This window comes from Alloalcanivorax sp. (assembly GCF_964221125.1).
Classification (GTDB): Bacteria; Pseudomonadota; Gammaproteobacteria; order Pseudomonadales; family Alcanivoracaceae; genus Alloalcanivorax; species Alloalcanivorax venustensis.
This window is the reverse complement of the sequence record NZ_CAXPXK010000111.1, coordinates 1-54,503: the sequence shown is the minus strand read 5'-3', so window position 1 is coordinate 54,503 and position 54,503 is coordinate 1. Positions and strand designations below refer to the sequence as shown.

54 protein-coding genes are annotated in these 54,503 nt (G+C 63.9%); 18 read left to right on the top strand and 36 right to left on the bottom strand.

Going from position 1 to position 54,503, the window contains the following annotated elements; translation table 11 throughout:
* Positions 1 to 422 precede the first annotated feature (422 nt).
* Positions 423 to 1,211, bottom strand: coding sequence for a CDP-diacylglycerol--serine O-phosphatidyltransferase (gene pssA, locus ACEQZD_RS13565; protein WP_067608480.1), 789 nt, complete (start codon positions 1,209 to 1,211; stop codon positions 423 to 425).
* A gap of 140 nt (positions 1,212 to 1,351) precedes the next feature.
* On the bottom strand, positions 1,352 to 2,368 hold the full coding sequence (ilvC, locus tag ACEQZD_RS13560; RefSeq protein ID WP_067609680.1) for a ketol-acid reductoisomerase: 1,017 nt from the start codon (positions 2,366 to 2,368) through the stop codon (positions 1,352 to 1,354).
* Between the two features lie 123 nt (positions 2,369 to 2,491).
* Between ilvC and ilvY the strand changes: the two genes are divergently transcribed.
* Positions 2,492 to 3,373 carry an HTH-type transcriptional activator IlvY gene (gene ilvY / locus ACEQZD_RS13555; protein ID WP_214012248.1) on the top strand — a complete coding sequence of 294 codons (882 nt, stop codon included), beginning with the start codon at positions 2,492 to 2,494 and terminating at the stop codon, positions 3,371 to 3,373.
* Between the two features lie 21 nt (positions 3,374 to 3,394).
* On the opposite strand, the gene ACEQZD_RS13550 is transcribed toward ilvY, so the two are convergent.
* The 3 genes from ACEQZD_RS13550 to ACEQZD_RS13540 all read right to left on the bottom strand — a co-directional run bounded on the left by ACEQZD_RS13550 (position 3,395) and on the right by ACEQZD_RS13540 (position 6,316).
* Complete coding sequence (locus ACEQZD_RS13550; protein ID WP_370186108.1) at positions 3,395 to 3,904, bottom strand: DNA-deoxyinosine glycosylase; 510 nt, start codon at positions 3,902 to 3,904, stop codon at positions 3,395 to 3,397.
* A gap of 199 nt (positions 3,905 to 4,103) precedes the next feature.
* Entirely contained in the window at positions 4,104 to 4,595 is a 492-nt protein-coding gene (ilvN, locus tag ACEQZD_RS13545; RefSeq protein ID WP_067609676.1) for an acetolactate synthase small subunit, read from the bottom strand.
* Positions 4,595 to 6,316 carry an acetolactate synthase 3 large subunit gene (locus tag ACEQZD_RS13540; RefSeq protein WP_067609674.1) on the bottom strand — a complete coding sequence of 574 codons (1,722 nt, stop codon included), beginning with the start codon at positions 6,314 to 6,316 and terminating at the stop codon, positions 4,595 to 4,597. The genes ilvN and ACEQZD_RS13540 overlap by 1 nt, the downstream gene beginning before the upstream one ends.
* Before the next feature lie 440 nt (positions 6,317 to 6,756).
* Here ACEQZD_RS13540 and ACEQZD_RS13535 point away from each other — a divergent pair, with 440 nt between their 5' ends.
* Positions 6,757 to 7,224 (top strand): DUF4124 domain-containing protein, encoded by a 468-nt coding sequence (locus ACEQZD_RS13535; protein ID WP_067609672.1) that lies wholly within the window; start codon positions 6,757 to 6,759, stop codon positions 7,222 to 7,224.
* Here ACEQZD_RS13535 and clpB read toward each other — a convergent pair whose 3' ends face one another.
* The 3 genes from clpB to rluD form a co-directional block, all read right to left on the bottom strand.
* A complete protein-coding gene (gene clpB, locus ACEQZD_RS13530) occupies positions 7,225 to 9,810 on the bottom strand; it encodes an ATP-dependent chaperone ClpB (protein ID WP_370186105.1) in 2,586 nt (861 codons plus the stop codon).
* Between the two features lie 68 nt (positions 9,811 to 9,878).
* Positions 9,879 to 10,637, bottom strand: coding sequence for a peptidoglycan editing factor PgeF (gene pgeF / locus ACEQZD_RS13525; RefSeq protein WP_370186103.1), 759 nt, complete (start codon positions 10,635 to 10,637; stop codon positions 9,879 to 9,881).
* Positions 10,634 to 11,605: a 23S rRNA pseudouridine(1911/1915/1917) synthase RluD gene (gene rluD / locus ACEQZD_RS13520; RefSeq protein ID WP_142949766.1), complete on the bottom strand. Its 972-nt coding sequence runs from the start codon at positions 11,603 to 11,605 to the stop codon at positions 10,634 to 10,636. Before rluD ends, pgeF begins: the two co-directional genes overlap by 4 nt.
* Before the next feature lie 57 nt (positions 11,606 to 11,662).
* Between rluD and ACEQZD_RS13515 the strand changes: the two genes are divergently transcribed.
* On the top strand, positions 11,663 to 12,481 hold the full coding sequence (locus ACEQZD_RS13515) for an outer membrane protein assembly factor BamD (protein WP_214012253.1): 819 nt from the start codon (positions 11,663 to 11,665) through the stop codon (positions 12,479 to 12,481).
* A 108-nt stretch (positions 12,482 to 12,589) separates the two neighbouring features.
* Here the strand turns inward: ACEQZD_RS13515 and ACEQZD_RS13510 are convergent, their stop codons facing one another.
* Positions 12,590 to 14,215, bottom strand: a complete 1,626-nt coding sequence (locus ACEQZD_RS13510; RefSeq protein WP_194856319.1) for an NAD+ synthase — start codon at positions 14,213 to 14,215, stop codon at positions 12,590 to 12,592.
* Between the two features lie 78 nt (positions 14,216 to 14,293).
* Between ACEQZD_RS13510 and ACEQZD_RS13505 the strand changes: the two genes are divergently transcribed.
* Genes ACEQZD_RS13505 through ACEQZD_RS13495 form a run of 3 tightly spaced genes read left to right on the top strand, consistent with a single transcriptional unit; the run spans position 14,294 to position 17,470 of the window.
* Positions 14,294 to 14,542, top strand: a complete 249-nt coding sequence (locus tag ACEQZD_RS13505) for a PP0621 family protein (RefSeq protein WP_142949769.1) — start codon at positions 14,294 to 14,296, stop codon at positions 14,540 to 14,542.
* Complete coding sequence (locus ACEQZD_RS13500) at positions 14,532 to 16,088, top strand: PAS domain-containing sensor histidine kinase (protein WP_370186100.1); 1,557 nt, start codon at positions 14,532 to 14,534, stop codon at positions 16,086 to 16,088. The genes ACEQZD_RS13505 and ACEQZD_RS13500 overlap by 11 nt, the downstream gene beginning before the upstream one ends.
* A gap of 2 nt (positions 16,089 to 16,090) precedes the next feature.
* Positions 16,091 to 17,470 (top strand): sigma-54-dependent transcriptional regulator, encoded by a 1,380-nt coding sequence (locus tag ACEQZD_RS13495; protein ID WP_370186111.1) that lies wholly within the window; start codon positions 16,091 to 16,093, stop codon positions 17,468 to 17,470.
* On the opposite strand, the gene ACEQZD_RS13490 is transcribed toward ACEQZD_RS13495, so the two are convergent.
* Positions 17,443 to 18,522 (bottom strand): NAD(P)/FAD-dependent oxidoreductase, encoded by a 1,080-nt coding sequence (locus ACEQZD_RS13490; RefSeq protein ID WP_370186098.1) that lies wholly within the window; start codon positions 18,520 to 18,522, stop codon positions 17,443 to 17,445. The two genes, ACEQZD_RS13495 and ACEQZD_RS13490, sit on opposite strands and share 28 nt — an antisense overlap.
* 139 nt (positions 18,523 to 18,661) lie before the next feature.
* On the opposite strand from ACEQZD_RS13490, the gene ACEQZD_RS13485 reads away from it, so the two are divergent.
* A complete protein-coding gene (locus ACEQZD_RS13485; protein WP_142949772.1) occupies positions 18,662 to 19,189 on the top strand; it encodes a Tfp pilus assembly protein FimT/FimU in 528 nt (175 codons plus the stop codon).
* A 9-nt stretch (positions 19,190 to 19,198) separates the two neighbouring features.
* Here the strand turns inward: ACEQZD_RS13485 and ACEQZD_RS13480 are convergent, their stop codons facing one another.
* From ACEQZD_RS13480 to murJ, 12 genes are all read right to left on the bottom strand, one after another.
* Positions 19,199 to 19,627, bottom strand: coding sequence for a type IV pilin protein (locus tag ACEQZD_RS13480; protein ID WP_142949773.1), 429 nt, complete (start codon positions 19,625 to 19,627; stop codon positions 19,199 to 19,201).
* Entirely contained in the window at positions 19,627 to 22,632 is a 3,006-nt protein-coding gene (locus ACEQZD_RS13475) for a PilC/PilY family type IV pilus protein (RefSeq protein ID WP_142949774.1), read from the bottom strand. The genes ACEQZD_RS13480 and ACEQZD_RS13475 overlap by 1 nt, the downstream gene beginning before the upstream one ends.
* Entirely contained in the window at positions 22,619 to 23,191 is a 573-nt protein-coding gene (locus ACEQZD_RS13470; protein WP_185956961.1) for a PilX N-terminal domain-containing pilus assembly protein, read from the bottom strand. The genes ACEQZD_RS13475 and ACEQZD_RS13470 overlap by 14 nt, the downstream gene beginning before the upstream one ends.
* Positions 23,191 to 23,943 carry a PilW family protein gene (locus tag ACEQZD_RS13465; protein WP_185956962.1) on the bottom strand — a complete coding sequence of 251 codons (753 nt, stop codon included), beginning with the start codon at positions 23,941 to 23,943 and terminating at the stop codon, positions 23,191 to 23,193. Before ACEQZD_RS13465 ends, ACEQZD_RS13470 begins: the two co-directional genes overlap by 1 nt.
* On the bottom strand, positions 23,940 to 24,455 hold the full coding sequence (pilV, locus tag ACEQZD_RS13460; protein ID WP_185956963.1) for a type IV pilus modification protein PilV: 516 nt from the start codon (positions 24,453 to 24,455) through the stop codon (positions 23,940 to 23,942). The genes ACEQZD_RS13465 and pilV overlap by 4 nt, the downstream gene beginning before the upstream one ends.
* Positions 24,456 to 24,474: 19 nt before the next feature.
* Entirely contained in the window at positions 24,475 to 24,948 is a 474-nt protein-coding gene (locus ACEQZD_RS13455; RefSeq protein ID WP_142949778.1) for a GspH/FimT family pseudopilin, read from the bottom strand.
* Positions 24,949 to 25,211: 263 nt separating this feature from the next.
* Positions 25,212 to 26,147 (bottom strand): 4-hydroxy-3-methylbut-2-enyl diphosphate reductase, encoded by a 936-nt coding sequence (gene ispH / locus ACEQZD_RS13450; RefSeq protein ID WP_142949779.1) that lies wholly within the window; start codon positions 26,145 to 26,147, stop codon positions 25,212 to 25,214.
* Positions 26,148 to 26,209: 62 nt separating this feature from the next.
* A complete protein-coding gene (gene fkpB, locus ACEQZD_RS13445; RefSeq protein WP_142949780.1) occupies positions 26,210 to 26,677 on the bottom strand; it encodes an FKBP-type peptidyl-prolyl cis-trans isomerase in 468 nt (155 codons plus the stop codon).
* The gene (lspA, locus tag ACEQZD_RS13440) at positions 26,670 to 27,164 is read right to left on the bottom strand and encodes a signal peptidase II (RefSeq protein WP_370186093.1); all 495 of its coding nucleotides are present in this window, start codon (positions 27,162 to 27,164) and stop codon (positions 26,670 to 26,672) included. The genes fkpB and lspA overlap by 8 nt, the downstream gene beginning before the upstream one ends.
* Positions 27,157 to 29,970: an isoleucine--tRNA ligase gene (ileS, locus tag ACEQZD_RS13435; RefSeq protein ID WP_370186091.1), complete on the bottom strand. Its 2,814-nt coding sequence runs from the start codon at positions 29,968 to 29,970 to the stop codon at positions 27,157 to 27,159. Before ileS ends, lspA begins: the two co-directional genes overlap by 8 nt.
* Entirely contained in the window at positions 29,967 to 30,905 is a 939-nt protein-coding gene (gene ribF / locus ACEQZD_RS13430; protein ID WP_142949783.1) for a bifunctional riboflavin kinase/FAD synthetase, read from the bottom strand. Before ribF ends, ileS begins: the two co-directional genes overlap by 4 nt.
* A gap of 73 nt (positions 30,906 to 30,978) precedes the next feature.
* Complete coding sequence (murJ, locus tag ACEQZD_RS13425) at positions 30,979 to 32,553, bottom strand: murein biosynthesis integral membrane protein MurJ (protein ID WP_370186089.1); 1,575 nt, start codon at positions 32,551 to 32,553, stop codon at positions 30,979 to 30,981.
* 192 nt (positions 32,554 to 32,745) lie between these two features.
* Between murJ and rpsT the strand changes: the two genes are divergently transcribed.
* Positions 32,746 to 33,012 carry a 30S ribosomal protein S20 gene (gene rpsT, locus ACEQZD_RS13420; RefSeq protein WP_067608555.1) on the top strand — a complete coding sequence of 89 codons (267 nt, stop codon included), beginning with the start codon at positions 32,746 to 32,748 and terminating at the stop codon, positions 33,010 to 33,012.
* A gap of 70 nt (positions 33,013 to 33,082) precedes the next feature.
* Here the strand turns inward: rpsT and proB are convergent, their stop codons facing one another.
* The 4 genes from proB to rplU form a co-directional block, all read right to left on the bottom strand.
* On the bottom strand, positions 33,083 to 34,189 hold the full coding sequence (gene proB / locus ACEQZD_RS13415; protein WP_214012268.1) for a glutamate 5-kinase: 1,107 nt from the start codon (positions 34,187 to 34,189) through the stop codon (positions 33,083 to 33,085).
* Between the two features lie 35 nt (positions 34,190 to 34,224).
* The gene (cgtA, locus tag ACEQZD_RS13410) at positions 34,225 to 35,406 is read right to left on the bottom strand and encodes an Obg family GTPase CgtA (protein ID WP_142949786.1); all 1,182 of its coding nucleotides are present in this window, start codon (positions 35,404 to 35,406) and stop codon (positions 34,225 to 34,227) included.
* Positions 35,407 to 35,595: 189 nt separating this feature from the next.
* Positions 35,596 to 35,856 carry a 50S ribosomal protein L27 gene (rpmA, locus tag ACEQZD_RS13405; RefSeq protein WP_067608563.1) on the bottom strand — a complete coding sequence of 87 codons (261 nt, stop codon included), beginning with the start codon at positions 35,854 to 35,856 and terminating at the stop codon, positions 35,596 to 35,598.
* Between the two features lie 26 nt (positions 35,857 to 35,882).
* Complete coding sequence (gene rplU, locus ACEQZD_RS13400; protein WP_067608565.1) at positions 35,883 to 36,194, bottom strand: 50S ribosomal protein L21; 312 nt, start codon at positions 36,192 to 36,194, stop codon at positions 35,883 to 35,885.
* 240 nt (positions 36,195 to 36,434) lie between these two features.
* On the opposite strand from rplU, the gene ACEQZD_RS13395 reads away from it, so the two are divergent.
* Together ACEQZD_RS13395 and ACEQZD_RS13390 are read left to right on the top strand one after the other, a co-directional pair.
* Positions 36,435 to 37,406: a polyprenyl synthetase family protein gene (locus tag ACEQZD_RS13395; RefSeq protein ID WP_142949787.1), complete on the top strand. Its 972-nt coding sequence runs from the start codon at positions 36,435 to 36,437 to the stop codon at positions 37,404 to 37,406.
* Positions 37,407 to 37,469: 63 nt separating this feature from the next.
* Entirely contained in the window at positions 37,470 to 38,063 is a 594-nt protein-coding gene (locus tag ACEQZD_RS13390) for a YajG family lipoprotein (RefSeq protein ID WP_142949788.1), read from the top strand.
* A 9-nt stretch (positions 38,064 to 38,072) separates the two neighbouring features.
* Here ACEQZD_RS13390 and ACEQZD_RS13385 read toward each other — a convergent pair whose 3' ends face one another.
* Positions 38,073 to 38,261 (bottom strand): CPXCG motif-containing cysteine-rich protein, encoded by a 189-nt coding sequence (locus ACEQZD_RS13385; protein WP_370186085.1) that lies wholly within the window; start codon positions 38,259 to 38,261, stop codon positions 38,073 to 38,075.
* Positions 38,262 to 38,263: 2 nt separating this feature from the next.
* Entirely contained in the window at positions 38,264 to 38,662 is a 399-nt protein-coding gene (locus tag ACEQZD_RS13380; protein ID WP_142949790.1) for an HIT domain-containing protein, read from the bottom strand.
* Positions 38,663 to 38,811: 149 nt separating this feature from the next.
* Here ACEQZD_RS13380 and ACEQZD_RS13375 point away from each other — a divergent pair, with 149 nt between their 5' ends.
* The gene (locus tag ACEQZD_RS13375) at positions 38,812 to 39,204 is read left to right on the top strand and encodes an MAPEG family protein (protein WP_142949791.1); all 393 of its coding nucleotides are present in this window, start codon (positions 38,812 to 38,814) and stop codon (positions 39,202 to 39,204) included.
* Positions 39,205 to 39,210: 6 nt separating this feature from the next.
* On the opposite strand, the gene ACEQZD_RS13370 is transcribed toward ACEQZD_RS13375, so the two are convergent.
* The gene (locus ACEQZD_RS13370; RefSeq protein WP_370186083.1) at positions 39,211 to 40,224 is read right to left on the bottom strand and encodes an AraC family transcriptional regulator; all 1,014 of its coding nucleotides are present in this window, start codon (positions 40,222 to 40,224) and stop codon (positions 39,211 to 39,213) included.
* A 216-nt stretch (positions 40,225 to 40,440) separates the two neighbouring features.
* On the opposite strand from ACEQZD_RS13370, the gene ACEQZD_RS13365 reads away from it, so the two are divergent.
* Together ACEQZD_RS13365 and ACEQZD_RS13360 are read left to right on the top strand one after the other, a co-directional pair.
* Positions 40,441 to 41,277 (top strand): NAD(P)-dependent oxidoreductase, encoded by an 837-nt coding sequence (locus tag ACEQZD_RS13365; RefSeq protein ID WP_142949793.1) that lies wholly within the window; start codon positions 40,441 to 40,443, stop codon positions 41,275 to 41,277.
* A 191-nt stretch (positions 41,278 to 41,468) separates the two neighbouring features.
* Positions 41,469 to 41,678, top strand: coding sequence for a hypothetical protein (locus ACEQZD_RS13360; protein WP_142949794.1), 210 nt, complete (start codon positions 41,469 to 41,471; stop codon positions 41,676 to 41,678).
* A gap of 66 nt (positions 41,679 to 41,744) precedes the next feature.
* Here the strand turns inward: ACEQZD_RS13360 and ACEQZD_RS13355 are convergent, their stop codons facing one another.
* A complete protein-coding gene (locus ACEQZD_RS13355; protein WP_142949795.1) occupies positions 41,745 to 42,125 on the bottom strand; it encodes a hypothetical protein in 381 nt (126 codons plus the stop codon).
* A gap of 246 nt (positions 42,126 to 42,371) precedes the next feature.
* Between ACEQZD_RS13355 and ACEQZD_RS13350 the strand changes: the two genes are divergently transcribed.
* Both ACEQZD_RS13350 and ACEQZD_RS13345 read left to right on the top strand, forming a co-directional pair.
* On the top strand, positions 42,372 to 42,803 hold the full coding sequence (locus ACEQZD_RS13350) for a phasin family protein (protein ID WP_142949796.1): 432 nt from the start codon (positions 42,372 to 42,374) through the stop codon (positions 42,801 to 42,803).
* Between the two features lie 235 nt (positions 42,804 to 43,038).
* Positions 43,039 to 44,298: an AarF/ABC1/UbiB kinase family protein gene (locus tag ACEQZD_RS13345; RefSeq protein WP_255442611.1), complete on the top strand. Its 1,260-nt coding sequence runs from the start codon at positions 43,039 to 43,041 to the stop codon at positions 44,296 to 44,298.
* 64 nt (positions 44,299 to 44,362) lie between these two features.
* Here the strand turns inward: ACEQZD_RS13345 and ACEQZD_RS13340 are convergent, their stop codons facing one another.
* The gene (locus ACEQZD_RS13340; protein ID WP_142949798.1) at positions 44,363 to 44,914 is read right to left on the bottom strand and encodes a porin family protein; all 552 of its coding nucleotides are present in this window, start codon (positions 44,912 to 44,914) and stop codon (positions 44,363 to 44,365) included.
* Between the two features lie 123 nt (positions 44,915 to 45,037).
* On the opposite strand from ACEQZD_RS13340, the gene ACEQZD_RS13335 reads away from it, so the two are divergent.
* Positions 45,038 to 47,428, top strand: coding sequence for a 7TM diverse intracellular signaling domain-containing protein (locus ACEQZD_RS13335; protein WP_370186079.1), 2,391 nt, complete (start codon positions 45,038 to 45,040; stop codon positions 47,426 to 47,428).
* On the opposite strand, the gene ACEQZD_RS13330 is transcribed toward ACEQZD_RS13335, so the two are convergent.
* From ACEQZD_RS13330 to ACEQZD_RS13310, 5 genes are all read right to left on the bottom strand, one after another.
* Entirely contained in the window at positions 47,425 to 48,765 is a 1,341-nt protein-coding gene (locus ACEQZD_RS13330) for a VWA domain-containing protein (RefSeq protein ID WP_370186077.1), read from the bottom strand. The genes ACEQZD_RS13335 and ACEQZD_RS13330 overlap by 4 nt on opposite strands.
* A gap of 9 nt (positions 48,766 to 48,774) precedes the next feature.
* On the bottom strand, positions 48,775 to 49,704 hold the full coding sequence (locus tag ACEQZD_RS13325; protein WP_142949801.1) for a MoxR family ATPase: 930 nt from the start codon (positions 49,702 to 49,704) through the stop codon (positions 48,775 to 48,777).
* A 33-nt stretch (positions 49,705 to 49,737) separates the two neighbouring features.
* Complete coding sequence (locus ACEQZD_RS13320) at positions 49,738 to 50,088, bottom strand: putative quinol monooxygenase (protein WP_142949802.1); 351 nt, start codon at positions 50,086 to 50,088, stop codon at positions 49,738 to 49,740.
* Between the two features lie 82 nt (positions 50,089 to 50,170).
* Positions 50,171 to 50,857 carry a nitroreductase gene (locus tag ACEQZD_RS13315; protein ID WP_142949803.1) on the bottom strand — a complete coding sequence of 229 codons (687 nt, stop codon included), beginning with the start codon at positions 50,855 to 50,857 and terminating at the stop codon, positions 50,171 to 50,173.
* A gap of 70 nt (positions 50,858 to 50,927) precedes the next feature.
* Positions 50,928 to 51,560, bottom strand: a complete 633-nt coding sequence (locus ACEQZD_RS13310) for a TetR family transcriptional regulator (protein ID WP_370186075.1) — start codon at positions 51,558 to 51,560, stop codon at positions 50,928 to 50,930.
* A gap of 261 nt (positions 51,561 to 51,821) precedes the next feature.
* On the opposite strand from ACEQZD_RS13310, the gene ACEQZD_RS13305 reads away from it, so the two are divergent.
* Complete coding sequence (locus ACEQZD_RS13305) at positions 51,822 to 53,828, top strand: SDR family oxidoreductase (protein ID WP_142949805.1); 2,007 nt, start codon at positions 51,822 to 51,824, stop codon at positions 53,826 to 53,828.
* Positions 53,829 to 53,925: 97 nt separating this feature from the next.
* A partial coding sequence (locus ACEQZD_RS13300) for an SDR family NAD(P)-dependent oxidoreductase (protein ID WP_370186073.1) occupies positions 53,926 to 54,503 on the top strand: 578 nt, incomplete at its 3' end.

Genomic DNA, 54,503 nt, shown 5'->3' with positions numbered 1-54,503 from the left:
GCCTGCGCACTTAAATCATGCTCAGCTCGAAACAAATTCAACTAGGTTGACTTGTTCAAAGCCGATATCTTTTTGAGATACCTACTCCAAACAGGTCCCACACGTTTGCTTGCCTGATTGTTAAAGAACGTTGGAAGCGGTTCGTTTCGCTTCCCGACTGGCCTTTGGCGTTTCGCCGTGTGCCGTCGTTGTGGGGGCGCATTCTAGAGATTTGCGGTGACCCGTCAACACTTTTTTCATGAGTTCTTTATCAAACGGTCACCTTTTGAGCGGACACTGGTTGCCTCCGCGAGAGCGGCAACAATAAACCCATTAAAAACAAAGACTTGCAAGCCCTGATCAAGAACCGATCAAGGACAAAAAGAATCGGCCGGAGGCGCACTCCGGAGACAAGAAAGGCGCCTCGCGGCGCCTTTCTCTGTTCACGCTTGCGGCGTGCCCTTGCGTATCCGCCAGAGGCTCAGCAACAGCCCCACGGCGACATAGATCACCGCCACGGTAAGAAGCACCAGCGGCGGGTCCAGGAAAACGATAGCGAACGCCACGATCACCCCGAGCAGCACCTTGAACGGCACACGCCCGATATGAAACTCCTTGAACGAGTGGTAGCGCACCGAGGACACCATCAGCAGGCCGGCACCGGCCACCACCAGGGCCACCAGCCAGGAGACCTCGTTGCCGTCGATGCCGCGGCTGGCCCCCAGCCATACCATGGTGGCCACCAGGCCGGCGCCGGTGGGGCTGGGCAGGCCGATAAAGAAGCGCTTGTCGGTGCTTTCCGCCTGCACGTTGAAGCGCGCCAGACGCAGAGCGGCACAGGCGAGATAGATGAAGGCGGCCATCCAGCCGAACTTGCCGAGCTCGGTGAGCGCCCAGGAGTAGGCCACCAGCCCCGGCGCCACGCCGAAGGCGACACAGTCGGAGAGCGAATCGTACTCCGCGCCGAACTTGCTCTGGGTGTTGGTAAGGCGGGCGACGCCACCGTCCAGGCCGTCCAGGATGCCGGCGACGATAATCCCCACCGCCGCCGCTTCGAACAGGCCGTTCATCGCCGCCACGATGGCGTAGAAGCCGGCGAACAGGGCGCCGGTGGTGAACAGGTTGGGCAGCAAATACACCCCCTTATGCCGGGCACCGGTGCGGTGCTCCGCCTCCACCACTTCGAAGGGGTCGCTCTGGGGTTGCTCGTTCTGGTCTTGCTGCTGGGTCATGGTGTCTCGCCGCTCGGTGTGGCATCAGGACGGCTAGTCTAACCCACTGGCGCCCAACAAAAAACGCGCCCCGGAGGGCGCGTTTTTCGATGCCGCGGACTGAATCAGCGGCCTACACAAGCGACCTCAGTCGCGGATCATCAGTTCTTGCTCTTGTCGACGATCTGGTTGGCCTTGATCCAGGGCATCATGCCACGCAGCTTCTCACCGACCTGCTCGATGGGGTGCTCGGCGTTGAGCCGACGGCGGGCGGTCATGCTCGGGTAGTTGGAGTTACCCTCGTTGATGAACATCTTCGCGTACTCGCCGGTCTGGATGCGCTTGAGCGCGTTGCGCATGGCCGCGCGGGACTCGTCGTTGATCACTTCCGGGCCGGTCACGTATTCACCGTACTCGGCGTTGTTGGAAATGGAGTAGTTCATGTTGGCGATGCCGCCTTCGTACATCAGGTCGACGATCAGCTTGAGCTCGTGCAGACACTCGAAGTAGGCCATTTCCGGCGCATAGCCCGCGTCGGTCAGGGTTTCGAACGCGGCCTTCACCAGCTCCACGGTGCCGCCGCACAGCACGGCCTGCTCACCGAACAGGTCGGTTTCGGTCTCGTCCTTGAAGGTGGTTTCGATGATACCGGTGCGGCCGCCGCCGATGCCGCAGGCGTAGGACAGCGCGAGATCCTTGGCCTGGCCGGAGGCGTCCTGGAAGATCGCCACCAGGTCGGGAATGCCGCCGCCCTTGGTGAACTCGGTGCGCACCGTGTGGCCCGGCGCCTTGGGCGCGATCATGATCACGTCCAGGTCCTGGCGCGGCACGATCTGGTTGTAGTGGATGCAGAAGCCGTGGGCGAACGCCAGGGTGGCGCCTTTCTTCAGGTTGGGCTCGATCTCGTTCTGGTAGATGGCGGCCTGATACTCGTCCGGGGCCAGCACCATCACCACGTCAGCGGCTTTCACTGCTTCCGGCACGCCCTGCACAGTAAGGCCGGCGGCCTCGGCCTTGGCCGCGGAGCTGGAACCCTCGCGCAGCGCCACCACGACGTCCACACCGGACTCTTTCAGGTTGTTGGCGTGGGCGTGGCCCTGGGAGCCGTAGCCGATAATGGCCACTTTCTTACCCTGGATGATGGAAAGGTCGCAGTCTTTGTCGTAGTACACTTGCATGGTTGTATCCCAATGACGGTTAACGAATGGTCGATACCATAGGTCATACCCGGTATTGCGTAAAATGATATATTCGCAACACAGTATGCCGACTATTGAAATACCGGATTGGAAGACGCCCGCATGGATACCCGCCCGCTTCGCCTGTTTCTGGCGCTCGCCGACACCCTGCATTTCGGCCGCGCCGGCGACCGCTGCCATATGAGCCCCTCGGCGGTGAGCCGCACCATCCGGCACCTGGAGGAAGAGCTGGGCGTGACCCTGTTCCGGCGCGACAACCGCAGTGTCAGCCTCACCCCGGAAGGCCGGCGTTTCCAGCAATACGCCCGCGAAGCCCTGGCCCAGTGGGACAGCCTGCGGCATTCCATGCAGGAGAGCAGCCGGGTACTGCAGGGGGAACTGAGCCTGTACTGCTCGGTGACCGCCAGCTACAGCTTTCTCTATGACATTCTCAGCCACTTCCGCAACGACTACCCCGGCATCGAGATCAAGCTGCATACCGGCGACCCGGCCCAGGCGGTGGAACGGGTCACCACCGGGCGGGAAGACATCGCCATCGGCGCCCGCCCGGACACCCTGCCCCGAGGTGTGGCGTTCCGGCCGATACTGCGCTCACCGCTGCTGTTCATCGCCCCCGCCGACCAGCCCGACCTGGCCACCGCCCTGAACGGCCCCGCCCGGGCCGACGCCTGGCGCGACGTGCCGATGATTCTTTCCGAGGAAGGCCTCTCCCGGCAGCGCCTGGACCAGTGGTTCCGGGCCCTGGGGGTCACGCCACGCATCTACGCCCAGGTGAGCGGCAACGAGGCGATCGTCAGCATGGTGAGCCTGGGCTTCGGGGTCGGCGTGGCGCCGCGCATCGTGCTGGAGAACAGCCCGCTGGCCGAACGCACCCGCCCTTTACAGGTCGAGCCGGCCCTGGAGGACTACGAAGTAGGCCTGTTCACCCTGGAAAAACGCCTCACCGACCCGGTGATCCAGGCGTTCTGGTCGCAGCTGCGGTGACTCAGCGGACCATCGCACTCCCTATAGAGGCGTAGTCACCGCCTGCCACTGCCGCAGCTTCACCGGATAGGAAATCGACGCGTTCGCCGGGCTGGTGGACGGCAGGCGAACGGTAGGGATCGCGGCAAGACCGTCGGGCAGAGCCGGACCCACATGACGACGCCAGACGCTCTCCGCCTTGGCACCGTTGAAAAAGATCACGCCAACGCGCGGATGGGCCCGCAGAAAGCCCTCGAAATCCTGAGCGATGACGGACCCTTCAACAATGTCCGAGTCGAGACTGCTCGAACGGGTGCAGGTTCGCAGCACGTCCCACAGCGCCACGCCCTGCTCCGCCAGCAGCCGGCAACGTTCCACGTAAGGGAGATCGGCAGGAATGTCGAAAAGGGTTTCGATGATTGGCCAGAACAGGTTGCGCGGGTGCGCGTAATACTGGTTTGCCGCCAGTGACGCCTTGCCCGGCATGGAGCCTAGAATCAGCCGGTCAGCCGCCGGCTCGGACACCGCAGGAAAACTATGGATATAGGACATATCTGGCCATCGTGTGCGCGGGGAACCTGTCTACGAAGCCAGAGTTTTGTGGGAGCTTGCCCTGCAAGCGAAAGGCCGGTTTTCACCGGCCGGCGGGATACCAGAGACGCTGTCGGAACTGTCTTTAGAGGGGTCTCTGGAATCCTGCCGGCAAGCGAAGCTTGCCTTTCGCGGGCAGGGCCCGCTCCCACAAGGCGGCTCAGAGGCTGAGGACTTTCTCGCCCCGTGAGATACCGGAGACGCCGGAGCGCACCACTTCCAGCACCTGCGCTTCGCCGACGGCGTTGATGAACGCCTCCAGCTTGTCGGTGGTGCCGGTGAGCTGCACCGTGTAGACGGTGCTGGTGACGTCCACGATCTGGCCCCGGAAGATGTCCACGGTGCGTTTGACCTCGGCGCGCTGGGCGCCGGTGGCCTTCACCTTCATGAGCATGATCTCGCGCTCAATGTGGGCACCCTCGGTGAGATCCACCAGCTTGACCACCTCGATGAGCTTGTTGAGGTGCTTGGTGATCTGCTCGATCTTCTTGTCGTCACCGGTGGTGGTCATGGTCAGCCGGGACAGGGTGTCGTCCTCGGTGGGCGCCACCGTCAGGGTCTCGATGTTGTAGCCGCGCTGGGAGAACAGCCCCACCACCCGGGACAGCGCACCCGGCTCGTTTTCCATCAGAATCGAAATAATGCGTCTCATCAGGTGCGCTCCGTCTTGCTCAGCCACATGTCCCGCATGGTGCCGTCAGCGATATGCATGGGGTAAACGTGCTCCGTGGAGTCCACGTAAATGTCCATGAATACCAGGCGGTCCTTGAGCGCGAAGGCTTCTTCCATGGCCGGCTGCAGGTCTTCGAACTTTTCCACCAACATGCCCACGTGCCCGTAGGATTCCGCCAGCTTGACGAAGTCCGGCAGGGATTCCATGTACGACTGGCTGTGACGGCCGCCGTATTGCATGTCCTGCCACTGACGCACCATGCCCAGGGCCTGGTTGTTGATGTTGATGATCTTGATCGGCAGACCGTACTGCAGACAGGTGGAGAGCTCCTGAATGTTCATCTGGATCGAGCCCTCGCCGGTGACACAGGCCACCACGCCGTCCGGATAGGCGAACTGCACGCCCATCGCCGCCGGCAGGCCGAAGCCCATGGTGCCCAGGCCGCCCGAGTTGATCCACTGACGCGGCCGGTCATAGAGGTAGTACTGGGCGGCGAACATCTGGTGCTGGCCCACGTCGGAGGTGACGAACGCCTCGCCGTTGGTGGCCTTGTAGAGCGCCTGCACCACCTGCTGCGGCTTCATCGGGCCGTTTTCGTTGACCTCGTAACGCAGCCCGTGCACCTGGCGCCAGCCGTCGATTTCCTGCCACCAGCGCTCCACGCTTTTGTGGTCCGGGCCGCTGTCATGCTCGTCGATCATGGTGAGCATTTCTTCCAGCACCTGCTTCACCGGCCCGACGATGGGAATGTGGGCGGTGACGTTCTTGGAGATGCTGGCCGGGTCGATATCGATATGGATGATCTTGGCGCCCGGGCAGAACTTCTTGGCGTCGTTGGTGACCCGGTCGTCCAGGCGCGCGCCGGCGGCCAGAATCACGTCGGCGTTGTGCATCGACATGTTGGCTTCGTAGGTGCCGTGCATGCCCAGCATGCCGAGAAACTGCTTGTCGGTACCCGGATAGGCGCCCAGCCCCATCAGCGTGTTGGTGACCGGATAGTTGAGCTTGCGCGCCACCGCGGTGAGCGCGTCGCTGGCGTCACCCTGAACCACGCCGCCACCGGAGTAGATCACCGGCCGCTTGGCCTTGAGCAGCTCGTCCACCGCTTTGCGGATCTGCCCGGAGTGCCCCCGGGAGACCGGCATGTAGGAGCGCATCTTGACCTTCTTGGGGTACTCGTACGGGAAGGTCTTGTTGGGCGCCGTGTGGTCCTTGGGAATATCGATGAGAACCGGGCCGGGACGGCCGGTGCTGGCGATATAGAAGGCCTTCTTGACCATCTCCGGGATCTCACTCGGGTCGCGGACCATGAAGCTGTGCTTCACGATCGGCCGCGACAGACCGATCATGTCGGTCTCCTGGAAGGCGTCGTCGCCGATCCAGTCGGAGCGCACCTGCCCGGACAGCACCACCATGGGAATCGAATCCATGAAGGCGGTGGCGATGCCGGTGATGGCATTGGTCGCGCCGGGGCCGGAGGTCACCAGCACCACGCCGGGCTTGCCGGTAGAGCGGGCATAGCCGTCCGCGGCATGCGTGGCGGCCTGCTCGTGGCGCACCAGAATGTGATTGACTTTGTCCTGCTGGAACAACGCGTCATAGATGTGCAGTACCGCGCCCCCGGGATACCCGAAGATGTACTCCACTCCCTCGTCTTGCAGAGCGCGAACCACCATTTCCGCGCCAGATAACATTTCCACGATTGCTACCTCGAAATTAAAAATAGCGTTCACCCCGCCGAAAACCGGCGGAACGGGAGGGTGTTGCGTTTACCTGTGGGACGGACGCCGTATTTAGGCATCCCGAAGTCCGCGTGGAGGTGGCCAACGGCGAACACAGGTTGGGAAGCTCGGAGGGGGCACATACCCGCGCCGGAATCCTCCAGAGGCTTCACCAGCGGGACATGCTTGCAGTGATGCTGCGTTAGGACGTCGCGGTAACGGCGCCCCGGGTCCCGGCCACACAGGTGCCGGTAAGCGCCTGCGGGTTCCGATCTCCGGAAAGTATTGCAATATTGTCAGAAATGCGGGCGCTTTCAAACCCCTGGCGGGCCCTTTCTTACACAATAGGGACGCTTAGGGGCACTTGCACAGCGGGGACCGTCGCGGGCATTCTGATTCGCCGACCAAGGGGGCAAACAATGATCCGAACCAGCATCGCCAGAACACTCACCCCACTGCTGGCGCTCGCCCTGCTGGGCAGCGCCGCACCCGCCATGGCGGATAAGTACTACAAATGGGTGGACGACAACGGAGTCACGCACTACGGCACCGCGCCGCCGGAGGACGGCGGCTCGGAAGCGGTGCGCACCTACGGGCCCAGCTCCGATCAGGGCAAGGAGATCAAGGCGTTGCAGGAGCAGCGCGAAGCCGCCGCCCGCGCCCGTGAACAGGCGGAAGAGCAGGCCCGCGAGGCCGAGCGCGCCGCCGAGGAGCCGGAGGCCGTCGCCAAGGAGCGCTGCGAAGAGCACCGCGCCAACCTGGAGATCCTTGAGAACAAGCCGGTGGTGCGGGTGGAAAACCCGCAGACCGGAGAAATGGAAGTGATTGACCAGGCGCGCCGCGACGAGATGATCGAAACCACCCGCGCGGCGCTCAAGGGCTGCTGATCAGCCTTTTCGGAACACCATCTCGCTGCCGGCGACATCCACCTCGATGGTGTCGCCGGGTCCGAACTCACCCTTGAGCAAGGCCTGGGCAAGCGGGTTTTCCAGCTGCTGCTGGATCGCCCTTTTCAGCGGCCGGGCGCCGTACACCGGATCGAAACCGGCCTCCACCAGCTTTTCCAGCGCCTTGTCCGACAGCCGCAGACCCATGTCGCGCTCCACCAGCCGCTGACGCAGATAGTCGAGCTGGATCGCGGCGATGCCTTTGAGCTGACCCCGGGCCAGAGGGTGGAACACCACCGTCTCGTCCACCCGGTTGATGAACTCGGGCCGGAAATGCTGGCCGACCACTTCCATCACCGCGCCCTTCATGGCGTCGTAGTCGCCGTCCCCGGCCATACGCTGGATCAGGTCGGAGCCCAGATTGGAGGTCATCACCACCACTGTGTTGCGGAAATCCACGGTGCGGCCCTGGCCATCCGTAAGGCGGCCGTCCTCAAGCACCTGCAGCAGGATATTGAAGACGTCCGGGTGGGCCTTTTCCACTTCGTCGAGGAGCAGCACCGAGTAAGGCTTACGCCGCACCGCCTCGGTGAGGTAGCCGCCCTCTTCATAGCCCACGTAACCCGGGGGCGCGCCGATCAGCCGGGCCACGGAGTGCTTCTCCATGAACTCGGACATATCGATGCGCACCATCGCCTCTTCGGTGTCGAACAGGAACCCGGCCAGCGCCTTGCAGAGCTCGGTCTTGCCCACCCCGGTGGGGCCCAGGAACAGGAAGCTGCCGTTGGGGCGGTTGGGGTCGGAGAGCCCGGCCCGTGAGCGGCGCACCGCGTTGGAGACCGCGGTCACCGCCTCGTCCTGGCCGACCACCCGGGCGTGCAGCGCCTCTTCCATGCGCAGCAGCTTGTCGCGCTCGCCTTCCAGCATCTTGGACACCGGAATGCCGGTCCACTTGGAGACTACTTCGGCGACTTCTTCCTCGGTGACCTTGTTGCGCAGCAACTTGGTTTCCACCTGGGCGGACTCTTCCGCCTCCTGGGCGGTCTGCACCTTTTTCTCAAGGTCCGGAATCACCCCGTACTGCAGCTCGGACATGCGGCTCAGGTCGCCGGCGCGGCGCGCCTGCTCCATGTCCACCCGGGCCTGCTCCAGCTCCGCCTTGTACTGCTGCGCACCCTGCAGGGCCGCTTTTTCGGCGTTCCAGATTTCCTCCAGGTCGGCGTATTCCTTTTCCAGCGCGGCGATCTCGTCCTGCAGTTTGTCGAGACGCTTCTTGCTGGCCTCGTCATCTTCCTTGCGCAACGCCTCGCGCTCCATCTTGAGCTGGATCAGACGCCGGTCGAGGCGGTCCATCTCCTCGGGCATGGAATCGATCTCCATGCGGATGCGGCTGGCCGCCTCGTCGATCAGGTCGATGGCCTTGTCCGGCAACTGCCGGTCGGTGATGTAGCGGTGGCTGAGCCGGGCGGCGGCGATGATCGCGCCGTCGGTGATGTCGACACCGTGGTGCACTTCATAGCGCTCTTTAAGGCCACGCAGGATAGCGATGGTGTCCTCCACGGACGGCTGGTCCACCTGCACTTTCTGGAAGCGCCGCTCCAGCGCCGCGTCCTTTTCAATGTGCTGGCGATACTCGTTCAGCGTGGTGGCGCCGACGCAGTGCAGCTCGCCCCGGGCCAGGGCCGGCTTGAGCATGTTGCCGGCGTCCATGGCACCGTCGGCCTTACCGGCACCGACCATGGTGTGCAGCTCATCGACGAACAGAATGATCCGCCCTTCCTGCTTGGAAAGCTCGTTGAGCACCGCCTTCAGCCGTTCCTCGAACTCGCCGCGGTACTTGGCGCCGGCAATCAGCGCCGCCATGTCCAGGGCCAGAACGCGCTTGTCCTTCAGCCCTTCGGGCACTTCGCCGTTGACGATGCGCTGGGCCAGCCCCTCGACGATGGCGGTCTTGCCGACACCGGGCTCGCCGATCAGCACCGGGTTGTTCTTGGTGCGACGCTGCAACACCTGGATGGTGCGGCGGATTTCATCGTCACGGCCGATCACCGGGTCCAGCTTGCCGCTTTCCGCCCGCGCGGTGAGATCCTGGGTGTACTTCTTCAGCGCTTCCATCTTGTCTTCCGCGTTGGGGTCAGTGACCGCTTCACCGCCGCGGACTTCCTGGATTTTCTCCGCCAGCACCTTCTTTTTGATGCCGGCGTTCTTGAACAATTTGCCCAGTTCCCCGCTGTCATCACAGGCCGCCAGCAACAGCGCCTCGGTGGACACGTACTGGTCGCCGCGCTGCTGGGCCTCGCGGTCCGCCAGGTTGAGCAACCGCGCCAGCCCCTGGGACAACTGTACGTCGCCGTTGAACTGCCCGACGGTGGGCAGTTTATCCATGGCCATTTTCAAGGCGGTGACCACATCCGCCGGGTTGGCGCCGGCCTTTTCCAGCAACGGCGCCGCGACCCCGCCACTCTGCTGCAAAAGCGCCAGCAGCAAGTGCACCGGTTCAATCGCACTGTGGCTCTGACCCACGGCCAGGGATTGGGCTTCGCCCAACGCTTCCTGCAGGCGCGCGGTGAATTTATCCATTCGCATGTTTCGCTCCCGACACATTATCGGTTGTTTAAAAACTGAGCTTTAAATGCGGGCTGACGTGAAGGGATTCAAGAGGTGACGGCTGGTTCCAGCCACACCAGAGTGGCGAAACGGCCGGTCTGGCCCTCGGCGCGGAACGAATAGAAATGAACCGGATCACTGGCGGTGCAGTGGTCGCCCCCCGCCACCTCGAACACACCGGCGGCGTTCAGCGCCAGCGTGGCGGCGTGGGCCAGGGAGAAGCGCCAGTGGTTGGGCTGGCTGTCCCGGCTGAAGGCGGCCTGATACTCCGGCCCCAGAGACACAAAGGCACGGTGCACGTCCTCGCCCACCTGGTAGGCGCGCGCGGAGATCGCCGGGCCCAGCCAGGCGGACAGCGGCTCGCCGCTGGGCGCCAGCGTTGCCACCGCCCGGCCCAGGATGCCGCCGTGCAGGCCGCGCCAGCCGGCATGCACCGCCGCCACCGCGCTGCCGTCCTGGCGCGCCAGCAGTACCGGCAGGCAGTCGGCGGTAAGCACCACGCAGGGCCAGCCCGGTTCGCCGGTCCAGACCCCGTCGGCGCGGGTGTCGGCGTCGCCGGCCTGGATGATGCGGTCGCCGTGGACCTGCTCCAGCCAGGCCGGCGGATGGTCCACCGCCAGCATCTTGTGCACATGGCGGCGGGCCTGTTCCACCCGCGCTGGGTCGTCACCGCAGTTCATGCCCAGGTTGAAACCGTGCCACGGGGGCGGCGAGTGGCGCCCCAGACGGGTGGTCACCAGGGCGCGAACCCGGGGATGGGGCTGCCAGTCGGGCCGCAGCCACTGGCTTATATCGGGCAGGGTCATTGTGCCTCCCGGTCCGCCTCCAGGACCTGAACCAGCGTCTGGAAATCCTCGGGCAGGGGCGCCTCGAATTCCATGTACTCGCCGCTGGCCGGGTGCACCAGCCCGAGCTTGAAGGCGTGCAGAGCCTGGCGGCGGAACCCGCGCAGGGCCTCGCGCAGCGCCTCGGTGGCGCCGGCGGGCTGCTTGAGCCGGCCGCCGTAAAGCGGGTCGCCCACCAGCGGATAACGGCGGTGGGCCAGATGCACGCGGATCTGGTGGGTGCGGCCGGTTTCCAGGCGCACCTGCACGCGGGTGTGGGCCCGGTAGCGGTCCAGCACCCGGTAGTGGGTGACCGCCGGTTTGCCGCCGTGGGTCACCACCGCCTGGCGCTTGCGGTCCACCGGGTGCCGGCCCATGGGCGCGTCCACGGTGCCGCCGCCGGTCATCACGCCCATGGCGATGGCCTGGTACTCCCGGTACAGGCTCTTGTCCTGCAGCTGCGCCACCAGCCCGGTGTGCGCCTCCACGGAGCGCGCGACCACCATCAGGCCGGTGGTGTCCCGGTCCAGGCGATGAACAATGCCGGCCCGGGGCAGGCTGGACAGGCGGTCGTCCAGGTGCAGCAGGCCGTTGAGCAGGGTGCCGTCGGCGTGGCCGGCGGCCGGATGCACCACCAGACCGGCGGGTTTGTTGATCACGATCAGGTCCTGATCCTGATAAATCACCGGCAATTCAATGGCTTCCGGCTGGTCGTCGATCTCCGGCGCCAGCTCCACCGCCAGGGTGAGCGCCTCGCCGCCCAGCAGCTTGTCCTTGGGCCGCGCGGCGCGCCCGTCCACTGTCAGGACGCCTTCTTTGATCCAGTTCTGCAGGCGCGACCGGGAGAAGCCGTCGAACAATTCGGCGGCCGCCTGGTCCAGCCGGATACCGGCGTATTGCGCATCAACCTGCTCAGTGCGCTGAATTTTCTCACCGCCAAGATGTCCCATGGTCCGACCTGTGCGTAGAATAGGCGCACCATTGTACCCTGTCGCACCGAGGATAAAATGCCACGATTGCTTTCGACCCTGCTGATCGCCGCGCTCATCAGCGCCTGCGCCAGCAAACCCGACGAGGGCCCGGAGCGCACCGAAGCGGAACAGTACCGTGAAGCCCGCGAGTCCATGGAGTCGAATAACTACGTGACCGCCGTGGACCGGCTCAAGGAGCTGGAGGCCCGCTTCCCCTATGGCCGCTACGCGGAGCAGGCGCAACTGGAGCTGATCTACTCCCAGTTCCGCCTTCAGGATTACCCGCAAACCGTGGTCGCCGCCCAGCGTTTCATGCGCAGCTACCCGGCCCACCAGCGCCTGGACTACGCGCTCTACATGCGCGGCCTGGCCAACTTCTACATGGAACGGGGTTTCTTCGATTCCATGATGAACACCGACAAGTCCGCCCGCGATCTGTCGTCGGCGCGCGACGCCTTCGAGGATTTCGAGCGCCTGGTGACCCGCTTCCCGGACAGCGAGTACAGCGAGGACGCCCGCGCCCGCATGGTGTTCATTCGCAATGAGTTCGCCCGCCACGAGCTGCACGCGGCCCGTTACTACGCCCGCCGTGGCGCCTACATCGCCGCCATCGGCCGCGCCCAGTACGTGGTGCAGCACTACCAGCAGACGCCGCTGGTACCGGAAGCCCTGGCGATCATGGTGAAGGGTTACGAGCGCCTGGACCGCCCGGCGCTGGCGGATAAAAGCCGCCGCATCCTGGCGACCAACTGGCCGGACAGCGAATACCTGGAAGACGACGACCAGGTGGACCTGGCCTGGTGGCCGAACGAGAACAAAGGCCTGCTGAGCCTGCTCACGTTCGACCTGCTTTAGCGGCCTGGGGCCGCGATACAGTATTCAGGATGAAGGATTCAGGGAATACGCGGAGCAGCCCTTCAACCTGTATCCTGCATCCTGTATCGCGACCGCAAGGTCGCTTTTTTAGTCGCCCGGTCGCCAGCCGTTGGTGATCGGGTAGCGGCGGTCCTTGCCAAAGGCGCGGCGGCTGACCCGGGGCCCCACCGCCGCCTGGCGGCGCTTGTACTCGTTGCGGTCGGTGAGCTTGACCACCCGGTACACGGTGTCGCGGTCGAAGCCGTCGCGAATCACCGCCTCGGCGCTCATGTCCTGCTCCACGTAGCGCTCCAGAATGGCGTCCAGCTCGTCGTAACCGGGCAGCGAATCCGAATCCACCTGATCCGGCGCCAGCTCCGCCGACGGCGGCCGGGTAATCACCCGCTCGGGGATGATCTCACTGCCCGCCTTCTGGTTGCGCCAGCGCGCCACCCGGTACACCCAGGTCTTGAACACGTCCTTGAGCACCGAGAAACCGCCGGCCATGTCGCCGTAGAGGGTGGCGTAGCCCACCGCCATCTCACTCTTGTTGCCGGTGGTCAGCACCACCGACCCGTTCTTATTGGACAGCGCCATCAGCAACACGCCACGGCAGCGCGCCTGCAGGTTTTCCTCGGTGGTGTCCGGCTGGTGGTCGGCGAACGCCTCCTCGAGGATCGACATGAAGCCGTTGAAGGCCGGCTCGATGGGCAGCGACCGGTAGTGCACCCGCAGTGCCTTGGCCTGCTGCTCCGCGTCTTCGATGCTGATGTCGGCGGTATAGCGGAACGGCATCATCACCGCCTCCACCCGGTCCGGGCCGAGAGCGTCCACCGCCACCGCCAGGGTCAGGGCGGAATCGATGCCCCCGGACAAGCCCAGCAGCGCGCCCTTGAAGCCGTTCTTGTTGACGTAGTCACGGGTTGCCAGCACCAGGGCCCGGTACAGGCTTTCCTCGTCTTCCGGCACCGGCAGCACTTCACCGCGCACTTTCAGCGCGCCGCCTTCGCGGCCCAGGTCCACCGGGACCAGCGCTTCCTCGAAGCTGGCGCCCTGCACACAGACACCGGCTTCGCCGTCCACCACGAAAGAGGCGCCGTCGAAAACCAGCTCGTCCTGACCGCCCACCAGATTGCAGTAGAGCACCGGCAGACCGGTTTCCCGGGCGCGGGCGCAGACCTGGTCGCGGCGCTCACCGGGCTTGCCGGCGCGGAACGGCGACGCATTCAGGTTGACGATGCAGGTGGCGCCGTCGCGGGCGGCCTGGGCCGCCGGCCCCTCGAACCAGATGTCCTCGCAAATGGTGATGGCCAGGCGCTCCCTGCCCAACTCGAACACACAGCTTTGATCTCCGGGCTGGAAGTAACGCTTTTCATCGAAAACCCGGTAATTGGGCAGGCACTGCTTGAAATACTCATGCCGGGGGCGGCTGTCCCCCGGGAACAGCACGCCGGCGGCGTTGCGGCGCACGCCATTACGCACCGCCGGGTAGCCCAGCACCACCGGTACCTCGATACGTTCGCCGATGTGCGCCAGCGCGTCGTCGACGCGGCCGTTCAGGCTGGGGCGCAACAACAGGTCTTCCGGCGGGTAGCCGGTGAGCACCAGTTCGGGGAACACCACCAGCTCGGCGCCCAGCAAATTGCGCGCCTCACGAGCGGCGGCCACCACCGCATCCGCGTTGCCCTCGATATCCCCGACCAGCGGGTTGCGCTGGGCCATCACTACTCGCATATCACCAGCCTTTTCTCCATGGAGCGCTGATTGTACTCTGTAGCCGCCTGCCCTTGCACAGGCGTCGGGGAGATCCTTATGGGGCTGATACGGCTGCTTATCATAGCGGCTCTGATTTATCTGGTTTGGCGGGTCGTGAAAGGCCTGCTGGGTGAACGCCGCCGGCATGACGACCCGGCCGACGGGCCGGCTTCGCTCAGCCAGAAGATGGTCAAGTGCCGGCAATGCGGCGTGCATGTGCCGGAAAACGAAGCGTTCCAACACAACAACATGGCGTTCTGCAGCCAGGACCATCAGCGCCAATACCTGGAGCACCATGAGCCCTAGCCAGAGCTGGACACCAAGCCGTATCTACAACCTCTACCGCATCACCATCGCCACGGTGCTGCTGACGCTGTTCTATGTGAGCGAGCAGCGGCTGATCGGCCAGTACATGCCGGCTCTGTTCGAAGGCACGGTGTCGGGCTATCTGCTGCTGACGCTGGTGTCCTCGGCGATGGATTACAGCGAGCGGCTGCGCAAGCCGGGCTTCGCGCAGCCGCTGGCGCTGGTTATCGATGTGCTGGTGCTGGGCCTGGTGGTGCACGCCAACGGCGGCCTGGAAGGCGGCCTGGCGGTGCTGCTGCTGGTCAACGTGGCCGCCGGCAATATTCTGTTGCGCGGCCGCATGGGTTTCCTGATCGCCGCGCTGGCCACCCTGACGGTGATGTTCGAGCAGTTCTACTTCGCCACCCAGACCGGCGACAAGGACCCGTTCCAGCTCACCGAAGCGGGCCTGCTGGGCATCGCCTTCTTCATGGTGTCGCTGATCATCCAGCAGATCGCCGAGCGGCTGGAGCGCAGCGAGTCCATCGCCGCCAGCCAGCGCGTGGCGATCGAGCGGCTGGAGGCGCTCAACCGGCAGATCGTGGCCCGCATGCGCACCGGCGTGATGGTGTTCAACAACGAGCACCGGATTCTGCAGTCCAACCCGTCCGCGGACGGCTTTTTCGCCACCCCCATGGTCGGCCAGCACCTGCCGGCGGCGCTGGTGGAGCGGCATCAGCATTGGCGGCAGGCGCCGCATATGGCGCAGAGCCCGCTGCGGGTGTCGCGCCAGTCGCCGCAGGTGAGCGCCCGTTTCGCCGACCTGGACACCGGCCATGAGGACCTCACCCTGGTGTTCCTGGAAGACACCGCCCGCGTGGCCCAGGAAGCCCAGCAAATGAACCTGGCTTCCCTGGGCCGCCTGTCCGCCACCCTGGCCCATGAAATCCGCAACCCGTTGAGCGCCATCAGCCACGCCACCGAGCTGCTGGACGAAGACATGGAAAAGCCGGAAGACAGCCATCTTCTGGGCATTATCCGCAACCATGTGAAACGGGTGAACGGCATTATCTCCGATGTGCTGGATCTGTCCCGGCGGCCACGCAGCCAGGCGGCGCGCTTCGATGTGGCACCGGTCCTGGAGGAGGTCACCGCCAGTTGGCACCAGCGCGGCATCCCCCGCGAGCGGTTGCGCCTGCAGCACCGCGACGAGGGCCTGGAAGTGCGCTTCGACCGCAGCCAGCTGATACAGGTGGTGGACAACCTGATCGGCAACGCCTTCGACCATGGCGGCGCGGACTGCCGGGTGACCGTGGCCTATGGCCGCCACCCGCAGACCCGGCTGCCGTGGATCTCGGTGGCCGATAACGGCGACGGCATCCCCGAGGACGCCGCCGCCCACCTGTTCGAACCCTTCTACACCACCAGCGACGGCGGCAACGGGCTGGGGCTGTACGTGTGCCGGCAGCTGTGCCAGGCGAACCAGGCGACCCTGGACTATGAGGACGCCCAACCCGGCGCTCGCTTTGTGCTAACCTGTGCTCACCCGGACCGACAGTTCCAATAATGATGACCGATAAGACTCCTCGTGTTCTGGTTGTTGACGACGAAGCGGATCTGCGCGAACTGCTCGTCATCACCCTGGGGCGGATGAAACTGGATGCCACCGCGGCCGATTCGCTCGGCGCCGCGCGGCGCCTGCTCGATAACGACCGCTTCGACCTCTGCCTCACCGACATGAACCTGGGCGACGGCACCGGCCTGGACCTGCTGCGCCACGCCGCCCAGACCGCCCCGGACATGCCGGTGGCGGTGATCACCGCCTACGGCAACATGGACGTGGCCACCGACGCGATGAAGCTGGGCGCCTACGACTTCATCGCCAAACCGGTGGCGCTGGACCGCCTGCGGCAGTTGATCGAGGACGGCCTGGGCATCAGCCGCACCGAGAAAGCCGGCGACGGCGGCGGGGAAGAAGACACCCTGGTCGGCCAGGGGCCGGCCATGCAGCGCCTCAAGCAGCAGATCCGCACACTGGCGCGCAGCCAGGCGCCGATCTACATCAGCGGCGAATCCGGCAGCGGCAAGGAGCGCGTGGCGCGTTTGATCCACGCCCTGGGCCCGCGCCGGGAAAAGCCCTTCGTGGCGGTCAACTGCGGCGCGATCCCCTCGGAACTGATGGAGAGCGAATTCTTCGGCCACCGCAAGGGCAGCTTCACCGGCGCCGTGGAAGACCGCAAAGGCCTGTTCCGCGAAGCGGACGGCGGCACCCTGTTCCTCGACGAAGTGGCCGACCTGCCGCTGCACATGCAGGTGAAACTGCTGCGCGCGATTCAGGAAAAAACGGTGCGCCCGGTGGGCGAGTCCAAGGAGTTCGCGGTTAACCTGCGCATTCTCTGCGCCACCCACCGGGACCTGGGCGAAGAAATGAGCGCCGGCCGCTTCCGCCAGGATCTTTACTACCGCCTCAACGTGATCGAAGCGCACGTCCCCCCGCTGCGCGAACGGCACGAGGACATCCCGGTGCTGGTGGAACACATCCTGCAGCGTCTCGGCGAAGCCTGGGAGACCCGGCCGCCGGCGGTCAGCGAGCGGGCCATGTCCGCCCTCGCCGGCTACCGCTTTCCCGGCAACGTCCGCGAACTGGAAAACACCCTGGAGCGTGCCCTCACCCTCTGCGACGGCGAGATGATCGAACCCGAGCATCTGCACCTGCCCAGCGACGACGGGCCGCAGCCGTCCGCCGGCAACGGCGGCGGCCGCCACCCGCAGCTGCCGCTGGAAGACTATCTGCAGGAGATCGAGAAACAGGAAATCCTGCGCGCGCTGGACACCACCCACTGGAACCGCACCGCGGCCGCCAAGAAGCTGGGCATGACCTTCCGCTCGCTGCGCTACCGGCTAAAGAAGCTGGAACTGGATCAGGACGGCGCCCCGGACAGCGAATAAGCCGCCGGATCCAGCGACGGCGTTTCCCCGCACATCAGGCGCGCCAGCAGCTCGGCGCTGGCCGGCGCCGCCACCAAACCATTGCGATGCAGCCCGGCGGCGGCGAACACCCCGCGGGTGCCGGGCACCGGCCCCAGATAGGGCCAGTCGCGGTCACTGCCCGGCCGCACCCCGGCCCAATGATGGGACGGCGTCACCGACGCCAGCTCCGGCAGCAGTGACGCCGCCATGGCCTGCAACGCCCAACGCCCGGTCACCGTGGGGTATGTGGTGGCATCGCCGGGGTTGAGGGTGGAACCGGCCAGCACCGCGCCATCGGCACGCGGAATCAGATAGCCCTGGTCGGTGAGCACGATGGTCGGCACCCGGCCCGGCGGCAACCGATACAGCAGCATCTCGCCCTTGGCCGGGAACAACGGCAATCGCACGCCCAGAGGCGCCAGCAACGCCGGCGTCCAGGCCCCCGCGCAGAGCAGCACCCGGGGCGCGGACAGCGTGCCGCCCCGGCTCAGGGTCAGCTCGGCGCCCCGGGCGGCGGGCCGCACGGCGTCCACCGCCGCATTCACGAACGTCACGCCCTGCCCCACCAGTGTGGCGCGCAGCGCTTTCAACAGGCGCGGGTTGCGCAGATTGCCGATCTCCGGGAACCACACACCTTGCCGCTCCGGCGCCGCCGACAAATGCCCGCTCAACGGCGCGTCCCGGCAGCTCAGGCCCCAGTCCGACGCCCAGCGCAGCGCCTGCCGGCGCTCGTCGCCGTCCACCGCCACCCACAGGCCGCTGTGATGCAGGTCCGACGCGCACAGCCCGGCCTTGCCCTGAAGACGATCCACCAGCGCCCGGTAGCGCGCCGTGGCGTCGTGGCTCAGCCGGTTCATGGGATCGGGGTAACGCCAGGCGAACAGCGGCGACAGAATACCGCCACCGGCCCAGGACGCCGGCGGACGCTGCCCGCCGGCGTCGATCACGGTGACGCTCAATCCCCGGTCACTGAGATTCAGCGCACTCAGCAAACCGACAATTCCACCACCGACAATGAGTACATCAGCCATAGCAAATCGTGGGAGTTGGATGACAGGAAGGGGAGCAACAATAACACAGGGACAACGGGCCCGGCGCGCTAGACTGGGATAACACGACCTGGATCAATGTATCGATCAAGAGGGCCAAGGACGGCCCGGAGGATTCGCCATGGAAGGCGCAAACGGGACGGCAAAGCGGCGCTCACGCCGCCGGGGCTTCACCCTGATGGAGCTGATGATCGCGCTGATAGTGTTGGCGGTGCTGCTCAGCGCCGGGCATGGCCTGCACAACGACTGGCTGCCCAAACAACGGGTGATCGCCGCCAGCAACCGGGTGCTCGGCTTTATCCATCAGGCGCGCGCCCATGCGCTGACCCACGGCACCACCTACCTTTGCGACGGCAACAGCCTGTGCGACCGGTTCAAGCCGACGAACACGCTGCTTCTGGCCCAGGATAAAAACGACGATGGGAGGATACAGCCGGCCGAGGTGATTGAGAAACTGGAGCTACCCAAAAGCACACGACTCATCTGGAAGCGCTTTCGAGGTGAGTCGCTCCGCTACGGGCGGCGGGGCACCCTGTTCTACCAGAACGGACACTTTCTAATTTGCAACCAGCATTATGCGCGCAAGGTGATCATGAACGTGATCGGCACCGCGCGCATAGAGCGAACGAACGCCGATCAGTGTCCCTAATGCGATTGATCAGTCATTCCAACGGTGGCTTCCATCAAGTGTGCAAGAACTGCCTTTAACGTGACAGGTAACGCCTTCGCTGTTGAGCTTCAACGTACCATCACCGCTTTGCGCACCTTTAGGAGCAGCGGAAATATCGTATCGTTGATTATCGGCACTTACATTAATATTGACCGAGTAATAGTCATTACTATTAAGCTTTGGCGACAGAGAACCAAGCTGGGAGCCGGCGCCTTTATAAGAAAAATTACGGGCCCGATAGTTCTCCAGGGACGACGCGAGATCCATCATCAGCCCTTGATATTCGGAGCGACGCGTCTCCCGAACTTGCTCTGTATAGGCAGGGTAGGCAATGGCGGCTAGGATGGCCACCACCACTACCACGATCATCAGCTCAATCAGCGTGAACCCCTTGGCTTTCTTTTGCGGGGAAACCATTATTCGGACTCCTGACCCGGAGGAAAGAACTGGTTCGCTTCATTTTTCTCAAGCTGATACCAGCGACGCTTACGGAAGTTGTTGTAGTCAATGCCATCTTCCCCGACAAACTCACGTCCAACGTTGAAGCGTACAGTACCAGGCTCCGGCGGATCATTGTCCGGGTCATTCGGGTCATTATCCGGATCATCCGGCCCCGGGGGCGGCAAATAGATCGGAACAACACTTGGCGGAATACCGGAATTATCCAACTCCTCCCCACTCCAATTGGCCGACCCATCGTTGGTAAAGCTGCGTGCCGCACCCGTTAGCATGCTCGCGCGGTAAGCAAAAGCCTGACCATAGAGTATCTGACAGGGATCTTCCTCCTGATCGATATCCGTCGGCACATAGGTGGTAAAGAACACATCCCCCTGGAAGATGGTCGGCGAAGACATCACTTTCTCGCCATCCCGGGTAAAATCGAACCTCCAACCGTCACCTTCCGGATCGGCGCTGGTGCTCGCGCCTACCGGAGTAAGGTCGTTACGACTGATCACGTCGTTTTGCTCACTGGATTTAAAGTTACGATCGATCAGCATGAAGAAGGCTTCATCCGTCTCTTCATCCAGCGGATGGGCCCGGTAGCCGGAGCCAATAGCAACATATAAGGTTTCAGAAAGCCCTGAGCGCTGATAGCCAACCGCGGGAGCTTCGTAGAAACGCCGATGGCTGTCCTCGCCCAGATTGGCCAGACGCACTACGCCGTCCACCAAACCCTCGGCCCCTTCATTACTGTTATCGAGATTAACGCGGAACACCTGGCCACCAAGGTCGCCGAAGTAAAGGTAGTCAGCAATTCCGTCCGTTGGCAGGTCCACCACCGAAATCCCCCCGGGTATCGCCCAATTCATGGCATCATGAACTGAACTAGCCCCTTGCGAGTTGCCTTCGTTGCTGGCTGACCAAATTAAATCGCCGGTGTAGGCATCCACCATGTAGACCGCGTTACCTACATCATCTTCGTTAGCCCTTTCCCCCTCGGTATCGTGTCCATCCGGGTCATAGCCGCCACCGAATACCAACACGGTACGGACCTCACCATCAATGCGAACACTGGTCACGGTCGGCGTGGACCAGGTCTGCCCCAGCTTGTCGAACCCACTGGTGGTGCCACCGCTGCCACTATTACCACGGATACGCCATTCCAGCTTCGGCGTGTCGATGCTGGAAACGTCCAGCCCGTAGTAATTATACCCACCCCGTCGCATACCGCCGAAAATCCAGACTTTTTCCGCATCTCCATCGGCGCCGGCGATACGGATCGGCACCCAGCTCGAGTCCATGCCATACAAGCTCCGGATGTTCCCGCTCTTGAGTGGCGGAGAGCGCACGAAATCGTAGGCTTTCCGAAGCATTTCATCAGGCATGAACGCAAACTTTTCGCTACCATCGCTCGTATCAATAGCGTGCAGCATACCGCCGTTCGTGGAAACAAAGACATAGTTCTGCTGGCCTTCGGCATCGTTAGCATCACTGCCCAATTCATAATTCACGAGCAAAGGCACACTGTGCATCGGATCCGCCCACATTGTAGACAGGGCGTTATAAACCTTCAGCTTGCTATCAAAATCCACCACAGCGTTACTGTTAGGTATACCAAAACGCGCGTTAGTCAGATTATTGAACGTTGTGGTATTGGGCTGGAGACGGTACTCGCCACCATCATCGCTGTTATTACCTATATAAAGGCGGCGACCTTCCAACTGCTCAAGCGCGCCGCCTTTCCGCACATCGGCGCCGTCCACGGTGCTAGACCAAAAGCTGGAAGCATCTTCTCTAAACCCTCCAGTCTCACTATTGATCGCGTTCTGGCCAGTGCGATCCGTTACGTTGCCGCCGGAGGCACCGTAACGCTTCAAATTACCTGGCCACACCGAGGTCTTTTCCGGTTTGAAAAGAGCGAAATAAAGCTGGTCTAGATGCTCCAGGCGGTTATTTTGGTTCACCGATACACCAGGCGACGTAATACTCTGAGATTCCTCAGCAATCAGCTCCAGGATATCGTTAAATTCCCGGGCCAGCTCACTAGCGTTGTCCGCCAACCTTACACTTTCGGTGCCGCCTATCTCAGCGACTTCTTGCATCTCATTGAGCTTACTGATGTTTTGACCGAAGGCGACTTGCCAGGTTTTCACCGAGCGCTTGTTATTGCGGCTCTCCTTATAAAGCCAGTCAGCGATTTCCTTCTGACACTCATAGCTACTACCACTGGAGCTACCACCTGGCACATTGCAGTTGCCGCCGGTTAGATTCTCAGCTGCGGACTCATCACCATCATACGTGGGGTCACCATCAGTCATTACGATGATGTGGTTGCTCTCACACTGGTTCTGCATATTCATTGGCGAATCATACTCGGCGGTGGTGAAAAATCCCTCCCGCCGACAGCTGCCATTTCTTCTATACTCTATACAACCATATCCGATGTTAACGGCACGCCTGGGATCATTTTGCAGAGCCTCGCCGGCCTTGGCATAGTCCGAAGGAGAGCGCCCCATCATATAACGCGCCATCTCGGAGTAGGCCTCCATGGTGGGCGTATTGGAGGTGCCTTGAAGACCATCGACCAGATTCTTCACCTCGGTACGAGCGGCCTCAGTCATTTCGCTGACTGGATAGAATACGTAACCACCAAAACCGGAATTGTCAGCCCCGCCGTTAAACTTACCAACGCCAACCCGAACACCATTATCAACACCGTCGATAACCTGACGAAATGCTTGTTTTAGCTGGAACATCTTTGTGGAGGTCTTAGAACAGTCCCGGCTTCCGCCGTTCGGCGGATCACACATACTGCCGGAGGTATCGATCAGAAAAAGCACGTTGGCGATCTGTTCGTTCTGGTCGTTATCCACATCGGCGCGCGCATAATAAATCTCTGTATCGTCCGCATAGAGACTGGTCGGCGACAGGCCTAACGCGACTAGAAAAAAAGCCGCTCTGAGTATGCTATTCAGCTTCATTGCCCCTCTCCCGTTGTGCGCTAGACATCAAATCGGACGCCGACACAAGACCGCGTTTCAATGCCTGCTGAACATGGTGATTATCAATATTGAATTCTTCAATCTCGGCATCGCCGACGATGTCAAAGTTAAAATCCATCGGGATTACACTGTTACCACTCATGCTGACCTGCCCGCCGGAGACAGCTTGAAAACCTTGCTGTCTGGTTCTCGATCCGGCCTTGATTAAATCGCGAGAATCCATCCTTGAAGACGGACCACAAACGCCGTCGATAGCGGCACCCGAACTCAAACACCGGTGCATGACCTCGCCACTTAGAAAGGACTGCAAATCATCACTACTCATGTTCTCGAGTTTCTTGAAAGCATCTGAAACAGACGACTCCGCACCTTCAAACGCCATCGCATCGACCTGCGTACCCGTGGCTATCTTCGCACTGAACATGCTGGTTTTCATGGCGGTAATACCCATTAGCGAAACCACTACCAGTATGAGCAGCGCTATCAAAAGGGCGACACCTTGCTCGTGGCGCTTGAACGACATGGAAACGGGCAACATCAGATTTCTTCCCATGAGTAATTTCGAATAGCGACAGTGGAATGAAACTGGCGACGCATGGTTCGCCCCTCATCCACGACTACTTCGCTGTCGAGGATGTAGAACGTTTGCTCTTGTTCTGCGTTGCTCATGGAAGGCAAATCAGCCTCCATGAGTACGCCTAGCTTGATAGCCAGAACCGGGTCCTGATCCAGATCCAGCTCATCGGCCGTAATGTATTGCGAGACAGAGGCGATACCATCATGTTCGGTATCAATTCCGTAGAGGACCTGAAAACTACGCACGCCTCTCAGTAAGGTAACACCGTTACTACCAACGCTTAGATTGCCCTCGCAGTTCAATTGACCGTCGTCATCCACCCAATAAGTATTGACCACGACGGTATTCTGTAGGGGCATTAACGACTCCCCTTCGCAATCCACGGCGCCATGGAAGCTGAACGTAAGACGGTCATTACCATTTTCATCGTTATTGGAAGAGGGAGCGGGGGACGCTCCAGTGGTGATAATACCGGGCAGCACCAAGGCCCCCACATCCTCTCTGACCAGGCCGATTTTTCTCACATCCTGGTTGATAAACCGCATCGCTAGCTGGCCCTGCTCCTGTAATTGGCCCATGGTTTGCTGCAGTTGAAAAGTACGCTGATTGGTGGAAAACAGGGACACAGCGGCTGCGGTAAGCAACAAACCCAGCACCATTGCGACCATCAGTTCCACGAGGCTGAACCCTCGAATAACACGACGAGCGCTCATCGCTCCACCTCCATGACCGCGCATTCCGAGTCCAAGCCGGTATTGATATCCCCGCCATCAAGACACCGGCTTATGTCCTGGTCGCCCCAGGCAACCACCACGCAGCTACTGCTGAAGCCACCGGCCTTACATTGCTGCACACGAATACGGCCGGCGGGCAACATCGTACCCGCCTGCCATTGAAGATATGCGATTTCCCAGTCAGCCATCTCCGAGGGTGTGCAAGCACTGGAAAGACAATTCGGGTTCGAAGGGGGCTGATCACCAAAACTGCTTTGGGCGTTATCCCACTTATCCGCGTTCAGGTAGGTCAATCGCTCTTGCGGGTTAAGCGCGATGGCTTCAAGAGCATTGCGCGCCAATGCGGTACCCTGTGAGCGCACTTGCGCCGATTCGGTACTTTTAAGGGCACTAAGCTGAAGGCCCGCGTAACCAAGAACCCCGATGGCCAGCACCAATAGAGCGACGAGTATCTCGACCATGCCGACACCGCGCTGTTGTTCCATCATCATGCTCATCGCCATCCCGTCGCTAACCGCAGACAATCGTTTCGTTCTCAATCACACCGAACTTCTTCACCCGAATGCGACGACCATTCTCACCGGACCGGTCATCACAGATAGTGAACTCGGCTTCGTCACTGACCATGCCCGAAGGACGAAACGTCAACTCGGAGAGCTTGGCGGTCACGGAGACCTGCCCTGTGGGAGTGAAATGCTGCTGACCTTCCACGTCCACAGAAGCGTCGTACTCCACTTCCCAGCCGTCCGACCAGTCCGAATTTTTTTGCTTGAGAATCACATCTTTACGTAAGCTCACGGCCTGGGAACGAGCGGTGTTAATGGCAGTGACAAGATCCGCGCTGGCGGTCCTCAACGCATTATTGGCCATGAGATTCTGGAAAGAAGGCACCGCCAGCGCCAGCAATACTCCGGCAACGAGAATGCCCAACATCAACTCAATAAGGGTGAAGCCCCTGTTTTTGAACCGGGCGTCAGCCACCACGGCGCACTCCAATCTGATTCCGGAGAGCACACTCTAGCAATTGTAAAACCGTCGACAACGAGACTTAGACGAGCGGTCACTTGGCGGCAATAAACGGCATAAGCGGTTGATAAGCGGGAATTTTTACGAAGATAGACTGTGATGCTATTCGCACTTTTTCATTAGCTATAGAGTCAGCATTTTATGCGGGCAGGACGCCGTACAACACAGCTGGAGCCGCCCGCCCTGGCGGGCGGGGAGGTTTCACGGAGGAGGCGTGGGGCTCAGGCGCGCAGGGCGCGGGGCATGGAAAAGCGGATGTTCTCTTCGCGGCCGGGGATCTCGTGGGCGTCTTCGCCGCCCAGTTCGCGCAGGCGGGCGATCACCTGGTGGACCAGCTCCTCGGGGGCGCTGGCGCCGGCGGTGACGCCCACGGCCTTCTTACCCTTGAGCCAGGCTGGGTCGATCATGGCCGGGTCGTCGAGCAGGTGGGCGGGGGTGCCGCAGCGCTCGGCCAGTTCGCGCAGGCGGTTGGAGTTGGAGCTGTTCACCGACCCCACCACCAGCACCAGCTGGCATTCCAGCGCGAGCTGGCGCACCGCGTCCTGGCGGTTGGTGGTGGCGTAGCAGATATCCTCACGCTTGGGGCCGAGGATATTGGGGAAGCGCTGGCGCAGGGCGTCGATGATGCGGGCGGTGTCGTCCACGCTCAGGGTGGTCTGGGTGACGAACGCCAGATTGTCCGGGTCGGTGACGTCCAGGCGGGCCACGTCGGCCTCGTCTTCCACCAGATACATGCGCCCGCCCTTGCTGGTGTCGTACTGGCCCATGGTGCCTTCCACTTCCGGGTGGCCCTGGTGGCCGATCAGAATCGCTTCGCGGCCCTCCTGGGCGTAGCGAATCACCTCCATGTGCACCTTGGTGACCAGCGGGCAGGTGGCGTCGAACACCTGCAGGGCGCGCTGCTCGGCCTCGTCCTGCACCGCCTTGGAGACACCGTGGGCGCTGAAGATGACGATGGCGTCGTCGGGCACTTCTTCCAGCTCATCGACGAACACCGCGCCGCGCTCGCGCAGGCCGTCCACCACGTAGCGGTTATGGACCACTTCGTGGCGCACATAGACCGGCGGCCCGAACACGTCCAGGGCCCGATTGACGATATCGATGGCCCGATCGACGCCGGCGCAGAAGCCACGGGGGTTGGCGAGACGGATTTGCATATCGGAACCTGCTTGAAATGTATCCTGAGTATACGCGCCACCAGCGGTGGCCGGCCAGAAGGTCAGTTCAGGCGGACGGCCTGCTCCGGGGCGTCGTGCTCGACGTTGATGATCTCCACCTCGAAGGTGAGGTCGCGGCCGGCCAGCGGGTGATTGAAGTCCACGGTGACCCAGTCGTCGTCCAGTTCGGCGATCACGCCGGGCAGTTCGGCGCCGGCGGCATCGGCGAAATTCATCACCGTGCCCACTTCCACGTCGTCGGCGCTGAAGGTGCTGCGCTTGAAGTGCTGCCGGTTCTGTTCGTTGTATTCACCGAAGCCGGAGGCGGCGTCGATGAAGACGCTGCGCTTGTCGCCGGCCTTGAGGCCGAGGATGGCGCGCTCGAAGCCGGGCAGCAGGGATTCGTCACCCCAGGAGAAGGCGGCCGGCTCGCCGCCGTAGGTGCTGTCCATTTCGGTGCCGTCCATCAGACGCACGGCGAAATGCAGGGTGATGCGGGTCTGCGGACCCGCGCGCAAGGTGTCAGTCATGGCCGCGACGGCCTCCCAGCAGCATGTCGAGAATGATCAAGGCTGCCCCAATAGTGATGGCGGTATCGGCGATATTAAAGGCCGGGAAGTGGTAATCGCCCCCATAGAAGTCGAGAAAGTCGACCACATGGCCGAGCACCACCCGGTCGTAGAGGTTGCCGACGGCGCCGCCGAGGATCAGTGCCAGAGCGGCGCCCTGCATGCGCTCCTCGCGCAGTTTGCGCATCCAGCCCAGGATCAGCACCACGGCGATCACCGCCACGGCGGCGAAGAACCAGCGTTGCCAGCCGCCGGCGCCGGCCAGAAAGCTGAACGCGGCCCCGGAGTTGTAGGCCAGGGTCAGGTTGAAGAACGGCAGCACCTCCAGCCGCTCATAGAGGTCGAAACGGGCCACCACCCAGTGCTTGCTGACCTGATCCAGCACGATCACCAGGCCGGTGAGCCACAACCAGACCAGTTGGCTCTGGGCGCCTTGTTGCTCACGCATAGTGGCGTTCCTCGCCGTCACCGTCCAGGTTGGTCACGCAGCGGCCGCACAGCTCCGGGTGCTCGGGGTGCGTGCCGATGTCCGGGCGGTGGTGCCAGCAGCGCACGCATTTGTCGTGCGGCGACGGCGCCACCCGCACTTTAAGCCCGGCCACGGCGCTGTCCGGCAGCTCCGCCGGGGCGTCCGCCAGCGGCGCCAGGGTGGCGGTGGAGGTGATGGTGACAAAGCGCAGCTCGTCGCCCAGGCGACCGAGCAGGCCGGCCAGCCGCTCGTCCACGTAAAGGGTGGCCTCGGCGGCCAGGTTGGCGCGCAGTTCCTTGCGGTTGCGGGCCTCTTCGATGGCCTTGTTGACCGCCTGCTTGACGGCCTGCACCTGCTCCCAGAACGCCAGATCCATGTCCGCGTCGTCCGCCGGCGGGAAGAGGCCGTCGTACCAGGTGGTCAGGAACACGGACTCGGGGCGCTCGCCGGGCAGCAGCTCGAAGATTTCCTCGGCGGTGAAGCTGAGGATCGGCGCCATCCAGCGCACCAGGGCCTGGGCGATGTGATACAGCGCGGTCTGGCAGGAGCGCCGCGCCAGCGAATCCGCCGGCGTGGTGTACTGGCGGTCCTTGATGATGTCCAGGTAGAAGCCGCCCAGCTCGTTGCCGCAGAAGTTGTGCAGGCGCTGGTAGACCAGATGGAAATGATAGCCGTCGTACAGCTCGCGCAGCTCCGCCTGCAGAGCGTCGGCGCGGCCCACCGCCCAGCGGTCCAGGGCGATCATGTCGTCCGGGGCCACCGCGTCGCGCTGCGGGTCGAAGCCGTTCAGGTTGGAGAGCAGGAAGCGGGCGGTGTTGCGGATGCGGCGATAGCTGTCCGCCATCTGCTTGAGAATGTTCTTGGACACGCTCATCTCACCGCGGTAATCGGTGGCCGCCACCCACAGGCGCAGGATGTCCGCGCCCAGGTCGTTCCACACTTCCTGCGGGGCGATCACGTTACCGATCGACTTGGACATCTTGCGGCCCTGCTCGTCCACCGTGAAGCCGTGGGTGAGCACGCTTTTATAGGGCGCCGCGTCACGGATCGCGGTGCTGGTCAGCAGCGAGGACTGGAACCAGCCGCGGTGCTGGTCGGAGCCTTCCAGGTAGAGGTCGGCGGGCACCGCCAGTTCGTCGCGCTGCTCGAGCACCGAGTAGTGGGTCACGCCGGAGTCGAACCAGACGTCCAGGATGTCGGTGACCTTGGTGTAGCGCTCCGCGTCGTCGCCGAGCAGCTCCTCGGCCTCCAGGTCGAACCAGGCGTCGATGCCGTTCTGCTCTACACGCTTGGCCACTTCCTCGATCAGGCGCGGGGTGTCCGGGTGCGGCTCGGAGGTGGCGCGGTCCACGAACAGGGCGATCGGCACGCCCCAGGTGCGCTGCCGGGAGATACACCAGTCCGGGCGGTCGCGCAGCATGCCTTCGATGCGCGCCTTGCCCCACTCCGGCAGCCACTGCACCTTGTCCACCTCGGCGCGGGCCTGGGCCAGCAGGCCGCCCTCGCTCATGGGGATGAACCACTGGGCGGTGCTGCGGAAAATGATCGGCGTCTTGTGGCGCCAGCAGTGCGGGTAGCTGTGGGTGATTGTCTCCAGCGCCACCAGGGTGCCGCCTTCCTTGAGGGCGTCGATCACCGGCTGGTTGGCCTTGCTCACGTGCAGGCCGCCGACCACCGGCAGATCGTCACGGAACAGGCCGTTGTCCTGCACCGGGCTGTCCACTTCCAGGCCGTACTGCTTGCCGACGATAAAGTCGTCTTCACCGTGGCCCGGCGCGGTATGCACGCAGCCGGTACCGGCGTCGGTGGTGACGTGATCGCCAAGAATCACCGGCACCTGGCGGTCCAGGAACGGGTGCCGCAGGGTGAGGTGTTCCAGGGCCGCGCCCTTGAACGACGCGGACCGCTCGGCACCGGTGAGCGCGAAGCGCTCGCTGACGGTGTCCGCCAGATCTTCGGCCACCACCAGTGCCACGGCGGCGCCGTTCTGCTCACCGCTGAGCAGCACATAATCCAGCTCCGGATGCACCGCCACCGCCCGGTTGGCGGGCAGCGTCCAGGGCGTGGTGGTCCAGATCACCAGGGCCGGGGATGCGGCCTCGACGCCGGTGCGGCTGTTGAAATCCGCCGGGTCGGTGACGACGAACGCCACGTCGATGGCCGGCGACTGCTTGTCCTGGTATTCCACTTCCGCTTCCGCCAGGGCGGAGGCGCAGTCCAGGCACCAGTGCACCGGCTTGAAGCCCTTGGTCAGGTGGCCACCGGCGGCGATCTTGCCGAGCGCGCGGATGATGTTCGCCTCGGTATCGTAGTCCATGGTCAGGTAGGGGCTGTCCCAGTCCCCGAACACACCCAGGCGCTGGAAGTCACGCTTCTGGCCTGCCACCTGCTTGGCGGCGAACTCCCGGCACTTCTTGCGGAAGGTGGCGGCGTCCACCTTGTGGCCGGCCTTGCCCACCTTCTGCTCCACCTTCAGCTCGATGGGCAGCCCGTGGCAGTCCCAGCCCGGCACGTAGGGGGCATCGTAGCCGTCCAGGGTGCGCGCCTTGACGATGATGTCCTTGAGGATCTTGTTCACCGCGTGGCCGATATGAATGTCGCCGTTGGCGTACGGGGGGCCATCGTGAAGGATGAACTTGGGACGTCCGGCGGACGCTTCGCGAATCCGGCGGTACAGATCGCGCTGCTGCCATTGGTCCAGACGCTTGGGTTCGCGCTGGGACAGACCGGCCTTCATCGGGAAGTCGGTGTGGGGAAGATTAAGCGTCGCCTTGTAATCCGTCATAGTCCGTCGTCTTGGTCCAAAAAGGCTTGTACCTGTTCCAGATCCCGCCACATGGCGGCCTTGAGTTCGTCGAGGCCGTCGAATTTCTCTTCCGGCCGCACGAAATGATGAAACGCGACGCTCAAATGCGCGTCGTACAGATCACCCTGAAAATTAAGCAGATGCACTTCCAGGCGGTTTTCCTGGCCGTCCACCGACGGCCGCGTGCCCATATTGGCCGCGCCCGGATGGCCCTCGAGGCCGGCGCCGGACACCCGCACCGCGAACACCCCGTGCAGCGGCGACACCGGCCGCTTCAGGGCCAGATTCACCGTCGGCACATCCAGGGTGCGGCCCAGCTTGTCGCCGTGGCGCACGCGGCCGCTGATCGTATAAGGGCGACCCAGCAGGCGCTCGGCCAGGCGGAAATTCCCCTGCTCCAGCGCCGCGCGTACCCGCGTGCTGGACACCCGCTCGCCGTCGACTTCGCAGGTCGGCGTGTCGGTGACCTGAAAACCGAACCGCTCGCCGGCCTGCTTCAGGTAATCGAAATCACCGTCGCGGCCACGGCCGAAACGGAAGTCATCACCCACCACCAGGTAGTCGATGCCCAGGCCCTCGACCAGCAGATCCCGCACGAACGCCTCGGCGGTGAGGCTGCGGAACGACTCGTTGAACCGGGCGCACAACACCTGATCGACGCCGTAGTCGCGCAGCGCGATCAACTTGTCACGCAGGCTGTTAAGCCGCGCCGGTGCCTGGTCCGGGCAGAAAAATTCCTGCGGCTGAGGTTCGAACAGCATCACCGTGGCCAGCTTGCCACGCGCCCTGGCCTCGTCGATCACCTGATCGAGAATCCGTTGATGCCCCAGATGGACGCCATCGAAGTTGCCGATGGTGGCGACGCAGCCCCGGTGGCTCGCCCGCAGATTGTGAATGCCGCGAATCAGTCGCATTCCGCCCTCGTCAGGTTCCCGCCCGGCCGGCTTTATGCCGGCACGCGGGAGAAAAGAGGGCCGATTATAGGAATCATCGGCGCAAGTGGCGAGGTCTGAGGCCAAGAATCAGCAAGGCGAGCAGATAAACCGCCAATCCCGCCACCACGATCAGGCCCAGCCAGAGGATGCGATCCCACAGCGCCCCATTCAGCCACACCGTGGCCTGCCGTGCCAGCCAGTAGATCGCCCCGGCCATGGCACCGCCGGCCAGAGCCAGCCGCAGGCCGTGCTGCCACCAGCCCTTCATCGGCCGGTACACGCCGCCGCGGCGCAACCCTATATAAAGCAGACCGGCGTTGAGCCAGGCGGACAGCGAGGTGGCCAGCGCCAGGCCGGCGTGCTGAAGCGGCCAGATCAACGCCAGGTTCAGGGCCATGTTGGCGACCATGGCGATAATGCCGATTTTCACCGGCGTGCGGGTGTCCTGGCGGGCGAAATAGCCCGGCGCCAGAATCTTGATCAGCATGAACGCCATCAGCCCGGCGCTGTAGGCACGAAGGGATTCCGCCGAGCGCAGCACGTCGTTGGCGCCGAACTCGCCGTGGTTGAACAGGGTCGCCAGCAGCGGCTCGGCGATCACCGCCAGCGCCAGCGCCGCCGGCACGCCGATCAGCAGCACCAGTTTCAGCGCCCAGTCCAGGGTGCGGCTGAACGCTTGCGGATCATCGCCGGCGTGCTTGCCGGACAGGCTGGGCAGGATCACCGTGCCGATGGCGATGGCGAACACGCCCAGGGGCAACTCCACCAGCCGGTCGGAGTAGTACAGCCAGGTCACCGAGCCGGTCTGCAACAGGGACGCCAGCACCGTGTCCAGCAGCAGATTGATCTGGCTCACCGACACCCCGAACATGGCCGGCGCCATCAGGCGCAGGATGCGGCGCACGCCTTCGTCACGCCAGGCCATGCGCGGCACCGGCATCAAATTGAGTCGGGCCAGGAACGGCAGCTGGAACAGCAACTGCACGGTGCCGGCGATCAGCACGCCCCAGGCCAGCGCCACCGCCATGCGGCCCTCGGCGAACTGCGGCGCCAGGTAGAGGGCGCTGCCGATCAGGCTGAGATTGAGCAGCACCGGGGTGAAGGCGGGCACCGCGAAGCGGTTCCAGGTGTTGAGAATGGCGCCGGCGAAGGCGGTCAACGAGATGAAAAACAGGTACGGGAAGGTGAGCCGCAGCATTTCCACCGCCAGGGCGCGCTTGTGCGGGTCGTCGCCGAAGCCCGGGGCGAACAGCCAGATCAGCAGCGGCGCCGCCAGCACCCCGACCAGGGTGATCAGCGCCAGGGTGCCGCCCAGGGTGCCGGCGACCCGGTCGATCAGCGCCTTGGTGGCGGCCGCACTGCCCTCGTCACGCTGGCGGGTGCGGTATTCGCTGAGCACCGGCACGAAGGCCTGGTTGAAGGCGCCCTCGGCGAACAGGCGGCGCAGGAAATTGGGGATGCGGAACGCCACGAAGAAAGCGTCGGTGCCCGCCGAGGCGCCCAGCAGCCGTGCCAGCACCACGTCGCGGACCAGCCCCAGCACCCGCGACAGCAGCGTCATGCTGCTCACCACCAGGGTCGAAGCCAGCAAACCGCCCTTTTTACCCGCTGTTTCCTGCTCGTCCATCCCGGCGCCTCCGAAAAACCGGCCAAGAGTAACCAAAGCCCGCCGTCACCGCCACAGGCCCGCCCCGGGGATTGACAATCCGCACCCGGATCGGCATAGTTGCGCGTCTTCAGGACCGGCCAATGGCAGCATCCGCCCGGTCCTAATCGATTATCACCATCGAATTACCGATTTATATATAGGAGCAGGACCTTGGCTAACTCACCGCAAGCACGCAAGCGCGCGCGTCAGGCGGAACAGCGTCGTAAGCACAACGCAGCGATGCGTTCCATGGTGCGTACGTACCTCAAGAAGGTGAACGCGGCCATTGCGTCCGGCGACCAAGGCGCCGCTCAGCAAGCGTACCAAAAGGCGACCTCGGTGCTGGATAAGGCCACCCAGAAGGGTAAGTTCCACCCGAACAAATCCGCTCGTCATAAGAGCCGCCTGAACGCCAAGATCAAGGCCATGGCGGCCTGATCGATCGAACGCGTTCGCTAAAAAAACCGGCCTCTGGCCGGTTTTTTTATGCCTGAAGATCCGCCTCCGACTACAGCACCACCATATTGTCCCGGTGGATCAGTTCTTCCTCGTTCATAAAGCCCAGCACGTCGGCAATCTCGTGGCTCTTCTTGCCGCACAGGCGGCGGGCGTCGGCGGCGTCGTAGTTGACCAGACCGCAGGCCACGCGCTCGCCGTGCCGGTCCTCGCAGGCCACCATCTCACCGCGCGAGAACTGGCCGAACACATCCACCACCCCCACCGGCAACAGGCTGGAGCCGGCCTCGCGCAGCCGCCGGGCGGCGCCGTCGTCGAGAATCAGCCGGCCGCGCATGCGCAGATGCCCCGCCAGCCACTGCTTGCGGGCGTTCATCGGCGAGGTGTCCGGCAGCAGCGTGGTGCCCGGGGCCTGGCCATCGACCAGCTCGGTGAGCACCTCCGGGCGGCGCCCGGAGGCGATGGTGGTCATGGTGCCCGAGCGCGCCGCCAGCGCGGCGGCGCGCACCTTGGTGGTCATGCCGCCACGACCCAGCCCGGAGCCGCCACCGCCGGCCATGGCGGCCAGCGCCGGGTCGGAGGCACGGGCGCTGGGAATCAGGCGCGCCGCCGGGTTCTGGCGGGGGTCGGCGTCGAACAGGCCGTCCTGGTCGGTGAGGATCACCAGCCGCTCGGCTTCCACCAGGTTGGCCACCAGGGCGGCCAGGGTGTCGTTATCGCCGAAACGGATCTCGTCGGTGACCACGGTGTCGTTTTCGTTGACCACCGGCACCACGGAAAAGCCCAGCAGCGTCAGCAGGGTGCTGCGCGCGTTCAGGTAGCGCTTGCGGTCGGAGAGGTCGTCGTGGGTGAGCAGTACCTGGGCGGTGTGCAGCCGGTGCTTCTGGAAGCAGGATTCCCAGGCCTGCACCAGCCCCATCTGGCCGACGGCGGCGGCGGCCTGCAGCTGATGCACGGAATCCGGGCGGCGCGCCCAGCCCAGCCGGGTCATGCCCTCGGCCACCGCGCCGGAGGACACCACCATGACGTCGATGCCGCGCTCGCGCAGGGCCACCATGCGGTCCACCCAGACCTGCATCAGGTCCCGGTCCAGGCCGCGGCCGTCGTTGGTGAGCAGAGCGCTGCCAATTTTGATTACCCAGCGTGCGCGTTGCGCCATGGTGCCTTTCCCGCTTTCAGTAAAGTGATGACCGATCAGGGTTCGTAGACGATCTCCACGTCGTGATCGTCATCATCATCGTCGTCGTCATTGTCGCGGGCCGCGCGGCGGTCCCGCTTGATTTCCTGGATCTTCTCGCGGGCCTCTTCTTCCAGGCGCGCGCGCAGTTCCCGCTGCTCGGCGGCGTAGTCCGGGTCTTCCTGTTCGCGCAGACGGCGCTCTTCGATGGCGTTCATCAGCGCGTAGACCAGTTCTTCGCAGCCCACGCCGGCGGCGGCGGAAAGACGGAACACCGGCCCCTGCCAGCCCAGCTCGTCGACGATCTCAGCGACCCGCTGCTCGGCCTCGTCGTCGGGCAACAGGTCGATCTTGTTGAACACCAGCCAGCGTTCCTGCTCCGCCAGCGCCGGGGAGAACCGGTCCAGCTCGTCGGCGATAATGTCGATGTGGTCCGCCGGGTTGCCGTCCAGGGGCGCCATGTCCACCACATGCAGCAGCAACCGGGTGCGCGCCAGGTGCTTCAGGAAGCGGATACCCAGGCCGGCGCCCTCGGCGGCCCCCTCGATCAGGCCGGGAATATCGGCGACCACGAAGCTGCGGTAGCGGTCCGCCTTCACCACCCCCAGGTTGGGGATCAGGGTGGTGAAGGGGTAGTCCGCCACCTTGGGCTTGGCGGCGGAAATGGCGCGGATCAGGGTGCTTTTGCCGGCGTTGGGCATGCCCAGCAGGCCCACGTCCGCCAGCACCTTGAGCTCCAGCCGCAGGCGCCGGTTTTCACCGGGCGTGCCGTTGGTGGTCTTGCGCGGCGCCTGATTGACGCTGCTTTTGAAGTGCACGTTGCCGAGCCCGCCGCGGCCGCCCCGCGCCACCATCACCTTCTGGTCGGCGGCGGTCAGGTCGGCGAGCACCTCTTCGGTGTCCACGTCCACCACGGTGGTGCCCACCGGCACTTTCAGCACCACGTCCTCGGCGGATTTACCGGTCATCTGGCGGCCCTTGCCGGGCTCGCCGTTGCGCGCCTTGAACGAGCGCTCGTAGCGGTAATCCACCAGGGTGTTCAGGTTGGTGTCCGCCTCCACGTACACGTGCCCGCCGGCGCCGCCGTCTCCCCCGTCGGGGCCGCCGAACTCCACGTACTTTTCACGACGGAAGCTCAGGCAGCCGTGCCCCCCGCTTCCGGCGCGGACATCAATGGTGGCTTCGTCGACGAATTGCATGGTGACGGCTCTTAATAGCGATTAAAGGAGGCATTCTAACGTAGGGCGCCCGGTCGCTCACAAAAAATCGCCAGGAGCGATTTTTGACGTCGCGCCAGCGACGGCCCGAAGGGTGGCCGCCAGGGAAGGCGGCCACAAAAAAGCCCCGCGGGCGCAAGCCTCGCGGGGCTTTTTCAGATCCCGGAGGGATCAGGCCACGGGCTCGATCACCACGTATTTGCGGCTGAGCGGGCCTTTGACTTCGAACTTAACGCGTCCGGCTTCCTTGGCGAAGATGGTGTGGTCCTTGCCAATCCCGGTGTTCACTCCGGGGTGGAAACGGGTGCCGCGCTGGCGAACGATGATTTCGCCGGCCTGAACGACCTGGCCGCCGAAGCGCTTCACGCCAAGGCGTTTACTTTCCGAGTCGCGACCGTTACGAGTACTACCACCGGCTTTTTTATGTGCCATGTTTCAATCCTCTCGTTGCGTCCGGATCAGCCCTGGATCCCGGTGATTTTCACCGCAGTGTACCACTGGCGATGGCCCTGCTGCTTGCGGGAATGCTTGCGGCGGCGGAACTTCACAATCTTGATCTTCTTGTGACGGCCCTGCTCAACCACTTCGGCGGTGACCTTGGCGCCTTCCAGCAGCGGCTGGCCGACCTTCACGTCGTCGCCGTCGGCGACCAGCAGCACTTGATCAAAGTCCACGGATTCACCGGTGGCCACTTCGATCTTTTCCACGCGCAGGGTGTCACCCTCTTCAACGCGGTACTGCTTGCCACCCGTTTTGATGACTGCGTACATCTACTTGCTCCAGATGGTTCCTCTTGGGCGGACCCGGCCCTGAAATCAGGCGGTCGCTTTCGGTGCCCGTGGGATGATTAAATCGGGTCGCGAAGTGTACGCTAAAGGTTGATGCGCCTCAAGCCCGCATGACACGGCTTTTACAGCGACCTTCCGGTGGCCGGGTTTTCTTGACTGGCCGGGCCCCGCTGCTAGCATTGCCCGCTGTTTACCGCCCCTTTTTAGCCGGATAGCTACTTCATGGATTTCAAGGCCATCAGCTCTGTCGTCGCCGAGGATTTCGAGGCGGTGAACCGCTTCATCACCCACCACCTGGACACCGAGGTACCGCTGATCCGCGAGGTGGGGGAGTACATCGTCGACTCCGGCGGCAAACGCCTGCGCCCGCTGGTGGGGCTGCTGAGCGCGCGAGCATCCGGCTACACCGGCGCCCAGCACGTGGATGTGGCGGCGGTGATCGAATTTCTGCACACCGCCACCCTGCTCCACGACGACGTGGTGGACGAATCCAGCCTGCGCCGGGGCCGGCCCACGGTGAACGCGGTCTGGGGCAACTCCGCCAGCGTGCTGGTGGGGGACTTCCTGATTTCCCGGGCGTTCCAGCTTATGGTGGCGCTGCGTGATCAGCGCCTGCTGGAGATTCTCTCGCAGAGCACCAACACCATCTCCGAGGGCGAGGTGCTGCAGCTGATCAATACCCGTGACCCGAGCACCACCGAGCCCAGCTACATGCGCGTGATCCACCACAAGACCGCCAAGATGTTCGAATCGGCGGCGGAGACCGGCGCGGTGCTGGGCGCCCGCACGGAAACGGACTTTTCCCAGGCGTTCGCCACTTTTGGCCGCCATTTGGGCATCGCCTTCCAGCTGATCGACGACGTGCTCGACTACCAGGGCGACGTCAATGAGCTCGGCAAGAACGTGGGCGACGACCTGGCCGAGGGCAAACCCACCCTGCCCCTGATTTACGCCATCCAGCACGGCGCCCCGGAGCAGGCCGGGCTGATCAAGGACGCGATTCGCACCGGCGGCCTGGAACAGCTGGAACAGATCGTCGAGATCGTGCACGACTGCGGCGGCCTCAGCTACACCGTGGAGCGGGCCGCCGAGCAGACCCGGCTGGCCCTGGATGCGCTGGCGCCGGTGCCCGCTTCCCGCTACAAGGACGCGCTCCACAATCTGGCGGAAGAATCCTTGAAGCGGACGCACTAAACTGCATTGATGGAGTCGAACCACGACCCCGTTTCAGTGAACGCCCTTACGGAGACCACACGGATGAAATCGACCCTCGCCACGCTTTTCACCGGCGCCGCCTTGGCGCTGTCGCTGACCGGCTGCGCGCTCAGCCCCCAGCAGATCGAAGTGAAACCCACCGCCGAAGTGCAGCCCGCCAACCGCGGCAACAACCAGCCGGTGCAGGTGATCGCGGTGGATTCCCGGGACAGCAAAGCGTTCGGCTCGCGGGGCGGTGTGTACAAGGACACCTCCCTGGTGCAGCCGGCCAACGACCTGCGCCCGGCGATCGCCGAGACCGTCCGCCAGGGGCTGCAGACGCTGGGCTACAACGCCTTCAACCCGGGCGACGAGGCCACCACCCTGGAAGTGCGCCTGGAAAAACTGGAGTACATCCCCGAAGAGGGGTCGGTGGTCAACGAAGTGACCCTGAACCTGGAGCTGGTGGCCGAGGCCCGGCGCGGCGACACCACCCATGTGGGCACCTACAAGAGCAGCGTCGAGCACGACCTGCCCTTTACGCCGTCGGCGGCGCGCAACCAGGAAATGGTCAACGACATCCTCAGCCGTTCCATCGAGCGGATGCTCAACGACCCGGAAATGCAGGCCTTCCTGGCCGGCAACGACAACCCCTGAGCGGGTCCGTCAATCGTTTTCAGGCGTCACCGACACCGAGGGCGCCTCGGGGTCGGTGAGGTCGACGGTGAGCACCAGGGGGCGGCAGCAGATGTGGCAGTCCTCCACATACTCCTGATCCCCCTGGGACGGATCCACCAGGGCCTCGAAATGCTCCCAGCAGTGGGGGCATTGCACGCCCACCGCGATTAATTCCATCTCTAGCTCTCCTCGGGCAGCGCCAGCCGCGCCAGCCAGTCCGGCGTGCCGTCCACCGGCACCGGCTCGCCCTGCCCCCACACCGGCCCGGGCCAGCAGGGGTCGTCGCGAAAGCGGGCGATGATGTGCACGTGCAGCTGCGGCACCAGATTGCCGAGGGCGCCGAGATTGATCTTGTCGGCGCCGGTGACCCTCTCCAGCTCCCCGGCAAGGTGGTTCACGGTCGACAATAGCCGCTGCTGGTCCGCCGCCGGCAGGTGGTGCCACTCGCGCAGACCGTCGCGCTTGGGCACCACGATCAGCCAGGGGAAACGGGCATCACGCATCCAGCGCAGCCAGCACAGTTCAGTCTCGCCCAGGGCGCCGGTGTCCGCCGCCAGGCGTGGGTGTAATTCCGTCATTTTCGATTCCGTGGTCACGCCACCGGGCCGATCCCGGCGGCAAAAGATGCGATCGTACGAAAAACGCTCTAGGATGATGCGCAAAAATAAGAATATAGCGGCGCCGTCTGCCTGGCGCCGGCTTAACCATACCTGCTTGGGGGAAAGTCATGGAATGGGTTGCCATCATTACCGTCGTGGCGTTGCTGCAGTGCGCGCTGTTCAGCTTTGTCGTCGGCCGTGCCCGGGTCAAGTACCAGATCCGCGCGCCGGCGGTGCAGGGCCACGAACTGTTCGAGCGCAGCCTGCGCGTGCACGCCAACACGGTGGAGCAGCTGATCCTGTTCCTGCCCGGCCTGTGGCTGTGCGCCTGGTATCTGGAACCGCGCGCCGCCGCGGCGCTGGGGGCGCTGTTCGTGATCGGCCGGCAGCTCTATTTCAACGCCTATCTGGCGTCGCCCCGGGACCGGGGGCGCGGCTTTCTGCTCGGCTTCCTGGCCACCCTGACGCTGCTGCTGGGCGGCCTGGGCGGCGCCGTGGCGGATCTGATCGCCAGGTTGTAGCGCCGTTCAGCGGTAGTCCGACGGGCTCTTACCGGTCCAGCGCCGGAACGCGCGGGCAAAATTGGAGGCGTCCGAATAGCCCAGCGCCAGGGCGATATCGTCCACGGAACGCCCGCTCTGGGTGAGGTACTCCACCGCCAGCCCCTTGCGCAGATCATCCAGCAGCTTCTGATAGCTGGTGCCCAGCTGCTGGAGTTTGCGTTTGAGCGTGCGCGACGACATGTGCATCTCCGACGCCACCTCCTCGACGCCCGGAAACCCGCCGGAGCCCGCCAGCATCACCCGCCGCACCTGGCCCAGCAGCGCCGGCGGCGCCTTGATCTGCTCCATTTCCTGCTCGCACTGAGCGGCGGCCATCTGCGCCAGGCGCGGGTCGGCGAAGCGCAACCGCCGTTGCAGGCGCTCGGCGGGGAAGCGCATCTGGCTGTAGGCGCAGTCGAAATAGATCGGCACCGGAATCATCGGCCGCAGCCGGGAAAAGTATTCCGGTTCCGGGTAGGCGAAGCGCAGCTCGCCGAGGATCTCGATGTCCGGCATCAGCTGCAGGCCCATGAAGTGGAAGCTGGAGAACAGGCTTTCGGTGAGCAGCGGCCCGTGCTCGCCGAGCGACAGCATCTCGTTGAGCTGCAGCACCGCCCACTCGCCCTCCACGAAAGCTTCCAGCTGGACGATGGTGCCGCGGGTGCGGAAAAACTTCACCGCCAGCTCGATGGCGTCGCCCAGGGTATTGCTGCTCATCGCCGCGTAGCCGAGAAACCCGTGCGACGACAGCGGCATGGAGGCGCCCAGTTCCCAGCCGATCCAGGGCTCGCCGGTCAGCTCCACCAGCCGCCGGGAGAAGCGCTTGAAGGTCAGGGCGGTGACACGGGCCTTGGGATCGCGCCAGCAGCCCGGCTCGATGTCCAGCCCGGCCAGCGCTTCCTGTTCGTCGATGCCCCGTTTTTGCAGGGCCTCCAGCATCGGGCCCAGGTATTCGGCGGACAGGGTGTAGTCCTCCGCCGTCATTTTTAGAATCGTCATACGTTTTGCCCGTCTTCACCAACCTGTGTCTTCGTCCGCCCTAGGGCCTTCGTACCGATGGCCCAAAATGACCAGACAGGCCACAAGATACCCGTTTCCCAAGCGCGGGAGCAAGTCCTCGCCGGCCGGGAGCCATAACCCGCAGGTTTGTGTATTGCCGCCCCCGGCCCGCTCTTGCTAGCGTGAATCTCCATTCTTCATGCCGAGGATACGGTCATGACCGCCGCCACCCTGAAAGGAAAGACCCTGTTCATCACCGGTGCCAGCCGCGGCATCGGCAAAGCCATCGGCGTGCGCGCCGCCCGTGACGGCGCCCGGGTGGTGCTGTTCGCCAAGACCACCGAGCCGCACCCCAAGCTGCCGGGCACGCTCTATACCGCCGCCGAGGAAATCCGCGAGGCCGGCGGCGAGGCCCTGGTGTGCGTCGGCGACATCCGCTACGAGGATCAGGTCCAGGCCGCCGTGGACAAGGCCGAAGCCGAGTTCGGCGGCATCGACATTCTGGTCAACAACGCCAGCGCCATCGCCCTGACCCCCACCGAAGGCACCACCATGAAGTCCTACGACCTGATGAATCAGGTCAACAGCCGCGGCACCTTCATGACCAGCAAGCTGTGTCTGCCGCTGCTGCGCCGGGCGGACAACCCGCACATTCTCAATCTGTCGCCGCCGCTGAATATGAATCCGGCCTGGTTCGGCCGCCATCTGGCCTACACCATGGCCAAGTACGGCATGAGCCTGTGCGTGCTGGGCATGGCGGACGAATACGCCGGCAAGGTGGGGGTGAACGCGCTCTGGCCGCGCACGGCCATCAACACCGCCGCGGTGCGCAACCATCTGGGCGGCGAGATGGCGGTGCGGGCGGCGCGCCAGCCGGAGATCATGGCGGACGCGGCGCACTGGATCCTGACCCGGCCGCAGGCGGAGTGCAGCGGCAACTTCTTTATCGACGACGAGGTGGTCCGCCAGGCCGGCGTCACCGACCTGTCGGTGTACAAGGTCGACCCGCAGCTTTCCGACGACCAGTTGCTGCCTGATTTCTTCCTCGATTAACCCCGCCGCCACCGCCCTGTCCGGGCCGCCGGCGCCACTGGCAAAGATTGTCACATCTTGCCGGCGCGCGCCGGTGGTCGCGCCGCCGCCCTACCCCCGCTGCGCCAACCGACTGATTTTCCAGCAAAAAAATTTTTATATGCCTTGGCATGGTTCTCGCTTCCTCTGAGTCAGGCAACGAGTGAAGCGTCATGAGCAAGGTGATAAGAATTGAAAAGCGGCATCCGGAAACCGCTCTGGAGAACCTGAACCGGCTCACCGGCCTGGATTTTCAGGACTGGCCGGAGTCCCTGCTGGAGTGTGGCGACGATGTCACCGCCGGAAACGGCCGCACCGAAAACCCGAAGCGTCGGGGGGAGCGGGCCTTGCCGCCACGGCGGCGGGCCCATCAAGGGGGGTAAGGAGCCGGGCCCGCGAAAGGGGAGCGGGCCCGGCGACCTTTTTTCAGCAAGCCATGCCTGGCCGGCTCAGTAGTTGGAGATCAGCTTGTCCTGGGGGCGCAGCGCCGTGCCGCGCCGCTGCATGTACAGCTCTTCCACCACATAGCGCATGCCCGGATCCGACAGCCGCAGGGACACCTGAACCTGCTCGACGCTGTCATTGAACCGCAGCCGAACCAGCCCGGACAGCAAGGCGCTGCCGTCACCGTTCACTTCGGCGGCATCGACCAGAATGGCCTGGTCGTTGTTGGTGTCCAGGTAACGCACCAACAACTGGACCGTGCCCGGCTTCCCGGAGATTCGCGCCCAGGCCGCCACATTGAACTCGGCATCCCATTGCCGCGCTTTGGCCGGACGCCCGTCCGCCCAAATCCGGCTGGGCACCTTGGCAATGAATTTCTCAATCATGAATTCGTATCTCTGCCGATTAATACTTTCCTATGGAGTGTAAGCGCTCGGTATGGGTTCCCGCCACGTTTGACTTGGCGGCCCGGCTGGGAATTCCGTCACAGCACGTCACATCCATCACCCTCACTGATTGTCCTATTGTCAGACAGTAGTGCCGCCCGCCGGCGGCCCGGCGCCCTACTATACCGTCCATCGAGGCGCGACCTCCCGGGTCGCCGACATTCTCAGCAAGAGAGAGGAACGATCATGGGTGAACTGAAAGAGATTCGCGACCAGCAAGACAACCTGATTCAGCGTGCCAAGGCCCTGGGCAACAAACTGTACCTGGCCGGTCTGGGTGCCTACAGCAAAGCCGGTGACAGCTCCGAAGAGCTGTACGACAAGTACGTACAGGCCGGCCAGGAAGCCTATGGCGACGACGCCGAAGGCAAATCCAAGGCCCTGCTGGCAAGCCGCGGCCTGGTAGTAAGCACTCGCAAACTGATCGACGAAGCGCCCCGGAAGCGCCATGAGCTGTACGAGCAGTTCGTCGCCAGCGGCAAGCAGGAGCGCGGCGAGAAGGCCGAGGAAACCAACGAATTCGTGCTCGCCGGCCTGGGCGCCGTGAGCACCCTGCGCGAACAGAGCCAGAAACTGTTCGACGATCTGGTCAGCACCGGCGAGAAAGAGCGCGCCTGATTTCTGGAATTCTGCCTACTCTCCTTTAATGGGGCCCTCCCGGGCCCCTTTTTTTCGCCCGGCTTTGGCCCGAATACCCCATGACAGGGACCGGACAGCGGACTAGTCTCTGCATTTCAGCACGGTGTGCGATTCCGCCACCGCTTTTTCGACCACGGGACCACGCAGCATGGCAAAACGCGGACGGGAACGGCGCCCCGCTTCCACCACCGGGCGCCTCTGGAAACTGACCGGTATGACGACGTCCATCGCCACCCGTGTCGCCTCGCATCAGGTGAAAGGGCTGTTTCAGTCGGAACAGGACCGGGCCACCAGCCGCGAAGCGCTGATGCGCCATATCGGCCAGGAGGTGGCCGCCACGCTCGGGCAGATGAAAGGCGCGGTGATGAAGGTCGGGCAGATCGCCTCGCAGATGCAGGACGTGCTGCCCCGCGAGATCAGCGAGCAGCTGGCGGTGCTGCAGAACGCCTCGGCGCCGATGCCCTTCCACGTGATCCGCCGGCAACTGGAGAAGGAGCTGGGCGGCCCGGTGGGCGACTACTTCCAGGTGTTCGACGAGGCGCCGTTCGCGGCCGCCTCCATCGGCCAGGTGCACCGGGCCACCACGCTGGCCGGCGACGACGTGGTGGTGAAAATTCAGTACCCGGCGGTCAAGGCCTCGATCGACTCGGACATGAAGCACCTCAAGCGCATCCTCAAACTGGGCAGCTTGCTGCGCGTCGACGAGCGCGCGCTGGACGCGGTGTTCAAGGAGATCCGCGCGCAGCTGGAAGAGGAACTCGATTACCTGCGCGAAGCGGACAACGTGCGCCTGTTCCAGGCGTTCCATGCGGAGGACGACGATGTGGTGATCCCCACCGTGTTCGCCGACCTGTCCGGCGCCACGGTACTGACGTTGAGCTTCGAGGACGGCGTGCCCCTAGAGAACGTCAGCGACGCCAACGGCTTTGATCAGGCGTTGCGTAACCGGCTGGGCGAGCGGCTGTTCGATATTATCGGGCGGCAGATTTTCGAACTGCGCACCGTGCACTGCGATCCCCATCCGGGCAATTTCGCGTTCCGCACCGACGGCAGCATCGTGTTGTACGATTTCGGCGCGGTGAAACGGCTGCCGGAAGAAGACGTGCGCCTGATGGCCACCCTGGTGCGCGCCTCACTGGATGGGGACTGGCGGGCCCTGGACCGGGCCTTGCTGGCGATCGGCGCGCGGCGCAGCGACAGCGAGGTGTCCGACCGTCTCTACCAGGCCTGGGTGCCACTGCTGCTCAAGGCGTTCGCCGAAACCCCCTTCGACTTCGCCCAGGCCAGCCTGCACCAGGACGTGGTGCAGCAGGCTCGCCGCACGCCGCTGGAAGAGATGCTCAAGTTCCAGCCCAGTTCACGCACCTTGCTGGTACAGCGGGTGGTGGGCGGCCACTACTGGACTATGAAAAACCTGGGCGTGGCGACCGCTTTCCGGCCAAGACTGGAGAAGCTGCTGACCCGGGCGGGCTGACCGTTATCGCGGACAGCAAAACGCCGGCTTGCGCCGGCGCTGTCGGGGGCGGAGTAAGAGAGGATCAGAAAGCGGAGCGCAGGCCCACGCTGACCCCGGAGATTTCCTCCTCGTCCTGATCGTAATAGCGCATGTATTCCAGGTTGGCGCCCAGGGTGTCGGTGATATTGAAATCCAGGCCGGCGCCATAGGATTCGTCCTCGAACCGCTCGCTTTCGTCCGTGCTGACACCGGCCACGGTGTACTTAACGTCCGCTTTCATTTTGCTGTAGCCGCCGATCACATAGGGGTGGATCGAATCGGACAGCGGCGCGGAGAGTTTCAGGTAGCCGCCGTACATGTGGTCCATGTCGTACTCGAAGGTACCCAGGGGCGCGTTCTTGGAATCACCGTCAATACCGGTGCCGCCGCGCGCTTCCAACGCGATAAAATCATTGAACTCAAAGCCGGCCCGCAACGTGACGCCGTCCACTTTCAGGGTGTCCTCATCGACGTCGTCGTTGTCGTACTGAATCTGATTGTAGTTGGCGCCGATGTAGGGCCCGGCCGCGAAAGCGCCGCCGGCCATCACCGAACAGGACAACACCATTGCACTACTCAGGATTCGGATCTTCATGTGCCTCTCCTTTGCGTTAGAAGTCAGTAATTTGAACATTGGCGCTTGGAGCCGTTCCTCCGGCCCGGTTAAATACGGTAAAAGGGCAGTGACGGAGTTCACGCTTTGCGAGGGGGAACACTAATGCAGGGAGCTTCATGGTTGGCGGGGCTCTGCTTTCTTCTTTTCGCGGGCACGGTGCAGGCTCTGGAATTGGGGAAGCAGCGCTCTGATTATCAGGCGTCACCGGACCTGCGCTGGCTGGAAGCCGCGCCCGGTGAACTGTCGCCCGAGCAGGCCCTGGAAGCATTGCGCAGCGGAAAGGGCCAGCGGCTGGGCAGCCGTTATCCGGCGATGGGGTTTCGGGAACAGGACCAGTGGTTCCTGCTAAGCCTGGACAACCAGTCCGACACCGGGCTCTGGTACCTGCGCGCCGGGCGGCCGCATCTGGATTATCTGGACCTGTATATCTATGACGCCGCGGGCACCCTGCTGCGCCACCAACGCAGCGGCGACCGGGTGCCCTTCGCGGAACGCCCCTTCCCTCATCACCAACTGGTTTTTCCGCTCGCCATTCCCCAGCAGGCGCAATGGTCGGTTCTGTTCCGGGCCCGTGGCGACAACGTGATCGACTTTCCCTTGTCGATTCGCGCCCCGGACGAATTCAACCAGCATGACGGCTACCTGAAGCTCAGCTACGGCTTTTATTTCGGCTCGGTACTGATCATGTGCCTGTTCAATTTGCTGATTTTTTTCTCCATCCGCGAGCCCAGTTATCTGCTTTACGTCCTCTATTTGGGCTTTTTCGGTTTGAACCTTTTCGCCCGCGAGGGGCTCGCCTATCAGTGGCTCTGGCCCGTCGCCAGCGAATGGAACCACCGCAGTTTGCCGGTACTGAATTTACTGACGCTGGCCTTTTCGATGTTTTTTTCCTGCTCGTTCCTGGAGCTCAAAAAAGCGGCCCCGGGGCTGAACCGCGTTCTCATGCTGGTGGGCCTGGCACTGATCGCGCTGGCCCCTTTCACCCTGCTCAACTTCACGTTTTTTATTCAGTTTTCTTCGGCGATTATTTTCCCCTGGCCGTTCATCGCCATCGCCCTGGCGATCTGGTCGATCCGCCAGGGTTACCAGCCGGCGCGCTTCTTCTTGCTGGCGTTCACCGCCGTGGGCCTGGCCTCGGTGATCTATATTCTAAAAACCTTCAACCTGATCGGCGGCAGCTGGTTGATCGAAAACGCGCTGCAGCTGGGCACCGTGACCGAGGCGCTGTTACTCTCCTTCGCGCTGGCCCACCGCATGACCACCCTGAAGTCGGAGAACGAGCGCATCCACAAGGAGGCCCAGGAAGCGCTGGAACGCCGCGTCGAGGAACGCACCCATGAACTGAACACGGCCCTCAGCGCCCGCAGCGAGTTCCTCGCGGTTATGAGCCATGAAATCCGCACGCCGCTCAACGGCATTATCGGCACCGTGGATATGTTGCGGGATTCAGATCTGGACGAGGCGCAGCGGCGCCAGTTGCATGTGATTGAGCAGTCCGGCAACACTTTGCTGGATTTGATCAATGACGTGCTGGACTACTCCCGGCTGGACGCGGGCAAGATGCCCATCGAGCAGACCGGGCTGGATCTGCCGGCGCTGATCGGCGAATGCGTGGCGCTGTTCGAGCACCGCGCCCGCCTCAACGCCAACGCCCTGAGCGAGAATCTGGACCCGGATCTCGGTGAGTATTGCGTCGGCGATCCGGTGCGGCTGCGCCAGATCCTGGTCAACCTGATCAGCAACGCGGTCAAATTCACCGAGAACGGCCGCATCCAGGTCTCCGCGCGGCGGGACGAGGCCAACCGGGACTATGTCCTGTTCGAAATCACCGACACCGGCATCGGCATTCCCGCCGACCAGCAGTCGCGGTTGTTCGACTATTTCCACCAGGGCGATCAGACCAGCCGGCGCCGCTACGGCGGCACCGGCCTGGGGCTGGCGATCTGCCGGCAGCTGGCGGAAATCATGGGCGGTGAGATCGGCTTCCAGAGCAGCGAGGCGCGCGGCTCTTGTTTCTGGGTGCGGCTACCGCTTCCCGCCGGCAAGGCCCAGGCGGAGGCCGCGGTGCCGGAGCAGGAACGCCCCGCCAGCGTGGTCGGCGCCCGGCTGCTGATTGTCGACGACAACCACATCAACCTGCTGGTGGCCGAAGGGCTGTGCCGCAAGCTCGGCCACCAGTGCGAAACCGCGGAAAGCGGCGCCGAGGCGCTGGCGGTATTGCTGTCGCGGCCGGCGCAGTTCGATCTTATTCTGATGGATTGCGAGATGCCGGACATGGACGGCTTCGAAACCACCCGCGCGATTCAGGGCCTGCAGCGTCAGGGCCGTCTGCCGGTGATCCCGGTGATCGCCCTGACCGCCCACGCGGTGCCGGACAAGATCGCCGCCTGCCACGACGCCGGCATGATCGGGCATATCGCCAAGCCGGTGAACCTGCGCCGCCTGGACGAGGCCCTCAGCGGTGCATTGAGGGGCATGGCGAACAGCCGCTAGACGCTTTTCAGCAGATAGTCGGTGAAGCGGCTCAGGTCATTGAGCGAGGCGCAGCGCCGCGCGGCGCGGCAATAGGGTTGGTAGCGGGCCATGATGGCATCGCCGCTGTTCCAGCGCGAAGGCGGCTCCGGATTCAGCCAGAACACCTGTTTGGCACGGCGCGACACTTCGGCCAGATGCTGCTCACCGGCGGGGAGATCGTTGTTACGCGCATCGCCCAGAATGATCACGGTGGTGTGGCGGTCGATCTCGGACCCGCACAGCGCCACGAATTCCTCGAACATGGTGCCGTAGTCGGTGCCGCTGCCGGACACCCGGTCGAGAATCCGACCCACCGCCACGTCCGGCGGATAGCGGTCGAAATCATCGGTGACCTCGTCGAAGCGGGCGGCGAACGCAAAGCTGCGCACCCGCGGCAGCACATCGGTCATCGCGTAGAGGAACTGCAACAGAAACCGGGCGGCGTCCCGCACCGAGCTGGAGACATCGCAGATCACCAGCACCTTGGATTTGAGCCGGCGCTTCTGGCGCCAGTGCAGCTGCACCGGCACGGCGTTATAGCGCAGGCTGGACGCCAGGGTGCGGCGCGCATCCAGGGTGCCGCGCTTGGCTTTTTTCTGGCGCCGCTGATGGAGGCTGGCGAGCCGGCGCGCCATGCGCCGCACCAGGGTCTGCACCTGTTTGAATTCACGCAGGTCGCGAAACGGGGCCGCGCGCATGGTGTGTTCGCGCAGGGCACGTCCATGGGCGCGCCCGTGCAAATTGAACTGCCGCCGCACATGGCGCACCGCCAGCTCGCGAACCTGCTGGCGCCACTCACGCAGCTCGCCGACACGGCGCTGGTCGGCACCGCGCGGTGAAGCGTCCAGCCGCAGGATCTCATCGTCCACCGCGCCCATGCCCATGTTCATCAACAGCCGGCGGGCGTAAAGACCCTGCTGGGTGATCACCTGCATATCGGTGAAGTCCATCTCGCCGGCGTTGCGTGCCAGGGTCTGCTCCAGCTGCCCCGCGTCCTGCGCCACCAGCTCCGCGGCCTGCTCGGACAGGCCCTGCCCTTCCTGGGGCGAGAGCGGTTCGCCGCCCTCGTCCTGATCGCCGGCGTCCTCGTCCTCGGCGGATTCAAACTGGAAAAACGCCTCGAAACAGGCGTCAAAGTCCGGGCGCTCCTGCTGGCTTTTCACCAGGGTGAGCGCCAGGGTCTCGCGGAACTGGTCGCGGGGGTGGTAGCCGATCAGGGCGGCGGCGCGGAACGCTTCTTCCGCCTCCGTGGGCGAAACGCGCACGCCCGCGCCGCGCAGGGCGCGGACGAACTCATGCAAACGGCGGTCGGCCATGGTGGCGCCTCAGGCGGAACGGGGTTTACGGAACCAGTGCGGCAGCAGGTCGCGGGCCAGCGCCACGTCCTGCTCGTTCTTGAGCACCAGCGCCAGGGTCTGCTCCACCAGCTCCGGCTCAAGGGTGTCCGCGTGCAGCAGCACCAGGGCGCGCGCCCAGTCCAGGGTTTCCGAGATCGCCGGCAGCTTCTTCATGTCCTGCTCGCGCAGGTGCTGGATGAACGCCACCAGCTGATCGCGCAGCTGCTCGCCCAGCTCCGGCACGCGCTCGGCCAGAATGCGGCGCTCCAGGGCGGCGTCGGGATAGGGAATATAGAGATGCAGGCAGCGCCGCTTGAGCGCGTCGGAGAGCTCCCGCTGGTCGTTACTGGTGAGGAACACCAGCGGCTGATGCCGGGCCTTCACGGTGCCCATCTCCGGGATCGAAATCTGGAAATCGGACAACAGCTCGAGCAGAAAGGCTTCGAATTCCTGATCCGCCTTGTCGATCTCATCGATCAACAGCACCACGGGTTCGTCGGCGCGCAGGGCGCGCAGCAGCGGCCGCGGTTCGAGGAAGGTGTCGCTGTAGAAGGCATCGCCGAGATCGCCGAGCCGTTCCATGCTCTGCTCGAGGCTGTCGGTGTCCGCCAGCATCCCGCTGAGCTTGTCACGCAGCAACTGGGTGTAGAGCAGCTGCTTGCCGTACTTCCACTCGTACAGCGCGCGGCTTTCGTCCAGGCCTTCGTAGCACTGCAGGCGGATCAGCGGCGCTTCCAGGAAGGCGGAGGCGGCTTTCGCCAGTTCCGTCTTGCCCACCCCGGGCGGGCCCTCCACCAGCACCGGCTTGTGCAGCTGCGCCGCCAGATAGACCGCCAGGGCGGTGCGCTGGTCGCAGATGTAGCCTTGCCCGGCGAAGCTGGCAATAACGTCGTCGAGGGAATCGATTCGGGTTTTCATGATGGGTCAGGCTCCCGGCCGCCGGCGCCCGGCTCAGTGCAGGGTGGTGCCTTCGGCCACTTCCACGGCGGGCGGTTCCACCACCGGCTCGCCGTCTTCGTCGGTAACGTCAAAGCGCATGGAATGCACTTCGCCGTCTATCATGTCGGGAATCCGGTCCAGGAAAGCGTCCAGGTGATCGGAATCGAAGTGACGCTCCAGATCGTCCAGGGTCTGCCATTGCTGCCACAGCATGATCACCCTGGGGGTGTCCGCCTTGACGTACACCTCGTAGGACACACAGCCATGTTCAGCGCGGGCCTGGGTGGCCAGCTCCTGGGCCAGTGCCACGGCGCTGTCGCGCAACGTATCACGGACCGGAATCACACCTTTTACGATGACCATATTGCCCCGGGGGTAGGAAAATAGCCGACCAGTATAACACGAACGGCCCTCTTCCTCACCCCGGTGCGCGGCCGGACAGCGCCTAGAGCGCCGTCTTGAAGGCCACCGAATCCGCCAGCGGGGCCCGCCCCACGCGGGTCCGGTTGGCCGCCACGTCCGGATCCTCATAGCCGAAACTGATGCCCACCAGGATGGCGGTGGACGCCGGCTCGCCGAAGATCTCGCGCACGTCATTGGGGAAGTAGCGCATGCTGCCCTGGGCGCAGGATCCGACGCCGTAAGCGGTCATCGCCAGCATCAGGGACTGGATGTACATGCCCACGTCCAGCGCCACGGTGGGGCCGAATTCCCGCTCCATGCCGATAAACACCACATGGGGCGCGTCGAACAGCTCGAAGTTTCGCAATTGCGCGCGCATGCGTCCGGGTTTGTCGTCCCGGGCGATGCCCATGTTGTTGTACAGCTCCACCGCGCAATCCACCTGCCGTTGCCGATAGACCCCGCTGAATTTGCCGGCGTTGGGCTCGAAGTCCGGCTCCATGGGCACGCCGGCGGTGACTTTCTCCACCATCCGGCGGCGCAATTCGTCGCGCACCTCGCCGGAGGCCACGAACACCTTCCAGGGCTGGATATTGCAGTTGGAGGGCGCCAGCTGGGCGAGTTCGAAGATTGCCTTGAGGGTTTCTTCCGGCACCGGCTTATCCAGGAAGCCGCGCACTGAGCGACGCGAACGGAGGGCGTCGGCCAGGGACTGGGTTTCAGCGCTCATGAACCTACCTTCTAATTATGGAATAGCGTTCCATCCTAGCGCCTGACGTCGGGGATTTCGATCCTTGCGGCTACAAACGGTCCCCGGCGGCCCAGCAACGCCCGCCCAGGGCAATGATCTCCACCTGATCACCAGCGTTCTCGGCCAGCTCGCGCCGCCGCGCCGGCGACACATCCAGCATGGCGATGCCGAGGCCGAACATCACCGCGATGGCCGCCTCCGCCTCGCGCTGGGCGGGCACCGGCGGGCGGTCCTGGGCGGCCACCGCCTCGCGCACGTCCTCGGCGAGCTCGTTGACCATCAGCTGCAGCTCGCCGTGGATGCGCCGGCGATAACTGGATCGCCGCCCCAGGCGCTGCTGCACCAGAAGGCGGAACTCATTTTCATAGTCCTGTTGAAAGCGCACGAAGCGCGCCACCAGTTCCCGCACCGCGCGCGCCGCGCCCACTTCGATCATGCTGCGCCGCCCCGCCGCCATGGAGGAGCGCAGGTGGAAACAGGCCCGGTCGATCAGCGCCAGGCCCAGGGCCTCCATATCCGGAAAATGGTTGTACAGGGAGGTGGCGGCCAGCCCCGCCTCGCGGGCCACCTCGCGCAGCCCCAGACTGTCCAGGCCGCGCCCGTCGGCCATCAAACGGCCGGCGGCGTCCAGGATCCGCTCGCGGGTCTGCTTTTTTTGTTGCTGCCGGGCACCTTCGCTCATTTCACGAACACTCGTTAGTTCAGAGGCCTTGCATATAGCCACAGAAAACAACCCCAGCGCAAGCGATCAAAAACCGTTTGACTAACAACTGTTCATAGAACAGAATGCCGAACACTTGTTAGTTGTAACGGGCAAAAAAGGGCGTCAACACTGGCCCTTTAGGCGTTGGCGGCGCATTATCAAACGGTCGCCATATTCAAGAACAATACCCGGTGCCGGCTCGGCCGTGGCCACCAGAGATGACAGCAAAGGGGTTTTCGCATGAACTACTTCGTTACCGGCGCGACCGGTTTCATTGGCCGCTTCTTGGTGGCGCGTTTGCTCAAGCGCGAAGGTGCCCGGGTGTTCGCACTGGTGCGGCCCGGTTCGGAATACAAGCTGGACGCCATGCGCCGGCGGCTGTGCGTGGAAGAGAGCCGTCTGGTGCCGATTACCGGGGACCTGACCAAGAAGCTGCTCGGTGTCAGCAAGCGCGACCAGGACGATCTGGTGGGCCAGATCGACCACTTCTTCCATCTCGCCGCCATCTATGACCTGAGCGCCGATGAAAACACCCAGCGCTACATCAACATCGAGGGCACCCGGCAAACGCTGAAACTGGCCGAGAAGGTCAACGCCAAGGCGTTCCACCATGTGTCTTCCGTGGCCGCCGCCGGGCTTTACGAGGGCACCTTCAGCGAGGACATGTTCGAGGAAGCCGGCGAACTGAACGACCCCTACCTGCTCACCAAGCACGAATCGGAAGCCCTGGTGCGCCAGGAAAGCCGCATCCCCTGGCGGATCTACCGGCCGTCACTGGTGGTCGGCCACTCCCAGACCGGCGAGATGGACAAGATCGACGGCCCCTACTACTTCTTCAAGCTGATTCAGAAGCTCAAGGACTTCCTGCCCAACTGGATCCCGCTGATCGGCGTGGAGAGCGGCCACTTCAACATCGTGCCGGTGGACTTCGTGGCCGACGCGCTGGATCACATCGCCCACCAGGAGGAAGGCAACGGCCAGTGCTTCCACCTCACCGCCGACCGCAGCTACAACCTGGGTGAGGTGATGGACATCATCGCCAGCGCCGCCCAGGCGCCGCGCATGCCGGTGCGCATCGACCAGCGCATGTTCGACGCGGTGCCCGGCTTCGTGCGCCGCGGGGTCAGCGCCATGACGCCCCGCTTGCTGATCAATCAGGCGATGGAGAACCTGGACATTCCGCCGTCGCTGATCAAGTTCCTGACCTTCCCCACCGAATACGACAACCGCCGCGCCGCCGCGGCGCTGGAAGGCAGCGGCATCGAGGTGCCGGAGCTGGAAAGCTATGTGCAGCAGCTGTGGGACTTCTGGGAAAACCATCTGGACCCGGACCGCGACGAGCGCGAGGACGAACTGCAGCCACTGCCCTCCCTGCCGGAGCGCGCCGAAGACAAGATCGTGATGATCACCGGCGCCACCTCCGGGATCGGCAAGGCCTCGGCCCTCAAGCTGGCGCGCGCCGGCGCCACCGTGCTGGTGGTGGCGCGCACCCCGGAAAAGCTGGAAGAGACCCTTCATGAGATCAAGCAGGTGGGCGGCAATGCCCGCGCCTACCGCTGCGACGTGTCCAATCTGGAAGCGGTGGACGAACTGGTCGAGCAGGTGCTGGCCGATTACGGCCGGGTGGATATCCTGGTCAACAACGCCGGCCATTCGATCCGCCGCTCGGTGGTGCACTCGTTCCAGCGTTTTCACGATTTCGAACGCACCATGCAGCTCAACTACTTCGGTTCGCTGCGGCTGATCATGCGGCTGATGCCGGGCATGATCGAGCGGGGCTTCGGCCATGTGATCAACATCTCCAGCATCGGCGTGCTGACCAACGCACCGCGCTTCTCCGCCTATGTGGCGTCCAAGGCGGCGCTGGATTCCTTCACTCGCTGCGCGGCCAGCGAGATGGCGCACCTGGGGATCCATTTCACCACCATCAACATGCCGCTGGTGCGCACGCCGATGATCGCGCCCACCAAGCTCTACAACCATGTGCCGACGATCAGCCCCAACCAGGCGGCGGACATGATCTGCGACGCCATCGTGCGGCGCCCCAAGCGCATCGCCACCAGCCTGGGCATCATGGGCCAGGTGATGCACTTCCTGACACCCAAGGTCACCGAAACGATCATGAACACCGGCTACAAGATCTTCTCGGACTCCGCCGCCGCCATGGGCGGCAAGGAAAAAACGCCGAAGAAAATCAGCCGCGAACAGGCCGCCTTCTCCCGGCTGTTCAAGGGGATTCACTGGTAAGCCGGCCACACCGGGCCACCGGGCAACGGCGGTCATTGATCAAACGCTTGTTTGAATGCAATCTTAGGAGGTCTTCCATCTTCGTGGGGTGCCTCCAATGAACGACATCGAATGGCAGCGGCCGGACCTCCGGCCGCATATCAAGCGCATCTCCGCCGCCGCCGGCTGGCGCTGGCGGCAGCGTTTCTCCCCCCGTGGCGCGCTGCGCCGCCGCGTCGCCGGCCAGGTGGTTCTGATCACCGGCGCCAGTTCCGGCATCGGCGCCGGACTCAGCCACCGCCTGGCCCGCGCCGGCGCCACCGTCCTTCTGGTGGCCCGCTCCCTCGACAAACTGCAGGACACCGTGGACGACATCCGCGCCGACGGTGGCCGCGCCCATGCTTACCGCTGTGACCTGGCCGACCTCGACAGCTGCGACCGGCTCTGCGAGCAGGTGCTCGCCGAACACGGCGGCGTGGATATTCTGGTCAACAACGCCGGCCGCTCGATCCGCCGCTCGGTGATGCACAGCCTGGACCGCTTCCACGACTACCAGCGCACCATGCAGCTGAATTATTTCGGCGCCATCCGCCTGGCGATGAACCTGATTCCCGCCATGCAGGCACGCGGCCAGGGGCACGTGATCAATGTGTCCACCATGGGCGTGCAAAGCGCCCCGGCGCGCTTCTCCGCCTA

Coding starts and splice junctions, on each gene's coding strand:
- pssA (WP_067608480.1), bottom strand. CDS start 1,211: ATGACCCAGCAGCAAGACCAGAACGAGCAACCCCAGAGCGACCCCTTC.
- ilvC (WP_067609680.1), bottom strand. CDS start 2,368: ATGCAAGTGTACTACGACAAAGACTGCGACCTTTCCATCATCCAGGGT.
- ilvY (WP_214012248.1), top strand. CDS start 2,492: ATGGATACCCGCCCGCTTCGCCTGTTTCTGGCGCTCGCCGACACCCTG.
- ACEQZD_RS13550 (WP_370186108.1), bottom strand. CDS start 3,904: ATGTCCTATATCCATAGTTTTCCTGCGGTGTCCGAGCCGGCGGCTGAC.
- ilvN (WP_067609676.1), bottom strand. CDS start 4,595: ATGAGACGCATTATTTCGATTCTGATGGAAAACGAGCCGGGTGCGCTG.
- ACEQZD_RS13535 (WP_067609672.1), top strand. CDS start 6,757: ATGATCCGAACCAGCATCGCCAGAACACTCACCCCACTGCTGGCGCTC.
- clpB (WP_370186105.1), bottom strand. CDS start 9,810: ATGCGAATGGATAAATTCACCGCGCGCCTGCAGGAAGCGTTGGGCGAA.
- pgeF (WP_370186103.1), bottom strand. CDS start 10,637: ATGACCCTGCCCGATATAAGCCAGTGGCTGCGGCCCGACTGGCAGCCC.
- rluD (WP_142949766.1), bottom strand. CDS start 11,605: ATGGGACATCTTGGCGGTGAGAAAATTCAGCGCACTGAGCAGGTTGAT.
- ACEQZD_RS13515 (WP_214012253.1), top strand. CDS start 11,663: ATGCCACGATTGCTTTCGACCCTGCTGATCGCCGCGCTCATCAGCGCC.
- ACEQZD_RS13510 (WP_194856319.1), bottom strand. CDS start 14,215: ATGCGAGTAGTGATGGCCCAGCGCAACCCGCTGGTCGGGGATATCGAG.
- ACEQZD_RS13505 (WP_142949769.1), top strand. CDS start 14,294: ATGGGGCTGATACGGCTGCTTATCATAGCGGCTCTGATTTATCTGGTT.
- ACEQZD_RS13500 (WP_370186100.1), top strand. CDS start 14,532: ATGAGCCCTAGCCAGAGCTGGACACCAAGCCGTATCTACAACCTCTAC.
- ACEQZD_RS13495 (WP_370186111.1), top strand. CDS start 16,091: ATGACCGATAAGACTCCTCGTGTTCTGGTTGTTGACGACGAAGCGGAT.
- ACEQZD_RS13490 (WP_370186098.1), bottom strand. CDS start 18,522: ATGGCTGATGTACTCATTGTCGGTGGTGGAATTGTCGGTTTGCTGAGT.
- ACEQZD_RS13485 (WP_142949772.1), top strand. CDS start 18,662: ATGGAAGGCGCAAACGGGACGGCAAAGCGGCGCTCACGCCGCCGGGGC.
- ACEQZD_RS13480 (WP_142949773.1), bottom strand. CDS start 19,627: ATGGTTTCCCCGCAAAAGAAAGCCAAGGGGTTCACGCTGATTGAGCTG.
- ACEQZD_RS13475 (WP_142949774.1), bottom strand. CDS start 22,632: ATGAAGCTGAATAGCATACTCAGAGCGGCTTTTTTTCTAGTCGCGTTA.
- ACEQZD_RS13470 (WP_185956961.1), bottom strand. CDS start 23,191: ATGTTGCCCGTTTCCATGTCGTTCAAGCGCCACGAGCAAGGTGTCGCC.
- ACEQZD_RS13465 (WP_185956962.1), bottom strand. CDS start 23,943: ATGAGCGCTCGTCGTGTTATTCGAGGGTTCAGCCTCGTGGAACTGATG.
- pilV (WP_185956963.1), bottom strand. CDS start 24,455: ATGATGATGGAACAACAGCGCGGTGTCGGCATGGTCGAGATACTCGTC.
- ispH (WP_142949779.1), bottom strand. CDS start 26,147: ATGCAAATCCGTCTCGCCAACCCCCGTGGCTTCTGCGCCGGCGTCGAT.
- fkpB (WP_142949780.1), bottom strand. CDS start 26,677: ATGACTGACACCTTGCGCGCGGGTCCGCAGACCCGCATCACCCTGCAT.
- lspA (WP_370186093.1), bottom strand. CDS start 27,164: ATGCGTGAGCAACAAGGCGCCCAGAGCCAACTGGTCTGGTTGTGGCTC.
- ileS (WP_370186091.1), bottom strand. CDS start 29,970: ATGACGGATTACAAGGCGACGCTTAATCTTCCCCACACCGACTTCCCG.
- ribF (WP_142949783.1), bottom strand. CDS start 30,905: ATGCGACTGATTCGCGGCATTCACAATCTGCGGGCGAGCCACCGGGGC.
- murJ (WP_370186089.1), bottom strand. CDS start 32,553: ATGGACGAGCAGGAAACAGCGGGTAAAAAGGGCGGTTTGCTGGCTTCG.
- proB (WP_214012268.1), bottom strand. CDS start 34,189: ATGGCGCAACGCGCACGCTGGGTAATCAAAATTGGCAGCGCTCTGCTC.
- cgtA (WP_142949786.1), bottom strand. CDS start 35,406: ATGCAATTCGTCGACGAAGCCACCATTGATGTCCGCGCCGGAAGCGGG.
- rpmA (WP_067608563.1), bottom strand. CDS start 35,856: ATGGCACATAAAAAAGCCGGTGGTAGTACTCGTAACGGTCGCGACTCG.
- rplU (WP_067608565.1), bottom strand. CDS start 36,194: ATGTACGCAGTCATCAAAACGGGTGGCAAGCAGTACCGCGTTGAAGAG.
- ACEQZD_RS13395 (WP_142949787.1), top strand. CDS start 36,435: ATGGATTTCAAGGCCATCAGCTCTGTCGTCGCCGAGGATTTCGAGGCG.
- ACEQZD_RS13390 (WP_142949788.1), top strand. CDS start 37,470: ATGAAATCGACCCTCGCCACGCTTTTCACCGGCGCCGCCTTGGCGCTG.
- ACEQZD_RS13385 (WP_370186085.1), bottom strand. CDS start 38,261: ATGGAATTAATCGCGGTGGGCGTGCAATGCCCCCACTGCTGGGAGCAT.
- ACEQZD_RS13380 (WP_142949790.1), bottom strand. CDS start 38,662: ATGACGGAATTACACCCACGCCTGGCGGCGGACACCGGCGCCCTGGGC.
- ACEQZD_RS13375 (WP_142949791.1), top strand. CDS start 38,812: ATGGAATGGGTTGCCATCATTACCGTCGTGGCGTTGCTGCAGTGCGCG.
- ACEQZD_RS13370 (WP_370186083.1), bottom strand. CDS start 40,224: ATGACGATTCTAAAAATGACGGCGGAGGACTACACCCTGTCCGCCGAA.
- ACEQZD_RS13365 (WP_142949793.1), top strand. CDS start 40,441: ATGACCGCCGCCACCCTGAAAGGAAAGACCCTGTTCATCACCGGTGCC.
- ACEQZD_RS13360 (WP_142949794.1), top strand. CDS start 41,469: ATGAGCAAGGTGATAAGAATTGAAAAGCGGCATCCGGAAACCGCTCTG.
- ACEQZD_RS13355 (WP_142949795.1), bottom strand. CDS start 42,125: ATGATTGAGAAATTCATTGCCAAGGTGCCCAGCCGGATTTGGGCGGAC.
- ACEQZD_RS13350 (WP_142949796.1), top strand. CDS start 42,372: ATGGGTGAACTGAAAGAGATTCGCGACCAGCAAGACAACCTGATTCAG.
- ACEQZD_RS13345 (WP_255442611.1), top strand. CDS start 43,039: ATGACGACGTCCATCGCCACCCGTGTCGCCTCGCATCAGGTGAAAGGG.
- ACEQZD_RS13340 (WP_142949798.1), bottom strand. CDS start 44,914: ATGAAGATCCGAATCCTGAGTAGTGCAATGGTGTTGTCCTGTTCGGTG.
- ACEQZD_RS13335 (WP_370186079.1), top strand. CDS start 45,038: ATGCAGGGAGCTTCATGGTTGGCGGGGCTCTGCTTTCTTCTTTTCGCG.
- ACEQZD_RS13330 (WP_370186077.1), bottom strand. CDS start 48,765: ATGGCCGACCGCCGTTTGCATGAGTTCGTCCGCGCCCTGCGCGGCGCG.
- ACEQZD_RS13325 (WP_142949801.1), bottom strand. CDS start 49,704: ATGAAAACCCGAATCGATTCCCTCGACGACGTTATTGCCAGCTTCGCC.
- ACEQZD_RS13320 (WP_142949802.1), bottom strand. CDS start 50,088: ATGGTCATCGTAAAAGGTGTGATTCCGGTCCGTGATACGTTGCGCGAC.
- ACEQZD_RS13315 (WP_142949803.1), bottom strand. CDS start 50,857: ATGAGCGCTGAAACCCAGTCCCTGGCCGACGCCCTCCGTTCGCGTCGC.
- ACEQZD_RS13310 (WP_370186075.1), bottom strand. CDS start 51,560: ATGAGCGAAGGTGCCCGGCAGCAACAAAAAAAGCAGACCCGCGAGCGG.
- ACEQZD_RS13305 (WP_142949805.1), top strand. CDS start 51,822: ATGAACTACTTCGTTACCGGCGCGACCGGTTTCATTGGCCGCTTCTTG.